Origin of the sequence: Variovorax sp. YR634, assembly GCF_900106655.1 — a bacterium.
Taxonomy (GTDB): domain Bacteria; phylum Pseudomonadota; class Gammaproteobacteria; order Burkholderiales; family Burkholderiaceae_C; genus Variovorax.
The window spans coordinates 54,819-104,799 of sequence record NZ_FNOL01000024.1 but is presented as its reverse complement, the minus strand read 5'-3'; the positions used below and the strand labels follow the sequence as shown (position 1 = coordinate 104,799).

The 49,981-nt window shown below is 66.4% G+C and carries 50 protein-coding genes (1 of these 50 running past the window's edge); 22 read left to right on the top strand and 28 right to left on the bottom strand.

What is annotated here, in order from left to right; all coding sequences use genetic code 11:
* The 9 genes from BLV60_RS28845 to BLV60_RS28805 form a co-directional block, all read right to left on the bottom strand.
* Positions 1-90, bottom strand: a 90-nt coding sequence (locus BLV60_RS28845; RefSeq protein ID WP_038111923.1) for a GTP-binding protein, incomplete at its 3' end; no start/stop codon positions are given.
* 119 nt (positions 91-209) lie between these two features.
* Entirely contained in the window at positions 210-2,309 is a 2,100-nt protein-coding gene (gene fusA, locus BLV60_RS28840) for an elongation factor G (RefSeq protein WP_093058727.1), read from the bottom strand.
* Positions 2,310-2,405: 96 nt separating this feature from the next.
* Complete coding sequence (gene rpsG, locus BLV60_RS28835; RefSeq protein WP_013543947.1) at positions 2,406-2,879, bottom strand: 30S ribosomal protein S7; 474 nt, start codon at positions 2,877-2,879, stop codon at positions 2,406-2,408.
* Between the two features lie 151 nt (positions 2,880-3,030).
* Entirely contained in the window at positions 3,031-3,408 is a 378-nt protein-coding gene (gene rpsL, locus BLV60_RS28830) for a 30S ribosomal protein S12 (RefSeq protein WP_013543948.1), read from the bottom strand.
* A gap of 205 nt (positions 3,409-3,613) precedes the next feature.
* Entirely contained in the window at positions 3,614-4,783 is a 1,170-nt protein-coding gene (locus BLV60_RS28825; protein WP_093058726.1) for a D-alanyl-D-alanine carboxypeptidase family protein, read from the bottom strand.
* Between the two features lie 40 nt (positions 4,784-4,823).
* On the bottom strand, positions 4,824-5,456 hold the full coding sequence (locus BLV60_RS28820) for an alpha/beta hydrolase (protein ID WP_093058725.1): 633 nt from the start codon (positions 5,454-5,456) through the stop codon (positions 4,824-4,826).
* Positions 5,457-5,492: 36 nt separating this feature from the next.
* A complete protein-coding gene (locus tag BLV60_RS28815; protein WP_093058724.1) occupies positions 5,493-5,846 on the bottom strand; it encodes a (2Fe-2S) ferredoxin domain-containing protein in 354 nt (117 codons plus the stop codon).
* A gap of 51 nt (positions 5,847-5,897) precedes the next feature.
* Positions 5,898-7,025: a VanZ family protein gene (locus BLV60_RS28810; protein WP_093058738.1), complete on the bottom strand. Its 1,128-nt coding sequence runs from the start codon at positions 7,023-7,025 to the stop codon at positions 5,898-5,900.
* A 14-nt stretch (positions 7,026-7,039) separates the two neighbouring features.
* Positions 7,040-7,468 carry a CopD family protein gene (locus tag BLV60_RS28805; protein ID WP_093058723.1) on the bottom strand — a complete coding sequence of 143 codons (429 nt, stop codon included), beginning with the start codon at positions 7,466-7,468 and terminating at the stop codon, positions 7,040-7,042.
* A gap of 367 nt (positions 7,469-7,835) precedes the next feature.
* On the opposite strand from BLV60_RS28805, the gene hemB reads away from it, so the two are divergent.
* Entirely contained in the window at positions 7,836-8,822 is a 987-nt protein-coding gene (hemB, locus tag BLV60_RS28800) for a porphobilinogen synthase (protein ID WP_093058722.1), read from the top strand.
* Positions 8,823-8,832: 10 nt separating this feature from the next.
* Positions 8,833-9,984 (top strand): magnesium transporter CorA family protein, encoded by a 1,152-nt coding sequence (locus BLV60_RS28795; RefSeq protein WP_093058721.1) that lies wholly within the window; start codon positions 8,833-8,835, stop codon positions 9,982-9,984.
* Between the two features lie 83 nt (positions 9,985-10,067).
* On the opposite strand, the gene BLV60_RS28790 is transcribed toward BLV60_RS28795, so the two are convergent.
* Both BLV60_RS28790 and BLV60_RS28785 read right to left on the bottom strand, forming a co-directional pair.
* The gene (locus BLV60_RS28790) at positions 10,068-10,436 is read right to left on the bottom strand and encodes a DUF4148 domain-containing protein (RefSeq protein WP_093058720.1); all 369 of its coding nucleotides are present in this window, start codon (positions 10,434-10,436) and stop codon (positions 10,068-10,070) included.
* Positions 10,437-10,655: 219 nt separating this feature from the next.
* Positions 10,656-10,994: an alpha/beta hydrolase gene (locus tag BLV60_RS28785; RefSeq protein WP_093058719.1), complete on the bottom strand. Its 339-nt coding sequence runs from the start codon at positions 10,992-10,994 to the stop codon at positions 10,656-10,658.
* A 133-nt stretch (positions 10,995-11,127) separates the two neighbouring features.
* Between BLV60_RS28785 and BLV60_RS28780 the strand changes: the two genes are divergently transcribed.
* Positions 11,128-12,042 carry a LysR family transcriptional regulator gene (locus BLV60_RS28780; RefSeq protein WP_093058718.1) on the top strand — a complete coding sequence of 305 codons (915 nt, stop codon included), beginning with the start codon at positions 11,128-11,130 and terminating at the stop codon, positions 12,040-12,042.
* Positions 12,043-12,094: 52 nt separating this feature from the next.
* On the opposite strand, the gene BLV60_RS28775 is transcribed toward BLV60_RS28780, so the two are convergent.
* Both BLV60_RS28775 and BLV60_RS28770 read right to left on the bottom strand, forming a co-directional pair.
* Positions 12,095-12,778 (bottom strand): dienelactone hydrolase family protein, encoded by a 684-nt coding sequence (locus tag BLV60_RS28775; RefSeq protein WP_093058717.1) that lies wholly within the window; start codon positions 12,776-12,778, stop codon positions 12,095-12,097.
* A 39-nt stretch (positions 12,779-12,817) separates the two neighbouring features.
* Entirely contained in the window at positions 12,818-13,423 is a 606-nt protein-coding gene (locus BLV60_RS28770; protein ID WP_093058716.1) for a 2-hydroxychromene-2-carboxylate isomerase, read from the bottom strand.
* A gap of 72 nt (positions 13,424-13,495) precedes the next feature.
* On the opposite strand from BLV60_RS28770, the gene BLV60_RS28765 reads away from it, so the two are divergent.
* Both BLV60_RS28765 and BLV60_RS28760 read left to right on the top strand, forming a co-directional pair.
* Positions 13,496-14,242 carry an SDR family oxidoreductase gene (locus BLV60_RS28765; protein ID WP_093058715.1) on the top strand — a complete coding sequence of 249 codons (747 nt, stop codon included), beginning with the start codon at positions 13,496-13,498 and terminating at the stop codon, positions 14,240-14,242.
* 2 nt (positions 14,243-14,244) lie between these two features.
* Positions 14,245-14,898 (top strand): MarC family protein, encoded by a 654-nt coding sequence (locus tag BLV60_RS28760; RefSeq protein ID WP_093058714.1) that lies wholly within the window; start codon positions 14,245-14,247, stop codon positions 14,896-14,898.
* A gap of 17 nt (positions 14,899-14,915) precedes the next feature.
* Here the strand turns inward: BLV60_RS28760 and BLV60_RS28755 are convergent, their stop codons facing one another.
* The 10 genes from BLV60_RS28755 to purT all read right to left on the bottom strand — a co-directional run bounded on the left by BLV60_RS28755 (position 14,916) and on the right by purT (position 25,404).
* Entirely contained in the window at positions 14,916-15,377 is a 462-nt protein-coding gene (locus tag BLV60_RS28755; RefSeq protein ID WP_093058713.1) for an EVE domain-containing protein, read from the bottom strand.
* Between the two features lie 7 nt (positions 15,378-15,384).
* Positions 15,385-16,548 (bottom strand): ABC transporter substrate-binding protein, encoded by a 1,164-nt coding sequence (locus tag BLV60_RS28750; RefSeq protein WP_093058712.1) that lies wholly within the window; start codon positions 16,546-16,548, stop codon positions 15,385-15,387.
* Positions 16,549-16,582: 34 nt separating this feature from the next.
* Positions 16,583-18,439, bottom strand: a complete 1,857-nt coding sequence (locus BLV60_RS28745) for an AMP-dependent synthetase/ligase (protein WP_093058711.1) — start codon at positions 18,437-18,439, stop codon at positions 16,583-16,585.
* Positions 18,440-18,444: 5 nt separating this feature from the next.
* On the bottom strand, positions 18,445-19,218 hold the full coding sequence (locus BLV60_RS28740; protein WP_093058710.1) for an ABC transporter ATP-binding protein: 774 nt from the start codon (positions 19,216-19,218) through the stop codon (positions 18,445-18,447).
* 232 nt (positions 19,219-19,450) lie between these two features.
* On the bottom strand, positions 19,451-20,269 hold the full coding sequence (locus BLV60_RS28735) for an ABC transporter ATP-binding protein (RefSeq protein ID WP_093058709.1): 819 nt from the start codon (positions 20,267-20,269) through the stop codon (positions 19,451-19,453).
* Positions 20,266-21,342, bottom strand: coding sequence for a branched-chain amino acid ABC transporter permease (locus BLV60_RS28730; protein ID WP_093058708.1), 1,077 nt, complete (start codon positions 21,340-21,342; stop codon positions 20,266-20,268). The genes BLV60_RS28735 and BLV60_RS28730 overlap by 4 nt, the downstream gene beginning before the upstream one ends.
* A 7-nt stretch (positions 21,343-21,349) precedes the next feature.
* Positions 21,350-22,225 carry a branched-chain amino acid ABC transporter permease gene (locus BLV60_RS28725; protein ID WP_093058707.1) on the bottom strand — a complete coding sequence of 292 codons (876 nt, stop codon included), beginning with the start codon at positions 22,223-22,225 and terminating at the stop codon, positions 21,350-21,352.
* A gap of 18 nt (positions 22,226-22,243) precedes the next feature.
* Positions 22,244-23,074 (bottom strand): helix-turn-helix domain-containing protein, encoded by an 831-nt coding sequence (locus tag BLV60_RS28720; RefSeq protein WP_093058737.1) that lies wholly within the window; start codon positions 23,072-23,074, stop codon positions 22,244-22,246.
* 110 nt (positions 23,075-23,184) lie between these two features.
* Complete coding sequence (locus BLV60_RS28715) at positions 23,185-24,126, bottom strand: alpha/beta hydrolase (protein WP_093058706.1); 942 nt, start codon at positions 24,124-24,126, stop codon at positions 23,185-23,187.
* 63 nt (positions 24,127-24,189) lie between these two features.
* Positions 24,190-25,404 carry a formate-dependent phosphoribosylglycinamide formyltransferase gene (gene purT, locus BLV60_RS28710; RefSeq protein ID WP_093058705.1) on the bottom strand — a complete coding sequence of 405 codons (1,215 nt, stop codon included), beginning with the start codon at positions 25,402-25,404 and terminating at the stop codon, positions 24,190-24,192.
* A 184-nt stretch (positions 25,405-25,588) separates the two neighbouring features.
* Here purT and BLV60_RS28705 point away from each other — a divergent pair, with 184 nt between their 5' ends.
* The 3 genes from BLV60_RS28705 to BLV60_RS28695 are packed head-to-tail and all read left to right on the top strand — an operon-like array spanning position 25,589 to position 28,645.
* Complete coding sequence (locus BLV60_RS28705) at positions 25,589-26,437, top strand: 3-hydroxybutyryl-CoA dehydrogenase (RefSeq protein WP_093058704.1); 849 nt, start codon at positions 25,589-25,591, stop codon at positions 26,435-26,437.
* Positions 26,438-26,474: 37 nt separating this feature from the next.
* Complete coding sequence (locus BLV60_RS28700; protein ID WP_093058703.1) at positions 26,475-27,290, top strand: crotonase/enoyl-CoA hydratase family protein; 816 nt, start codon at positions 26,475-26,477, stop codon at positions 27,288-27,290.
* A gap of 26 nt (positions 27,291-27,316) precedes the next feature.
* Positions 27,317-28,645 carry a serine hydrolase domain-containing protein gene (locus tag BLV60_RS28695; protein WP_093058736.1) on the top strand — a complete coding sequence of 443 codons (1,329 nt, stop codon included), beginning with the start codon at positions 27,317-27,319 and terminating at the stop codon, positions 28,643-28,645.
* 3 nt (positions 28,646-28,648) lie between these two features.
* Here the strand turns inward: BLV60_RS28695 and BLV60_RS28690 are convergent, their stop codons facing one another.
* Positions 28,649-29,434 carry a type III pantothenate kinase gene (locus BLV60_RS28690; protein WP_093058702.1) on the bottom strand — a complete coding sequence of 262 codons (786 nt, stop codon included), beginning with the start codon at positions 29,432-29,434 and terminating at the stop codon, positions 28,649-28,651.
* A 134-nt stretch (positions 29,435-29,568) separates the two neighbouring features.
* Between BLV60_RS28690 and lysM the strand changes: the two genes are divergently transcribed.
* Positions 29,569-30,033 (top strand): peptidoglycan-binding protein LysM, encoded by a 465-nt coding sequence (lysM, locus tag BLV60_RS28685; protein WP_093058701.1) that lies wholly within the window; start codon positions 29,569-29,571, stop codon positions 30,031-30,033.
* A gap of 322 nt (positions 30,034-30,355) precedes the next feature.
* Here lysM and BLV60_RS28680 read toward each other — a convergent pair whose 3' ends face one another.
* A complete protein-coding gene (locus tag BLV60_RS28680; RefSeq protein WP_093058700.1) occupies positions 30,356-30,766 on the bottom strand; it encodes a rhodanese-like domain-containing protein in 411 nt (136 codons plus the stop codon).
* Between the two features lie 220 nt (positions 30,767-30,986).
* Here BLV60_RS28680 and BLV60_RS28675 point away from each other — a divergent pair, with 220 nt between their 5' ends.
* The 3 genes from BLV60_RS28675 to BLV60_RS28665 all read left to right on the top strand — a co-directional run bounded on the left by BLV60_RS28675 (position 30,987) and on the right by BLV60_RS28665 (position 34,784).
* Positions 30,987-32,096, top strand: coding sequence for a TRAP transporter substrate-binding protein (locus BLV60_RS28675; protein ID WP_093058699.1), 1,110 nt, complete (start codon positions 30,987-30,989; stop codon positions 32,094-32,096).
* A gap of 91 nt (positions 32,097-32,187) precedes the next feature.
* Complete coding sequence (locus BLV60_RS28670) at positions 32,188-32,856, top strand: TRAP transporter small permease subunit (protein ID WP_093058735.1); 669 nt, start codon at positions 32,188-32,190, stop codon at positions 32,854-32,856.
* Positions 32,853-34,784 carry a TRAP transporter large permease gene (locus tag BLV60_RS28665; protein WP_093058698.1) on the top strand — a complete coding sequence of 644 codons (1,932 nt, stop codon included), beginning with the start codon at positions 32,853-32,855 and terminating at the stop codon, positions 34,782-34,784. The genes BLV60_RS28670 and BLV60_RS28665 overlap by 4 nt, the downstream gene beginning before the upstream one ends.
* Positions 34,785-34,832: 48 nt before the next feature.
* Here BLV60_RS28665 and BLV60_RS28660 read toward each other — a convergent pair whose 3' ends face one another.
* Positions 34,833-36,887 carry a PEP/pyruvate-binding domain-containing protein gene (locus tag BLV60_RS28660; RefSeq protein ID WP_093058697.1) on the bottom strand — a complete coding sequence of 685 codons (2,055 nt, stop codon included), beginning with the start codon at positions 36,885-36,887 and terminating at the stop codon, positions 34,833-34,835.
* 139 nt (positions 36,888-37,026) lie between these two features.
* On the opposite strand from BLV60_RS28660, the gene BLV60_RS28655 reads away from it, so the two are divergent.
* Positions 37,027-38,979, top strand: coding sequence for a DUF6600 domain-containing protein (locus tag BLV60_RS28655; protein ID WP_093058696.1), 1,953 nt, complete (start codon positions 37,027-37,029; stop codon positions 38,977-38,979).
* A 79-nt stretch (positions 38,980-39,058) separates the two neighbouring features.
* On the top strand, positions 39,059-40,417 hold the full coding sequence (gene gorA / locus BLV60_RS28650; protein ID WP_093058695.1) for a glutathione-disulfide reductase: 1,359 nt from the start codon (positions 39,059-39,061) through the stop codon (positions 40,415-40,417).
* On the opposite strand, the gene BLV60_RS28645 is transcribed toward gorA, so the two are convergent.
* Positions 40,414-41,322 (bottom strand): ketopantoate reductase family protein, encoded by a 909-nt coding sequence (locus BLV60_RS28645; RefSeq protein WP_093058694.1) that lies wholly within the window; start codon positions 41,320-41,322, stop codon positions 40,414-40,416. The genes gorA and BLV60_RS28645 overlap by 4 nt on opposite strands.
* Positions 41,323-41,350: 28 nt before the next feature.
* A complete protein-coding gene (locus tag BLV60_RS28640; RefSeq protein WP_093058693.1) occupies positions 41,351-42,265 on the bottom strand; it encodes a LysR substrate-binding domain-containing protein in 915 nt (304 codons plus the stop codon).
* Between the two features lie 166 nt (positions 42,266-42,431).
* Between BLV60_RS28640 and BLV60_RS28635 the strand changes: the two genes are divergently transcribed.
* The 8 genes from BLV60_RS28635 to BLV60_RS28600 form a co-directional block, all read left to right on the top strand.
* On the top strand, positions 42,432-43,217 hold the full coding sequence (locus BLV60_RS28635) for an ABC transporter permease (RefSeq protein WP_093058692.1): 786 nt from the start codon (positions 42,432-42,434) through the stop codon (positions 43,215-43,217).
* Positions 43,214-44,242 carry an ABC transporter ATP-binding protein gene (locus BLV60_RS28630; protein ID WP_093058691.1) on the top strand — a complete coding sequence of 343 codons (1,029 nt, stop codon included), beginning with the start codon at positions 43,214-43,216 and terminating at the stop codon, positions 44,240-44,242. The genes BLV60_RS28635 and BLV60_RS28630 overlap by 4 nt, the downstream gene beginning before the upstream one ends.
* A 22-nt stretch (positions 44,243-44,264) precedes the next feature.
* Complete coding sequence (locus BLV60_RS28625) at positions 44,265-45,353, top strand: extracellular solute-binding protein (RefSeq protein ID WP_093058690.1); 1,089 nt, start codon at positions 44,265-44,267, stop codon at positions 45,351-45,353.
* Positions 45,354-45,363: 10 nt separating this feature from the next.
* Positions 45,364-46,185 (top strand): ABC transporter permease, encoded by an 822-nt coding sequence (locus BLV60_RS28620; RefSeq protein ID WP_093058689.1) that lies wholly within the window; start codon positions 45,364-45,366, stop codon positions 46,183-46,185.
* Positions 46,136-46,684, top strand: coding sequence for a TIGR00725 family protein (locus BLV60_RS28615; RefSeq protein ID WP_093058688.1), 549 nt, complete (start codon positions 46,136-46,138; stop codon positions 46,682-46,684). The genes BLV60_RS28620 and BLV60_RS28615 overlap by 50 nt, the downstream gene beginning before the upstream one ends.
* Before the next feature lie 42 nt (positions 46,685-46,726).
* Entirely contained in the window at positions 46,727-48,244 is a 1,518-nt protein-coding gene (locus BLV60_RS28610; RefSeq protein ID WP_093058687.1) for an AMP nucleosidase, read from the top strand.
* A gap of 125 nt (positions 48,245-48,369) precedes the next feature.
* A complete protein-coding gene (locus BLV60_RS28605; RefSeq protein WP_176928987.1) occupies positions 48,370-49,380 on the top strand; it encodes a Bug family tripartite tricarboxylate transporter substrate binding protein in 1,011 nt (336 codons plus the stop codon).
* Positions 49,381-49,480: 100 nt separating this feature from the next.
* Positions 49,481-49,981, top strand: the 5' portion of a protein-coding gene (locus BLV60_RS28600) for a Bug family tripartite tricarboxylate transporter substrate binding protein (RefSeq protein WP_093058686.1). The gene runs 507 nt beyond the window's last position; 501 of the gene's 1,008 nt are visible here — the first part of the coding sequence; it begins with the start codon at positions 49,481-49,483; its stop codon lies off the right edge, out of view.

Sequence of the window (49,981 nt, the reverse complement as noted above, 5' to 3'; positions counted from 1 at the left end):
AGCCGTCAGCGTCGTCTTGCCGTGGTCAACGTGACCGATCGTGCCCACGTTCACGTGCGGCTTGGTGCGGGTGAATTTACCTTTTGCCATTTTTCAATCCTTGAAAGAGCAGTGCCCGTGATTGGGTTTTATGTCTGCACCGCATTGCTGGTTCCCTCGCCACGGGCAGCGAGGGGCACACGGTCGCAGACAGATTCGAAATTGAATACTTACTTGGCGCGGGCGGCCACGATGGCTTCGGCGACGTTACGGGGAGCTTCGGCGTAGTGCTTGAACTCCATCGTGTACGTTGCACGGCCTTGCGACATCGAGCGAAGCGTGGTCGAGTAGCCGAACATTTCCGACAGCGGCACTTCGGCCTTGATGGCCTTGCCGCCACCGACCATGTCGTCCATGCCCTGCACCATGCCGCGGCGGGACGACAGGTCGCCCATCACGTTGCCGGCGTAGTCTTCAGGCGTTTCGACTTCCACGGCCATCATCGGCTCGAGGATCACGGGGTTGGCCTTGCGGGCGCCTTCCTTGAAGCCGAAGATCGCGGCCATCTTGAACGCCATTTCGTTCGAGTCCACGTCGTGGTACGAACCGAAGTGCAGCGTGACCTTGACGTCCACGACGGGATAGCCCGCCAGCACGCCTTGCGTCAGCGCTTCCACGACGCCCTTTTCCACCGCGGGGATGTATTCGCGAGGAACCACACCGCCCTTGATGGCGTCGACGAACTCGAAGCCCTTGCCGGCTTCCTGCGGCTCGAGCTTCAGGATGACGTGACCGTACTGGCCCTTGCCGCCCGACTGGCGAACGAACTTGCCTTCGGCTTCTTCGACGGTCTTGCGGATCGTTTCGCGGTAAGCCACTTGCGGCTTGCCCACGTTGGCTTCCACGCCGAATTCGCGCTTCATGCGGTCCACGATGATTTCAAGGTGGAGCTCGCCCATGCCGGCGATGATGGTCTGGCCCGATTCTTCGTCGGTCTTGACGCGGAACGAGGGGTCTTCCTGAGCCAGGCGTTGCAGGGCGATGCCCATCTTTTCCTGGTCGGCCTTGGTCTTCGGCTCGACGGCCTGCGAGATCACCGATTCCGGGAACACCATACGCTCAAGCGTCACGATCGCCGTCGGGTCGCACAGGGTTTCGCCCGTGGTGACTTCCTTCAGGCCCACGCAGGCAGCGATGTCGCCAGCGCGGATTTCGTTGACTTCTTCGCGGTTGTTGGCGTGCATCTGCACGATACGGCCGATACGTTCCTTCTTGCCGCGAACCGGGTTGTAGACGCTGTCGCCCTTGGTCAGCACGCCGGAGTAGACGCGCACGAAGGTCAACTGGCCCACGAACGGGTCGGTCATCAGCTTGAATGCCAGGGCCGAGAACTTCTCGTTGTCGTCAGCCTTGCGGATGACAGGCGCTTCGTCTTCGTCCAGGCCGTTGACCGGGGGAATGTCGGTCGGTGCGGGCATGTATTCGACGACGGCGTCGAGCATGGCTTGCACGCCCTTGTTCTTGAAGGCCGAGCCGCACAGCATCGGCTGGATTTCGCCGGCGATGGTGCGCTGGCGAATGGCCTTCTTGATTTCTTCCTCGCTCAGCTCGCCGCCTTCGAGGTACTTGTTCATCAGCTCTTCGCTGGCTTCAGCAGCCGCTTCGACGAGCTTTTCGCGGTATTCGTTGCAGACATCGACCAGGTTGGCGGGGATCTCGCCGTACTGGAACGTCACGCCCTTGTCTTCGTCCCAGATGATCGCCTTCATCTTCACGAGGTCGACGATGCCCTGGAAGTGCTCTTCGGCACCGATCGGGATCTGGATCACGACGGGGTTGGCCTTCAGGCGGTCCACCATCATCTGGCGCACGCGCAGGAAGTCGGCGCCGGTGCGGTCCATCTTGTTGACGAACGCGAGACGCGGAACCTTGTACTTGTTGGCCTGGCGCCAGACGGTTTCCGACTGGGGCTGCACGCCGCCGACGGCGTCGTACACCATGACAGCGCCGTCCAGCACGCGCATCGAGCGCTCGACTTCAATGGTGAAGTCCACGTGGCCGGGGGTGTCGATGATGTTGATGCGGTGTTCGTCGAACTTGCCAGCCATGCCCTTCCAGAAGCAGGTGGTGGCAGCGGACGTGATCGTGATACCGCGCTCTTGCTCTTGCTCCATCCAGTCCATCGTGGCGGCGCCGTCGTGCACTTCACCGATCTTGTGGTTCACACCGGTGTAGAACAGGATACGTTCGGTCGTCGTGGTCTTGCCAGCGTCGATGTGCGCGGAGATGCCGATGTTGCGGTAGCGCTCGATGGGGGTCTTGCGGGACATGATTTACTTTCGGGTTGAAATGCGTTGAGCGCTGGGCCCCGAGCACGGGCACAACGCCCGACACTCAGCACCCAACGCCCAAGCGAAGTTTGATTTTTAGAAGCGGAAGTGGCTGAACGCCCGGTTGGCTTCTGCCATGCGGTGCACTTCGTCGCGCTTCTTCATGGCGCCGCCACGGCCTTCCGTAGCTTCCATGAGTTCGTTGGCCAGACGCAGGGCCATCGACTTTTCACCGCGCTTGCGGGCAGCTTCCTTAATCCAGCGCATCGACAGGGCGAGGCGACGGACAGGGCGGACTTCGACCGGCACCTGATAGTTCGCACCGCCAACGCGGCGCGACTTCACTTCGACCATCGGCTTCACGTTGTTGATGGCAACGGTGAAAGCTTCGAGGGGGTCCTTGTCCGGATTCTTCTTTTCGATGAAGTCGAGAGCACCGTAAATGATGCGCTCGGCGATCGCCTTCTTGCCGCCTTCCATGATCACGTTCATGAATTTGGACAGCTCGACATTGCCGTACTTGGGATCCGGCAGGATTTCACGTTTGGGGACTTCGCGACGACGTGGCATTTTTCTAACCTCTTTGCTTCAGTTGGCACCGTTTCCGGCACCGCGAGAGCCAGTCAGGACTCTCACTTACTCGACCCGACAGTGGGTCACTTCGTTCGATGTGCCCGCCAAGGCCAACCGAACACCGTTTGTTTTTTGACGACAGGAAGGCTTAAGCCTTCTTGGGACGCTTCGCGCCGTACTTGGAACGCGACTGCTTGCGGTCTTTCACGCCTTGCAAGTCGAGCGAACCGCGCACGATGTGGTAACGCACACCGGGCAAGTCCTTGACACGGCCGCCGCGAACCAGCACGACGCTGTGTTCCTGCAGGTTGTGGCCTTCGCCGCCGATGTAGGAGATGACTTCGAAGCCATTGGTCAGACGGACCTTGGCAACTTTACGAAGCGCCGAGTTGGGCTTCTTGGGCGTCGTGGTGTAGACGCGGGTGCAGACACCGCGACGTTGCGGCGAGTTCTGCATGGCAGGGCTCTTCGAATTGATCTTTTCGACCGTTCGACCCTGACGCACCAGTTGATTGATGGTTGGCATGAATGAATTAGTCCCAAAACAACCCGGCCCTGGTTGCAAAACCGCCCTTGGTCCTTGACGTGACGCAAGGCAAGGAAGCCGGGAATAACGAAAACGTGAAACCCTTCGGAAATTTCCGAAAAGCCCACGAGTATAGCAAACGAGTCTGAAACGGCAAGGTCAGCCGCAGCGGAGAGCTGCCAATCGCCTTGCCACCCCTTCGGATTTACTTGATCCAGAGCCGCACGGCATCCCATGCGCGGCCGAATATCCCTGCCTGCTCGACGGCCTCCAGGGCGACCAGGGGCACGTCGGCGACCGGCTGGTCGTCCAGGGTGACCTTGAGCGAACCGACGGCCTGGTACTTGGTGAACGGCGCCACCAGCGGATCGGGGCGCGACACCTGCGTCTTGATCTTGCTGGCGGTGCCGGCGGGCACCGCGACCACGATGGCTTCCGGGCGGCCCAGCTTCAGCGTGTTCGCCTTGCCCTTCCAGACGGCCGGGGTGGCGGCCGGCTGGCCGGCGTCGAACAGGCGAACGGCGTCGTAGGCCGTGTAACCCCAGTTCAGCAGCTTCTGCGACTCGTTGGCGCGCACGGTCTCGCCCGTGGTTCCCAGCACGATCGACAGCAGGCGGCGGCCGCCGGTCAGGTTGGGGAAATCGCGCTTGGCGGTGGCGATCATGCAGTAGCCGGCCGCCTCGGTGTGCCCGGTCTTCAGGCCGTCGACGGTCGGGTCGCGGAACAGCAGCAGATTGCGATTGGTGTCGTTGGTCGACGGAGTGCCCGGGTAGCGGTACTTCTTGATCGCGTAGTACTTGGCTTCCTCGGGGAAGTCGCGCACCAGGCGGGTCGCCAGAATGCTCAGGTCACGAGCCGTGGTGGTGTGGCCGGGCGCCGTCAGGCCTTCGGGGTTCTTGTAGCTCGTGTTCTTCATGCCCAGCGCCTTGGCCTGGGCATTCATCATCTCGACGAAGTGCTCGACCGTGCCGCCCACGCCTTCGGCCAGCGCCACCGTGGCGTCGTTGCCCGACTGCACGATCAGGCCCTTGATCAGGTCTTCCACCGGCACCTGCATCTTGGGGTCGATGAACATGCGCGAACCGGGCATCTTCCAGGCGCGCGGGCTGACCGGCAGCGTCTGGGTCAGCGTGATCTTCTTGGTGCGCAGCGCATCGAACACCAGGTAGGCAGACATCAGCTTCGTGAGCGAAGCCGGCTCGACCGGGCTGTCGATGTCCTTCTGGGCCAGGATCTGGTTCGCGGTCACGTCAAGCAGCAGGTAGCTGCGCGCGGCGATTTCAGGCGGAGCCGGCACCTGGGCGGCGGCGATCAGGCTGACGGATGCGGCGGCGGTAAAGACCAGCGCGCGGAGCGCGCCAAGAAAACGATTCATGGGGAGTTTGGAAAGAGACGAAAACAAGCCTGCGAGGCTTTCAAGCGATGTCCGCGCGCAGATGACGGACCACGAGACTTTTGAGCAGCGGCAATTGTCCGTGAAAGAAGTGGCCGCCCCCGGGGACGACTGTGACAGGAAGTGACTGCGGCCGCGCCCAGTCCATCACGGCGGACAGCGGCACGGTGTCGTCGGCTTCGCCATGAACCACCAGCATGCGCTCGTGCGCCTCGGCCGGCAGCGTGGCCACGGTGTTGCGCGCGGCGGCCGTGCCTACCAGCACGATCTGGCGGATGTCGCGTTCGGTCCAGAGCTTTGCGGCGGCACCGGTCGCAACGAACGCGCCAAAGGAAAATCCGGCGATCGCCAGCGGCCCCTCGGGCGCGAGCTGGCCGACGACATTCAGCATGTCTTCCAGCTCGCCACGCCCTTCGTCGTGCACGCCTTCGCTGGCGCCCACGCCGCGGAAGTTGAAGCGCACCGTGGTCCACCCGCTGGCGACGAATGCGCGTGCCAGCGTCTGCACCACCTTGTTGTCCATCGTGCCGCCGAACAGCGGATGCGGATGGGCGATTACTGCGATACCGCGCGGGGTGCCGGCAGGCTGGTCGCGTTGAACCTCGATTGCGCCGGCGGCGCCCTGGAGGCTGATCTTTTCGGTCTGGGAATTCATTGGCGCAAGGTACGAGCGGAGGGTCGGCGGAAAAGTTCAGCGTCCGACATCGGGAGGCAGCAGCAGCCGCTCGACGACCTGGCCGTTCTTCAAGTGCGACTCGACGATCTCGTCGATGTCATCGCCATCGACGAAGGTGTACCAGACAGCCTCGGGGTACACCACAGCCACCGGCCCGCCCGCGCAACGGTCGAGGCAGCCGGCCTTGTTGACGCGCACCTTGCCGGGCCCGGATAGCCCCGCCTCCTTGACCTTCGCCTTGCAGCGGTCGAAGCCTTCCTGCGCGTTGTGCATGGAGCAGGAGTCTTCGCCGTTCTTGCGCTCGTTGAGGCAGAAGAAGATGTGGCGGCCGTAATAGCCGGACGGCGCGGCGGGGGAGGAGCTGGGCATCGGCAGATTTTAGTGACCGCCCCTTGGCCCCGTGTCGATACCTTCAAACGTTCAGACCGTCGCAGCAGCATTGGGCCGGCCCCGGCGCGACAGAGCGACCACCACATACGCCAGTACCGCGAAGGGCCAGGTCCAGCCCAGCCACTGCGCCAGCCCGTGGAAGCGGATGAAGCGCCCCTGCTCCCAGGTGGCCAGCGTCTGCGCGAAGTACGCGCTCTCGGGCGCCTGGTTCAGCAGGCTCAGCTGCAGCACGAGCCCCACCAGCAGCAGCGCCGCACACAAGCGGCGCGGCGCGAACAGCAACAGCACGCCAGCAAAGAACGCCGCGGCCATGCCGACCTGCACAGGCAGGCCCAGCCACGCCCATGCGTGCTCGGGCCCATAGCTCAATGCCGCCGACAGCGCCGAGGCCGCGATGCCGGCCAGCAGCGTCAGCGGCAGCAGCACCGCGCGCTGGACCACGGAGCGCGCCACCAGATAGCCCAGCAGGCACGGCACCAGCGCGCCGAGCATCACGCACAGCAGTTCCACCGCCGGCACCAGCGGCTCGAGCTCGAACTGCCGCAGCGGCAGCCAGTCGATGAAGGGTGTGTCAAGCAGCCATTCGGAGATCGCCACTTCGAGCCGCTCGAACACCTGCCCCAGCCCGAAGGTGACGGCCGCCGGGAACAGCAGCGCAAAAGGCCACAGCGCGAGCAGCACCAGCGCGCCGCGCGAGTCCTCGGTGAACCACTGCGAACGCGCGCGGCTCCAGTGGGCAACCGCGCCCAGCCGTTCCAGCCCCGCCGCCAGCACGGCACCAAGGACCGCACCCGTCGTGTTGAACCCCAGGTCCACGTTGGAGGGAATGCGCGCGGGCAGGTAGCTCTGCAGCGTCTCCATGGCGAACGAGATTGCCGCCCCCGCCACGGTGGCGCGCAGCACCGCATGCCAGACGCTGGTGGCCGGGCGCGTACGCAGCACCGCCAGGGCGCACAGGAAGCCGAAGGGCACGTAGCCCACCACGTTGATAGCGAAATCGAAGCCCGTCCAGTACTTGGGCCAGGGCGCCGACAAGTAGGCCCACGGCGCGATCCCCTGGTCGCGCCAGTCGGCGAACGGATAGAGACTGGCGTAGACGATCAGCGCCGCGTACGCGAGCGCCAGGGGGAGCGCGGCGGACTTGTGCGGCCTCTCCACCGTGTGCACCGGGCTCAGAACGGCTTGACGACCACCAGGATCACGATGCCCAGCAGCAGCAGCACCGGCAGCTCGTTGAACCAGCGGAACCAGCGGTCGTTGCGCCGGTTCTCGCCCGCCACGAAACGGCGCAGCAGCACGCCGCAGCCGTGGTGATAGCCGATGGCCACCAGCACCAGCGCCAGCTTGGCGTGCATCCACCCGTTGCCCGGGCCGCGCCCGATGCCATAACCCAGCCAGAGCCACAGGCCGAAGCCGAGCGCGGGAACCGCCAGGAAAGTCGTGAATCGCATGAGCTTGCGTGCCATCAATAGCAGCCGCTCCCGCTCGGCCACCGACTCGGGCGGCACCATCGCCAGATTGACGAAGATCCGGGGCAGGTAGAACAACCCCGCGAACCAGCTTGCAACGAAGACGATGTGAAGAGATTTGACCCAGAGCATGGCGGCAGTTTAGTGGCGCCCCTCTCGCCGACCCCTCTTTTGCGGCGATGCCCCTGTACGACGGGCAAAAAAAAGCCCGACGTCTTCACGTCGGGCTGGGAAGCCCTTTTGCTGTCACACATCAAGGCACCCGCTCAGGGAGGAAAAGCGGGGAGCGGCAAGCCGCCCGCTTCAGAATTTAACAAAGACGAAACAAGGTTTCAAGCGACTGAGGCACTTTCTTTGACATTTGAAGCAAAAATTTGAGTACCTTGGTTCTACGAATTTCCGTAGTTGTCAGACAACTGGACACTCGGAGAGAAGGTCTGTGAAAGATCGCTTCAGGCACAATTTTGTATATATGACGTCATCATCTTCCCCTCTGGCCATGTTCCCCGCCGGGCGGCCGCGGCGCCTGCGCCGCGACGCTTTCACCCGCAATCTGGTACGAGAACACGCACTGACGGTCAACGACCTGATCTACCCGGTGTTCGTTCAGGAAGGCGAGAAACGTCGCGATGCCGTCCCCTCGATGCCCGGCGTGGACCGCCTGAGCCTCGACCTGTTGCTGCCCGTGGCCGAGCAGTGCGTGGCGGCCGGCATCCCGGTGATGGCGCTGTTCCCGGTGATCGACGCCAGCCTCAAGACACCCGATGGCCGCGAAGCCTTCAACCCCGACGGGCTGATTCCCCGCGTGGTGGCCGCCCTCAAGGCGCGCTTCCCCGAACTGGGCGTGATGACCGACGTTGCCCTCGACCCCTACACCAGCCACGGCCAGGACGGCCTGCTCGACGACACCGGCTACATCCTCAACGACGCGACCGTCGGAGTGCTTGTGAAGCAGGCGCTCACACAATCACGGGCCGGCGTGGACATTGTGGCGCCGAGTGACATGATGGACGGCCGCATCGGCGCCATCCGCACCGCGCTCGAAGCCCGCGGCGACATTCACACGCGCATCATGGCCTACAGCGCCAAGTACGCCAGCGCCTTCTACGGCCCCTTCCGCGACGCCGTGGGCTCGGCCGCCACGCTCGGCAAGAGCAACAAGAAGGTCTACCAGATGGACCCTGGCAACAGCGACGAGGCCCTGCGCGAAGTCGCCATCGACATCGCCGAAGGCGCCGACATGGTGATGGTGAAGCCCGGCATGCCCTACCTCGACATCGTGCGCCGCGTGAAGGACCAGTTCCATGTTCCGACCTTCGCCTACCAGGTGAGCGGCGAGTACGCGATGCTCAAGGCCGCCGCCCAGAACGGCTGGCTCGACCACGACGCCGTGGTGCTCGAAAGCCTGCTGGCCTTCAAGCGCGCCGGCGCCGATGGCGTGCTGACCTATTTCGCGCTCGACGCCGCGCGGCTGCTGCAGAAGTAACAGCGCCGGCATGCGCATCTTCGAAATCAACCGCTCGCAGGTCAGCGAGCACGCCGCGCTGGCGCCGCTGACCGTACCGGGCGCGTGCGGCACCGGCGGCTACCTCTGGATCTCGCTCACACGCGAGGAATTCCGGGCTTCGCTGGCCGAGGTGCAGCAGATCCTGCAGACGCTGTGCCTCACGCAACTGGTCGACCTGCACGTGGCCGACCTGCTCAACGACCAGTTACCCTCCCACTACGACTACACCTCGCAGTACGACGTGCTGGTGTTCCGGCGGCTGGCCAACGGACAGGGCCAGGCGGCGCTGGGCAACGGCAAGGGCAATGGCAGCGAGGCCCCGCCCCTGCCCCGCAGCGGCCCGCCCGTGCTGCGCCGCGTCGACACCCGCCCGGTGGGCTTCGCGGTGTTCGATCGCGTGCTGCTGTCGGTGCACCCGGAAGACGGCGCGGTGCGTGACGCCTTCGCCACTCGCCTGCTGGCGGCTGCCTCGCCCGACGACCGCGGCGCCCCTGCGCTCGACGTGCGCGCCACCTCGGCCCGCCTGCCAACCAGCCCTTCGGACCTGATGCTGCGCGTCATCAACCAGATCGTCGACGGCTACCTCGACCTGCGACGCGAACTCACCAAGCAGCTCGATCACTGGCAGACCGAGCTGATCGACCCACGCAGCCGCTTCACCAATTGGGGTGCGCTGATGGAGGCACGCCAATCGCTGCATCACCTGGACGAGATCTGCGAAGACCAGCGCGCCGCCATGCAGGACTGGATCGACTCGCTCGAAACGCTCCCCGTGCCCAAGGGCGAGACGGAGCAGCGCGAGCGCGAACTCATCATGATCCGCAGCCGCGACGTGCTCGAGCACATCGAGCGCGTGGTGCACCACGTGCACCGACTGGAGCAGAACGCCGAGACTGCAGTGCAGATGCACTTCAGCGTCCAGGGCCACCGCGCCAACGACATCATGCGGGTGCTGACGGTGCTCACCGCCGTGTTCCTGCCGCTGAACCTCATCGCGGGCATCTTCGGCATGAACTTCGAATTCATCCCGCTGGTGCACAAGGCAGACGGCTTCTGGATCGCGATGACGTCGATGCTGGTCATCGCGGTGGTGCTGGTGCTGATCTTCTGGCGCAAGCGCTATCTCGCGCGTACGCGCTGATCCCGGAATCGCCAACCAAAGAAAAAGGGCCACGCTTTCGCGTGGCCCTTTTGCATTTCGACGGCCCCGAGGGACCGCTTCAATTACTTGGCGACAGCGCCCGAACCTTGCTCGGCCTGAACGCGAGCGTCCATCGGGTTTTGCATGGTCGAGATGACGCGGCTGTTGACGCGCGAGCCGCCAGTCACGTTCTGGTCGGGAGCGTAGGAGGTGCGAACGGCTTCGGCTTGGACGATTGCGCGGTCCTTCGACACGGCGACCGTTTCCGGGCCGCGCGAACCGCGGGTCACGTTCTGGTTCGGAGCCGATGCGGCGCGCACGGCTTCGGCGTTGACTTCGTCACGGCTCTTGGTCGAGACGGCGGTGTTCACGCCTTGGTACGTTTCGGCTTGGGCGCCAACGGCAGCCAGCAGGGTCAGGGCGGCAGCGGCGAGGATTTGCGAGGTCTTCATATTCAGTTCTCCTAGGATGTTCGTTGGATGGTTCGTCCACCAGGCTTGCTGGTTCGCTTGCCTGTGCGGCGAGTTTCCGGGCGAACTGCCATGCCAAAACACTCTGTTCAGAGACACGGTGTTTCCTCTATTGAAACAATGCCGACATCAAGGCATGCCAGCAGAAAAAAGCCGGGCCCGGTTTGCACCGGCCCGGCCTTGCAGGAGAAGACTTCCGGCTTATCGCTGCGAGGCTTGGAACTGCGGCGGCACTTCGCTGTTGACGAAGGCGCGGCGGTCCAGGTTCTGGTTCGGCGCGTGGGCGGCAGCCACGGCCTGGGCGCGGACCGACGCCCGGTCGAGCGAACTCGGCCGCAAGACCAGCGGCGCCGCCACGACGTCGCCGTAGACATTGCCACCGCGCGCCGCGGCATCGGCGCCGGCCACCACATCGCTGCGACTGGTGACGGCCCTGAGCGGCTGCACCGGCTCGAAGCCCTGTTGGGCACCCTGCGCTTGCGCGCCGGAGGCGGCGAGCAGCAACAGGACGGCAGCGGCAACGATGTTCGGGGTCTTCATTTCAGTTCCTTCCAACGGTCCAACCGGGCTGGCAACGTCGGCGAGTAACCGAAGTGTCGCCCAAGCTGGTTAGGAAAAACCCGGGAGAATCGAACCATCGCGTTCCCAAAACGGAAACAATGGACTCATTCACATGGACAGTCTCGATCTGATCAGAACCTTCCGGGAAGTCGCCTCGCACGGCAGTTTTTCCCAGGCAGCCAAGAGGCTCGACATGTCGAAGGCCACTGTCAGCAAGTATGTGGCCGAGCTGGAAACCCGCTTCGGCGTGCGTCTTCTCAACCGCTCCACCCGTTCCGTGAGCCTCACCGATGCCGGCCAGCTGCTGCTGGACCGCAGCACCCCGATGCTAGAGATGGTCGAACTGACCCAGTCCGAGCTGCAGGACCGCGCCAGCCAGCCCGGCGGGCGGCTGCGCATCTCGGCCCCGCACGGCATGGGCAGCGGCGAGTTTCCGAACCTGCTGGCCGACTTCATGCGCTACTACCCCGACGTGACGATCAGCCTGCAGCTGACCAACCGGGCCGTCGACCTCGCCGAGGAAGGCATCGACGTCGAACTGCGCAGCGGCCCCATCGAGGACGCGAACCTGATCGTGCGCAAGCTGCGGCTCATGAACATGGTGGTCTGCGCCTCGCCGGTCTACTGGAAGAAGCACGGCAAGCCCGAGCATCCGCGCGACCTGTCGGGCCACGACGCGCTCACGTTCTCGGCGCAGGGCCAGCAGCCGGCGTGGCGCTTCGACGACAACGGCACGCCGATCGACGTACCGGTGAAAAGCCGCATGGACTGCACCGAAGGCGCGCCGCTGATCCGCGTGGCCATGCATGGATTCGGCGTGATCTACCTGCCGTCGATCCTCGTGCAATCACACCTCGACCACGGCGAGCTGGTGCCCGTGCTGCAGGATTACGCGCGCAAGGACGTGTGGTTTTCGGCCGCCTACCTGCAACGGCGCCACAACAGCGCTGCATTGCGCGCGCTGCTCGACTTCCTTCAGACCCGGGTCGGCCCGGGCGCCACGGCACGCAAGCCGAGCCATTCATGAAATGAAAAAACCCGGCAGTGCCGGGTTTTTTCATTGGAGGACGAACGCAGGCTCAGGCGAGATGCTTCGCGAAGAACGCCAGCGTGCGCTCGCGCGCCAGCTTGGCCGCGTCGGCGTTGTACGAGCCGCGCTGGTCGCAGTTGAAACCGTGGCCGACCGGATACACATGCACTTCCACCTCCGGATGCGCCTTCTTGAACGACTCGATGGTGTCCAGCGGAATCCAGTGATCCTGGTTGCCGAAGTGCGCGAGCACCGGCACCTTGGGCTGACGCGCCGTTTCTTCCGGCGAGGTCATGCCGCCGCCGTAGTAAGGCGCGGCAGCAGCCAGGCCCGGCAGCAGCGCCGCCGAGCGCCACACCAGCAGGCCGCCCCAGCAGTAGCCCACGATGCCGACCTTGCCAGCCTTCGACGCGTAGGCGATCGACGCCTCGATGTCCTGCAGCACGCCCGGCGCCGGCAGCGCCTCGACAGCGGTCTTCAGGCCGAAGCCGTTCTTCATGTCGTCGTCCGAGTAGCCCAGTTCCACGTCCGGCTTGACGCGCTGGAAGGTCGACGGCGCCACGGCCAGGTAGCCCTCGGCCGCATAGCCGTCGGCCACCGAGCGGATGTGCGAGTTCACGCCAAAGATTTCCTGCACCACGACCACCGCGCCGCGCGGCTTGCCCGCCGGTTCGGCCACGTAGGCGGGGAAGGTGAAGCCGTCCTTGGCCTTGAGATCGATGAATTGACCCATGTTGTCTTGCTCCTTGATGGCAAATAAGTAAGTGCCGGGTTATGGGCGCAGCGCCCGTTCGACGAAGTCGAGACGGTCCTGCCCCCAGAAAATTTCGCCGTCGATCACGTAGCTGGGCGCACCGAACACCTGGATGTCGATGGCCTCCTGCGTGTAGGCCTCGTAGCGCTCCTGGACCGCCTGGCTCAGCGACTGCTCGCCACGCTTGGGCGACAGCCCGCACTCGACGATCAGCGAATCGAGCACCTTCGGGTCGCCGATGTTGCGCTCCTGCACCCACACGGCCGCGAACACCGCCTCGCACATGCGCATGGCAGCCTCGGTGCCGTCGTGCATGTCGACCGCGATGATGACCCGCGCCGCGTCGTCGCTGGCCACCGGGAAGAACTTCGGCTTGACGTTCAGCGGCAGGCCGAGATAGCTCGAATAGCGCGCGAGGTCGACCAGCCGGTAGGCCTGCCGCTGCGGCGCGCGCTTGCCCAGCGGCAGCCCGCCGGACACAGGAAACACGCTGCCCATGTCGATGGGCCGCACGCGCACCGTGGCGCCTGCGGCCGCAGCAATCGCCGCAAAGCGGGAATGCCCCAGATAGGTCCACGGGCTCTGTGGCGCAAAGTAGTAGTCAATCGTCTTGCTGGTGCTCATGCGCGTGCCCCAATGATGTAATCCAAGCCGACGGTTTTAACTGACACGCAGTTTCTCTGCAGGAGGTAGGTTTTGGACCAGGTGCTCTTGATCACGGGCGGCGGCCGCGGCATCGGCGCCGCCACCGCCCTGCTCGCCGCGCAGCGCGGCTATGCGGTGGCCGTCAACTACGCCAGCAATTCGCTGGCCGCCGACGAGGTGGTGCGCACCATCCGCGCAAACGGCGGCGCCGCCATGGCGGTGCAGGCCGATGTGGGCGACGAGGCGCAGGTGCTAGCCATGTTCCAGAAGGTCGACGCGAGGTTCGGCCGTCTCACGGCGCTGGTCAACAACGCCGGCGTGGTCGACGTGCAGGCGCGCGTCGCCGACATGAGCGTGGCGCGGCTGGAGCGCATGTTCCGCATCAACGTGATCGGCAGCTTCATCTGCGCGCGCGAGGCCGTGCGGCGCATGAGCACCAAGTACGGCGGCACGGGTGGCGCCATCGTCAATATTTCCAGCGGCGCTGCGCGGCTGGGTTCGCCCGACCAGTACGTCGACTACGCCGCCAGCAAGGGCGCCATCGACACCTTCACCATCGGCCTGGCCAAGGAAGTGGCCGCCGAAGGCATCCGCGTCAACGCGGTGCGCCCCGGCCTGATCGACACCGAGATCCACGCCTCCGGCGGCATGCCCGACCGCGCCTCCGACCTCGCGCCCACCGTACCCATGCAGCGCACCGGCAGCGCCGACGAGATTGCCGGCGCCATCCTGTGGCTGCTGTCGCCGGAGGCCAGCTACACCACCATGGCCCTGCTCGACGTCACCGGAGGCCGCTGACCATGAGCACCTCCATGGACCTGATCAAGCCGCTGGTGACGCTGGTGGCCATCGTCAACCCGCTGGCCATCGTGCCCTTCTTCATCCACTACACGCAGGGCTACAGCGACGCGCAGCGCCGCCACACGGTGCGCATGTCGGCCTTCAGCGCGTTCGTGGTCATCGCGGTGAGCGCGCTGCTGGGCCTGCAGCTGCTGTCCTTCTTCGGCATTTCCATCGCGAGCTTCCAGGTTGGCGGCGGCCTGCTGCTGCTCATGAGCTCGCTGTCGATGCTCAACGCCCAGCCGGCCGAGAGCAAGACCAACGTCGAGGAGCTGCGCGCCACCGAGGTGAAGGCGTCGATGGGCGCGTCGATCGCGGTGGTGCCGCTCACCATTCCGCTGCTCACCGGCCCGGCCACCATCTCCACCGTGGTCATCTACGCCGACAAGGCGCAGCACCTGTGGGAGCTTGCAATTCTGGTGGGCTATGGCGTGGTGGTGGCGCTGGCCACCGCCCTGGCCTTCTCGCTCGCGCAGCCGATCGCGCGTGTGCTCGGCAAGACCGGCATCAACATCATGACGCGGCTGATGGGGTTGATCCTCGCCGCGCTCGCGGTCGAGGTGATGGCCGACGGCCTGGGCAAGCTGTTCCCGATCCTGAACAAGATCGGCTGAGCATCAAGCCAGCCGGCTCAGGCCAGCATCTTCTCGATGATCTTCCAGTGCGCCGACTCTACCGGCGTAATCGACAGCCGGTTGCCCTTGCGCAGCACGATCAGCTCGGCCAGTTCGGGCCTGGCGCGCAACTCGGGCAGCGCCAGCAGCCGCGTCTTGCGCACCGCCTGCACGTCGACCAGCAGCCAGCGCGGGTCGTCCTTCTTCGAGCCTGCGTCGTAGTAGGGCGACTTCGCGTCGAACTGCGTCGGATCGGGCTTGATGCCCGAGGCCACTCGCGCAATGCCGGCAATGCCCGGCTCCGGGCAGCTCGAGTGATAGAACAGCACGCCGTCGCCGACCTTCATGCCGTCGCGCATGAAGTTGCGTGCCTGATAGTTGCGCACGCCGGTCCACGCCACAGTGGCGCCGGGCGCGGCGAGCGCATCGTCGATCGAGACCTCGTCGGGCTCGGATTTCATCAACCAGTAATTGGGCATGGTCCCGTCATGGTGTCACATAGTCGGAGACCACGACCCACTTGCCGTCTTTGATCTGCGACAGGCGTGACTGGTCGTTGCCCAGGCGCTTGGTGGCCGTGTAGCTGCTCTTGGGGCTGCCGAACATGTCGGGCTCGAAGGTCATGCTGTCCATGGCCTTGATGAAGCTGTCGGTCGTGAGGTTCGGGCCGGCCTTGGTCGCCGCCTTGATGAACGAATCGATGATCACGTAGCCGTACACCGAGAACACCGTCGGGTCTTCGTTGAACTTGGTCTTGTATTTGTTGGCCCAGAAACGCAGCGGCTGCGACTGCTCGTCGGTGTAGGGGTTCTGCACCGTCATGGTGGCGTAGACGCCGTCCATCGCCTTGCCGCCCAGCTTGTGGATCAGGTCGGTGTAGGACGCGCTCGAGCCCAGGAAGGTCGGGTTGAAGCCGGTCTTGCGCGACTCGCCCACGGTGCCGATGGTCTCGCGGATGATGGTGCCGAGCACCACGAGGTCGCAGTTGGCGGCCTTCATCTTCGCGACCTGCGAGCTGAAGTCGGTGGCGCCGCGCTTGAACGAGGTTTTCTCGGCCAGCTCCATGCCCGCGGCCTTCAGGCCCGCCTCTGCGCCGCGCTGCACCTCGAGCCCGAACTCGTCGTCCTGGTAGATGGTGCAGACCTTCTTGGCGCCCTTGTCCTTGATCATCTTCGGCAGGGCCAGGCGGATCTGGTCGTAGTAGGTGGCAGCGAACGAATACTTCAGCCGGTTCAGCGGCTCGTACATTTCGCGCGCCGCGGTAATGGGCATGAAGTTGACGACGTTCTTGTCGAACTGCACCGGCATCGCCGCCATGTTCTGCGCCGTGCCGATGTGGCCGGCCATGATGAAGATCTTTTCCTGGTTCACCAGCTTCTGCGCAGCCAGCACCGCCTTCTTCGGGTCGTAGCCCGAGTCTTCGACGAACAGCTTGAGCTTGCGGCCGTTGAGGCTGCCCTGCTCGTTGAGTTCGTCCACCCGCAGCTGCATGCCGTTGCGCGCCTGCTTGCCGAAGCCCGCGAGCGGACCCGACAGGTCCTGGATGGTGCCGATGCGGATCTCGTCCTTGCTCACGCCCTGCTGCTGAGCGGACGCAAGCGTCGCGATCAGGCCCAGCACGGCCAGCGTCGTCAGTGTCTTGAGCTTCATGCGGTTGTCTCCTCGGGTTGACGGAAAAAACGAATCACCGGTACATGGCTTCTATGCGCTCGGCGTACTTGGTCTGCACCAGCTTGCGCTTGAGCTTCATCGTGGGCGTGAGCTCCTCGTCCTCGGCGCTGAGCTGCGTTTCGAGCAGAAAGAACTTCTTGATCTGCTCGACGCGCGCGAACCTGGCGTTGACGCGATCGATCTCGCCCTGGATCAAATCCTGCACTTCCTTCGTGCGCGTCAGGCTCTCGTAGTTGCTGAACGGCACGTCGTGGTCCTGCGCAAACTTCTCGACGTTCTCCTGGTCGATCATGACGATCACCGTGAGGTAGGGCTTCTTGTCGCCGATGACCACGGCATCGGTGATGTAGAGGCTGAACTTGAGCTCGTTCTCCAGCTCGCTCGGCGTCACGTTCTTCCCACCCGCCGTGATGATGATGTCTTTCATCCGGTCGGTGATGCGGAAATACCCGTCCTCGTCCATCACGCCCACGTCGCCGGTGTGCAGCCAGCCTTCGGCGTCGATGGTCTCGGCGGTCTTCTCGGGCAGGTTGAGGTAACCCATGAAGACATTGGGGCCGCGCACCAGGATTTCGCTGGTGGCAGCGTCGATGCGCACCTCGTTGTAGCCCGTGGCCGGCCCGATCGAGCCCGGCTTGATGCGCGTGGCCGGCACGGCGGTAGAAGCGCCGCACGACTCCGTCATGCCCCACACCTCCAGCATCGGCACGCCGAGCGCGAGGTACCACTTGACCAGCTCGGGCGAAATGGGCGCCGCGCCCGTCACCAGGAAGCGCGACCGGTGAATGCCGATGAGCTTGCGCGCGTTGTCCAGAGCAAGCACACGCGCCAGCCTGAACTTGAACTTCAGCACCGGGCCGACGTCTTCGCCCGCCAGCACGCGATTGGCGATCTCCTCGCCCACGCCAATGCTCCACTTGTAGGCGGCCTGCTGCAGTGGGCTGGCCTCCTTCAGCGCGATCATCACGCCCGAATAGAACTTCTCCCACACACGCGGCACTGCCGTGAACACGGTGGGCGCGATCTCGCGCACGTTCTCGGGCACCGTCTCGGGGTTCTCGACAAAGTTGAGGATCGAGCCGGTGTACATCGCGAAGTACTCGCCGCCCATGCGCTCGGCGATGTGGCACAGCGGCAGGAAGCACATGCGCTCGTCCCTCTCGTCCTGCGCGATGAGCGTGTTGTAGCCGCGCGCGGTGTACACGAGCCCCGCATGGCTGTGCATCGCGCCCTTGGGCTTGCCGGTGGTGCCCGAGGTGTAGACGAGGATGGCGAGGTCTTCGGGCCGGCAGGCGGCCACCGTGCGCTCGACGGCCTGCGGGTCTGCGGCCAGGTGCGCGCGGCCGAGGGTGCGCAGCGCGTCGAGGCTCATCACCGCCGCATCGTCGAGGTCGCGCAGGCCTTCCATGTCGAACACGATCACGCATCGCAGGCCCGGCAGGCCGGCGCGCACCTCGAGCGCCTTGTCGAGTTGCTCGTCGTCTTCAACGAAGAGCACGGTGGTGCGCGAGTCTTCGCAAAGATAGTGCACCTGCGAAGCCGCGTCGGTCGGATAGATGCCGTTGGACACACCACCGCAGCTGAGCACGGCCAGGTCGGCGAGCACCCATTCGATGACGGTGTTCGACAAAATCGACGCGCACTCGCCCGGCGCAAAGCCGATGGCCTGGAGCCCGGCCGCAATCTCGCGCACCGCGTCGGCCGTCTGGTGCCAGCTCCAGCTGCGCCAGATGCCCAGCTCCTTCTGCCGCATCCAGATGTTGTCGCCGCGCTGCTTCACGGCATTCCAGAACATCGCGGGAATGGTGTCGCCGGGCACGACGATGTCGAGCCGGGGTTCGAAGGTGTTGAGTTCCCAGAGTCCTTGCATGGTGGCTACCTCCAGGTCTTTTTCTTCTTCCAGCGCCGCTCGCCGCGCACGCCGTCGTCCTTCACGCCGAGATAGAACTCCTTGATGTCTTCCTTCTCCCTCAGGCGTTCGCAGGAGTCTTCCATCACGATGCGGCCGTTCTCGAGCACGTAGCCATGGTCGGCCGCGTTGAGCGCCATGTTGGCGTTCTGCTCGACCAGCAAGATCGTGGTGCCACGCTCGCGGTTGATGCGCACGACGATCTCGAAGATCTCCTTCGTCAGCTTCGGGCTCAGGCCAAGGCTGGGCTCGTCCAGAAGAATGAGATGCGGCGCGGCCATGATCGCGCGCGAGATGGCCAGCATCTGTTGCTGGCCACCCGACAGCAGGCCCGCGTCCTGCGTGGCCCGTTCGCGCAGGATGGGGAAGTAGGTGTAGACCGTCTCCATGTCGCGCGCCACGCCGTCGCGATCTTTCCGCGTGTACGCGCCCATCAACAGGTTGTCCTTCACCGACAGCAGCGGAAACACCTCGCGCCCCTCGGGCACATGGCTCAGTCCCTGCTGGACGATGTAGGCCGGATCCTTGGCGGTGATGTCCTTGCCCTGGAATTCGATGCTGCCCTTGCGGGGGTCGATGATTCCGGAGATGGTCTTGAGGATCGTTGTCTTGCCCGCGCCGTTGGAGCCGAGCACCGTCGCTATTTCGCCCTGACGGACTTTCAGGCTCACGCCTCTTATCGCCTTGATGGGGCCGTAGGCGCTTTCCACGTTCAGGAGTTGGAGTACTGCGTCGCTCATGCATGGGCTCCTTGCCGAAGCCCGGTGTGCGGTGCGGTGTGGGCGCCCCCTCTGTGCCGCTGAGGAGCGCAGCTTTCCGCGGACAAGGGCCCGCCCTTGTTTGAGCGAAGCGAGTTTGGGCGGGACCCCGCGGAAGGCGAGCACCGCAAGGGAGCCCGAAGGGCCGGCATAGTGGGGGCGACCGCGCCGCACCGCATACCGGGCGCCCCCAAGGAGGTAGCGAACGAAGCACTCATGCCGCCGCCCTCCTCAAACTGCTCACGTCATCCACAGTCCCAAGATAAGCCTCGACAACACGCGAATCCGCCTGCACCTCGCGAGGCGACCCAGTAGTCAGCACTTCGCCCATGTTCATAGCCAGCACGCGATCAGAAACTTTGGAAACAAGCGACATGTCATGCTCGACCATCAAGACAGACACCCCCAGCTCATGCTGAATGTCCTGAATCCAGAACGCCATGTCCGCCGTCTCTTCGACATTCAGACCGGAGGACGGCTCATCGAGCAACAGCAACTTCGGCTCCGTGCACAACGCACGCGCCAGTTCCACCACCTTGCGAACGCCATAAGGCAGCCCCGCAACCATCGAATCGCGATGGTGCTGAAGATCCAGCAGCTCGATCACCTGCTCCGCCTTCTCGCGCGCAGCAATCTCCGCGCGCCGGGTAGCGGGCGTGAAGAACACCTCGCTCCAGAACCCCGTCTGCCGGTGCGTGTGGCGACCGATCAGCAGGTTGTGCAACACCGTCGCATGCTCGAACAACTCGATGTTCTGGAAAGTACGCGCGATGCCCAGCGCAGCAATCGCATGCGGCGCCTGCTGCGTCAGCGCAATCGGACCGCCCTCCTCTCCATGCCACGTGATCTCGCCCGTGGTCGGCGTGTAGATGCGGCTGATCAGGTTGAACACCGTCGTCTTGCCCGCACCGTTCGGGCCGATCAGCGTGAACACCTCACCACGCCGCACGTCGAAGCTCACCTTGTTGACCGCCAGCACACCGCCGAAGCGCACGCTCAGCTCTTTCGCGGAGAGAAGAATGTCGCCGTTCATCGCAACCGGTCCGACTTGGTGAACGACTTCTGCCGCTTGAACAGCCCCCTGCGGTAGAACGGAAACAGCTGCAGCCAGGTGCGGATCTTCAGCCAGCGTCCGTACAGCCCCAGCGGCTCGAACAGCACGAAGGCGATCAGCACCACGCCATACACCAGACCCTGCAACCCCGGCGCCTGGCCGATGACCGCCGGCAGCCAGTCCTTGCCAATGGAGATCAGCTGCGGCATCGCGATCAGGAAGATCGCCCCCAGGAACGCGCCGTGCACCGAACCGAGCCCGCCGATCACCACCATCAGCAGCAGGTCGATGGACTGCAGGATGCTGAACTGGTCCGGCGAGATAAAGCTGAGCTTGTGCGCATACAACGCCCCGCCCAGCCCCGCGAGCGCGGCCGAGATCGCGAACGACATCGTCTTGTAGCGCGCGAGGTGAATGCCCATGCTCTGCGCCGAAATTTCCGAATCACGAATCGCGACGAAGGCCCGCCCCGTCGGCGAGCGCAGCAGGTTCAGGATGCCCAGCGTGCTCAGCACCGCCACCACCAGGCACAGAAAGTAGAACCCGTCGCCCGAGCCCAGCGACCAGCCGAAGAGCTGCGGCGACTTCACGTGCAAGCCCGCATTGCCGCCCGTCACGCTCTCCCACCGTGCGAACACCTCCTCGACGATGAAGCCGAACGACAGCGTCGCAATGCCGAGGTAGATGCCCTTCACGCGCAACGCCGGCAGCGCGACCACCACGCCCACCGCCGCCGACAACGCAGCAGCAGCCACCAGCGCCAGCGGAAACGGCACGCCGAGATTCGTCAGCACGCCCTGCGTGTACGCACCCGTGCCGAGGAACGCCGCATGCCCGATGGAAAACTGCCCCGTGAAGCCGGCCAGCAGCATCAGCCCCAACCCGACAATGCCGTAGATCAGCACGAAGGTCAGCTGCGCCAGCCAGTACTCGTCGATGACCCACGGCGCGACGATGAGGAACGCAATGAGCAAGCCATACCAGAACACATGCCCACCGTGGCGTGCGAGCCGGATGTCCTGGTCATAGCTGGTCTTGAAGATGAAGCGCATATGAGACTTACACCTTCTTGCGCAGCTTCTCGCCGAACAGACCGTTCGGCTTGATCATGAGCATCAGCAGCACCACGATGTACGGCGCCGTGTCCTTGAAACCGTCGGGCAAGTAGAAGCCCGCGAACGACTCGACGATGCCGATCACCAGTCCGCCGACGATGGCACCCGGCAGGCTGCCGAAGCCCCCCACCACCGCCGCCGGAAAAGCCTTCAGCCCGATGAAGCCCATGTTCGCGTGCACGAAGGTGATGGGCGCCAGCAGCATGCCCGCAATGGCCGCGACCGCTGCCGCGAGCCCCCACACCAGCCCGTTGAGCCGCTTCACCGGAATGCCCATGTAGTAGGCCGCCAGCTGGTTCTGCGACGAGGCCTGCATCGCGATGCCAAGCTTGCTGTAGCGGAACATCGCGAACAGCAGCCCGCACAGGATGGCCGTGGCGATGATGATCGCCAGCTGCTCCAGGTTGACCACCAGCTCACCGAGCTTCCAGATCTGGTCCTTGTAAGGCACGGCCAGCGTGTGGGTTTCGGTGCCGATGCCCGGCACCATGGTGATGAGCCCGCGCGCCACGTAGGCGATGCCGATGGTCAGCATCACGATGGAGAACTGCGGCTGCCCGAGGATGGGCCGTATCACCACCAGTTCGAGCAGCACACCGAAGGCCGCCATCGCCACCACCGCGAAGATCGCCGCGAGCCAGAACGGCATGCCGAACAGCGACATGCCGGCGAACGCGCCGAAGGCACCGAGCATCATCAGATCGCCCTGCGCGAAGCTCACCGTCTCGGTGGCCTTGTAGATCAGCACGAAGCCCAGCGCGATCAGGCCGTAGATGCAACCTTGCGCAATGCCCGACAGCAGGAGTTGAAGGATCTGCATGGGGCCCCTGCGCCGCGCCTACTGCCTGAAGCCGCCGGCCGCGTCATGCAGCGCGAGGCGGCGTGAGCCGGCCACGATGTCGCTGGGCTTGAGGCCGTAGACCTGGCGGATCGAGTGGCTGAAGTGCGTCGAGTCGGGGTAGCCGGTGTCGAGCGCGATGTCGGTCAGCGTGCTGCCCTGTTGCACGTAGCGCAGCAGGCTGCGCGCACGCTTCCATGCGCGGAAGGCGCGAAAGGCCATGCCCGTTTCCTGCTTGAACAAGTGCAGGAAGCGCGAGAAAGACAGGTGCACCGAGGCGGCGCACTCCTCGGCCGACATCGGCGTGGCGGGGTCGGCGTTGATGGCGTCGGCCACCTTGCGGATGCGCGCATCGAGCGCGCGCGGCGCCAGCGCTTCGCCGAAGAACATCGCATCGAAGTCGAAGCCCTCGAAGCTCATGCCGCGCGCCGAGGCCGCCAGCAGGTGCGCATGGGCCTCTCGCAAGCGCTGCACGAAGGCCGGTGCCTCGACCGGGCCGCAGTGCTGCAAGAAGGCCGGCATGCGCGCGGGATCGACCGACTCCGACTCGATCAGCAGGTTGAAGATCAGCGGATGCGCGCTCTCCACCTGGTGCAGCACATGCGGCGGCACCACGATGAATTCACCGGTCATCCACGCCCCGCCGCCGATGCGGATGCGGTTGGGCGGCGCACCGGCGGGCGACACGTACACGCCGTGCCCGCCCATCGTGCGCTCGGCGGCGGCGCCGAGCAGGCCGGCATAGAACACGCGATGCGGCGTGAGCCACATCAGGCGTTCCCCCTGCCGTGCGGCGCCGCGCTCGGGCGGCGTCGTCCTCGTTCGCTGCATGGTGTTTGTCTCCTGCATCGGTGGACTGCCACTGCGGGGTGGCGTCTTTGTTGGCTGGATCGTAGCGGCGCGAGCCGCCTGCGCGATATCGATTTGCGCGGGGACTTTCCCTAGGCCGGTGCCAGTGCGCGGCGCAGTTCGGCGGCGCAGAGCGCCACTGCGGTGTTGGCCTCGTCGAGCACCTTGCCCATGGGCACGAAGCCATGGATCTGACGCTCGAAGCACACGTACATGGCGCGGTTGCCCGCGGCCGTGAGCGCCTCCGCATAGGCCAGCCCTTCGTCGCGCAGCGGGTCGTAGCCGGCGGTGAGTACCAGCGCGGGCGGCAGCTTCGACAGGTCGGTGTGCAACAGCGGCGAGGCGCGCCAGTCGAGGTCGTGCGCCGGGTCGGTGATGTAGTGGTCGTGGAAGTAGCGGATGGTGTCTGCCGTCAGCAGATAGCCCTGGCCGTTCGTCTGGTGCGAGGCATGGCCGCGCCGCATGTCGGTGGCCGGGTAGATCAGCAGCTGGAAGGCAATGGGCAGGTCGCCGGCATCGCGCGCGGCGATCGACACCACCGCCGCGAGGTTGCCACCGGCGCTGTCGCCGCCGACTGCGAGCCGGCTCGCATCGAGCCCCAGCGCCGCGGCCTCGCGGCGCACCCACCGGGTAGCGGCCAGCACGTCGTCGACGGCGGCGGGAAAGCGGTGCTCCGGGCCCATGCGGTAGTCGACCGCGACCACCGCACAGCCTGCGCCGTTGGCCAGCTCGCGGCACAGCACGTCGTGCGTGTCGAGGTCGCCGATGACCCAGCCACCGCCGTGGTAGTACACCAGCACCGGCAGCGGGCCTGCGCCAGAGCCGAGTGGCCGGTAGAGCCGCACCGGGATGGTGCCGTGCGGGCCGTCGGCGGCCAGGTCGCGCACCTCGGCCACTTCGGCCGGCAGCGGCTGCGTGGCGACGCGGCGTTCACGGTAGAAGGTCCGCGCGTCGGCGGGCGACAGGGTGTGCGTCGGCGGAATGCCGCGCGCCTCGATGAAGTCGAGCAAGGCGCGAGCCTGGGGGTGCAGCATGGTGTCTCCGGTGGAACCACTCGACCATGCCCGCGCCGTTGCGGCGCGGCTTGCGAAAACTGGCTATGCCTTGCGCGGCTTCACGCGCGAGGCGGCTTCCTTGGCGAGCTTGCGGGCCGTGTCGGTGTCGGCCGCGTGCACCAGCGCCACGCCCATGCGGCGCTTCAGGAAGCTCTCGGGCTTGCCGAACAGGCGGATGTCACTGCCAGGCACCTGCAGCGCCTCGGCCACGCCGTCGAAGGCGATGCCGGTGGCATCCACGCCGCCGTAGATCACCGCGCTGGCACCCGGGCTCTTGAGCGTGGTGTCGACCGGCAGGCCGAGGATGGCGCGCGCATGCAGCTCGAACTCGTTCTGCCACTGCGTGGCCATGGTGACCATCCCGGTGTCGTGCGGGCGCGGGCTGACTTCGCTGAACCAGACCTCGTCGCCCTTCACGAACAGCTCGACGCCGAAGAGGCCTTGGCCACCGAGGTCGGCCGTCACGGCCTGTGCGATCTGCTGGGCCTTCTGCAGCGCGGCGGGCGCCATGGGATGCGGCTGCCAGCTTTCCACATAGTCGCCGCTCACCTGCACGTGGCCGATGGGGTCGCAGAACTGCGTCTGCACAGCACCGCCGGCATCCTTGGCGCGCACGGTGAGCAGCGTGATCTCGTAGTCGAAGTCGATGAAGCCCTCGACGATCACGCGGCCATGGCTCACGCGGCCGCCGGCCATGGCGTAGTCCCAGGCCTTCTGCACGTCGGCGGGGCCGTCGATCTTGCTCTGGCCCTTGCCGGAGCTGCTCATCACGGGCTTGACGATGCAGGGGTAGCCAATACCTTTCCCGTCCGCGCCGTCGATGGCCGCTTGCAGCTCGGCCAGCGAGTCGCAGAACTTGTAGGGGCTGGTCGGCACGCCCAGCGTCTCGGCGGCCAGGCGGCGGATGCCTTCGCGGTCCATCGTCAGGCGGGCGGCGCGGGCCGTGGGAATCACGCGCACCACGCCGGCGTCTTCGAGCTGCTGCAGCATGGGCGTGGCGATGGCCTCGATCTCTGGCACCACCAGCGTGGGCTTCTCGGCCTCGATCAGCGCTTTGAGCTGCTCGGGGTCGCTCATGGTGATGGTGCGCGCGTGGTGCGCCACCTGCTGGCCGGGGGCGTTCTCATAGCGGTCGACGGCAATGGTCTCGACGCCGAGGCGCTGCAGGGCGATCAGCACCTCCTTGCCTAGTTCGCCGGAGCCCAGGAGCATCACGCGGGTTGCAGAGGGGGAAAGGGGGGTGCCGAGGGTGGTCATGGTCGGAGGGTCGAAAAGAGCGGGAAAACGAGCAGGGAAAAGCAACGCCGCACTGTAAGCCACCGGCGGGCCGCCGGTGTCGCACACGGCAACGGCGCGGCTGCGGGGCTGCTTCACAATCGATGTTTTGCCGTGGCGCCAGCTGCGTGCACCCCCCTTTTTGTTTTCTTCAAGGAGTTCTCTCATGGCTATCCAGACTGTCGGCATCATCGGCGCCGGAACGATGGGCAACGGCATCGCGCAGGCCTGCGCGGTGGCCGGCGTGAAGGTGGTGATGGTCGACATCGCCCAGGCGGCGGTCGACAAGGGCCTGGCCACCGTGTCGGGCAGCCTCGACCGCCTGATCAAGAAGGAAAAGCTCACCACCGAGCAGAAGACCGCCGCGCTGGCGCTGATCCAGGGCTCGACCAACTACGAAGACCTGAAGAGCGCGCAGCTGGTGATCGAGGCCGCCACCGAGAACCACGCGCTCAAGCTCAAGATCCTCAAGCAGGTCGACGACATGCTGGCGCCCGAGGTGATCATCGCGTCGAACACCTCGTCGATCTCGATCACGCAACTGGCGGCCGCCACCTCGCGCCCCGACCGCTTCATCGGCATGCACTTCTTCAACCCGGTGCCGATGATGGCGCTGGTGGAGCTGATTCGCGGCTACCTCACGAGCGACGCCACGCACGACGCGGTGAAGGCGCTGGCCGAGACGCTCGGCAAGTCGCCGATCACGGTGAAGAACGCGCCGGGCTTCGTGGTCAACCGCATCCTGGTGCCGATGATCAACGAGGCCTTCTTCGTGCTGGCCGAGGGCATCGCCACGGCGGAAGACATCGATGCCGGCATGAAGCTGGGCTGCAACCAGCCCATCGGCCCGCTGGCACTGGCCGACATGATCGGCCTGGACGTGTGCCTGGCCGTGATGGAGGTGTACCTGGAGCAGTTCGGCGATTCCAAGTACCGCCCCTGCCCGCTGCTGAAGGAAATGGTGGCAGCCGGCCAGCTCGGCCGCAAGACCGGCCGCGGCGTGTACACGTACTGAGCCGCGCAGCCATAACAACAACATGGAGACAAGACCGATGACTGCGACCCCCACCACCCCACCGGCAGAAGGCTGCATCGACACCCAGGTGCTCGACCACGTGCTGCTGATCGGCATCAACCGCCCCGCCAAGCGCAACGGCTGGACGCCGCCGATGTTCAAGCAGCTGGCCGAGGCCTACACCCGGCTCGACGACGACCCGAACCTGCGCGTGGGCGTGCTGCACGCCTTCGGCGACCACTTCACGGCGGGCCTCGACCTGCCGGCGGTCACCGAGTACATGAAGCGCGGCGAGAAGGCCATTCCGGCCGGCCTGGTGGAGCCGCACGACTTCGGCCTGCCCGACTACCGCCGCCGCACCAAGCCGATGGTGGTGGCGGTGAAAGGCATCTGCTTCACGGTGGGCATCGAGCTGATGCTGGGCGCCGACATCGTGGTGGCGGCCGACAACTGCCGCTTCTCGCAGATGGAAGTGCAGCGCGGCATCATGGCCACGGGCGGCGCCACGCTGCGCATGGCCGAGCGCGCGGGCGTGGGCAACGCGATGCTGCACATGCTCACGGCAGATGAGTTCGACAGCGCCGAGGCCTATCGCCTCAACTTCGTGCAGAAGGTGGTGCCGGCCGGGCAGGAGCTCGATGCGGCGCTGGCCATTGCGCAGCGCATCGCGGCACAGGCACCGCTGGCGGTGGTGGCCACGCGGCTCAATGTGATCAAGGCGGTCGAGCAGGGGCCGCTGGCAGCGGTGTCGGAGTTCATCGAGACGCAGAAGCGCCTGTCGAACAGCGAGGATGCCGCCGAGGGCGTGCGCTCCTTCATCGAGCGCCGCCCGGCGCGGTTCAGCGGCCGTTGATCCCCTTCTTCATCCAGAACAACAACATGTCCCTCTTCATTCGCACGGCGCTTGCCGCCGCCTTCATCCTGCTCGCCGTGAACACAACCTCCGCCCAGACGCCCACGCCCCCCGCGCTGCCAGACCCCGCGGCCACCTCGGTCGACGCGCTGGGCTGGATGAAGGGCTTCCCGCCCGCGCCCGACAAGCTCATCACCTTCGACAACCCGGCCGGCGGCGTGTTTCCGCGCACGCGCTGGAGCTTCTCGCACGTGCGCGAGACGGTGCCCACCGCCAACGTGTGGCGCGGCAACGGCGCGGCCAGCCCGCTGCCGTCGGGCACCTCGCCGGTCCAGATCGAGGCCGTCACGTTCAAACCCCTGGGCAGCGACCAGACGCTCAACTTCGCCCAGATGATCTCCGGCACCTACACCGACGGCATCCTGGTGCTGCACCGCGGCAAGGTGGTCTACGAGAAGTACTTCGGCGCGCTCACGGCCGAGCGTCCGCACATCGCGATGTCGGTCACCAAGTCCTTCGTGGGCACGCTGGCGGCCATCCTCGCTGACGAGGGCAAGCTGGACCCGGCCGCGCCCGTCACCAAGTACATCCCCGAGCTCAAGGACACGGCCTACGGCGACGCCACCGTGCGCCAGGTGATGGACATGACCGTGGGCGTGCACTACTCCGAGAACTACGCCGACCCCAAGGCCGAGATCTGGGACTACGCCCGTGCCGGCGGCATGCTCACCCAGGGCCAGAACTACACCGGCCCCAAGTCGTTCTACGAATTCCTGGTCACGCTGAAGAAGGAAGGCGAGCACGGTGACGCGTTCGCCTACAAGACCGTCAACGCCGAGGTGCTGGCCTGGATCGTGCGCCGCGCCAGCAACCAGTCGCTGGCCGATCTGCTGAGCGAGAAGATCTGGCGCCGCATCGGCGCCGAGCAGGACGCCTACTTCATGGTCGACCGCATCGGCACCGAGTCGGGCGGCGGTGGCTTCAACACCGTGCTGCGCGACCTCGCGCGCTTCGGCGAGACCATGCGCAACGGCGGCCGTGCACCCAACGGGCAGCAGGCCATTCCGAAGGCGGTGGTGGAAGACATCCAGCGCGGCGGCGACCCGGCGAAGTTCGTGAAGGCCGGCTATCCGCTGCTCAAGGGCTGGTCGTACCGCGACATGTGGTGGGTGTCGCACAACCCGCACGGTGCATACATGGCGCGCGGCATCCACGGCCAGAGCATCTATGTGGACCCGAAGGCCGAGATGGTGATCGTTCGCTATGCGGCGCACCCGGTAGCGGCCAACGGCGCGAACGATCCGCTGACGCTGCCCGCGTTCCAGGCGATGGCCGAGGCGCTGATGCGCCCCTGAAGCTCAGGCCGATGCCCGCTCGCGGGCAATGACCAGGAGGCCGTCCATGATCAGGCTCTCGACCAGCTCGAAGTGCCCGTTCATGACGGGCGCCATCTTCCAGCCCGCACCGCCGGTCATGTAGCAGGCCGGCTCCATGCCGCAGTGCGAGCGCACGTGCTGCACCATGCGTTCGACCGCGCCGGCAATGGCGTAGGTGCCGCCGCTGGTGAGCGCATCGCTGGTGTTGGTGGGAAATTCGCGCACTTCGCCGGTGGGCACGTGCAGCCCCGCCGTGCCCGACTCCAGCGCGCGCAGCATGATGCCGTGGCCCGGCAGGATCAGGCCGCCAAGGAACTTGCCTTCGGTGTCGATCGCCTCGACGGTCACGGCCGTGCCGATCAGCACCACCACCATCGGCCGCGGCGGCTGCCCGGGTCTCTCGGCCAGCATGCGGTGGCGCGCGCCGATCATCGCCACGAAGCGGTCGGCGCCCAGGCGCGTGGGATGGTCGTAGCCGTTGACGATGCCGGCCTCGCCAGCGCTGGGCATCACCCAGCGGGGAGTGCAGTCGAAGCGCTCGACGATCTGTTCTTCGGCGCGCCGCCGCACCGCGTCGCCGGCCACCACGCAGCCCAGCATGGAGCCGGGCGAAGGCAGGTCGGCCCAGGGGCCGTCGGCCAGCCGTTCGATGTGGTCGAGGAATTCGGCGCCCTGCGCCTGCAACGCGGCGCCGGGGCGGGCCGAGTCGTAGAGCGCCCATTTGAGGCGGGTGTTGCCGATGTCGATGGCGAGGAAGGGGGATGACATGCGCGGGATTATTGCGACTTTGTGTCTATTCCTGCTGGCGCGTCGCTGACACACGCGGCATGGGCCTACGCCGGCCCTCGGTGTTCCGCCGCTACATTCGCCAATTCCATCCACCACCGCACAAGGAGAAAGCCATGGGATTGCTGAGTTTCATCAAGGAGGCGGGCGAGAAACTGTTCGGCGGATCGTCGGCGCAGGCCGCCACGCCCGACGCCAATGCTGCGGCGGCAGCAGCCATCAAGACCTACATCGAGACGCAGAACCTCGGCCTCACGGGCCTCGAGGTTACCTACACGGCCAGCAGCGGCGTGGTCACCCTCGCCGGCCAGGCGCCCTCGCAGGAAGCCAGCGAGAAAGCCTCGCTGGCCGCTGGCAACGTTGCCAATGTGACAAGTGTCGAGAACAACCTCGTCGCTCCGGCCGCGCCGCCCGCGCAGTACCACGACGTGGTAAGGGGCGACACGCTGTCGGCCATCTCGAAGAAGTACTACGGCGATGCCAACAAATACAACGCGATCTTCGAGGCCAACAAGCCGATGCTGACGCACCCGGACAAGATCTATCCGGGGCAGAAGTTGCGCATTCCTGCGCTGAGCTGATCTTTCGTTCTTCGATCGGCAAAAGGCCTACCGATTTCGGTGGGCCTTTTTTGTTTCTTTCCGGGGTGCGTGCGAATGACACCGGGTACTCCCCTCCGCGAATGTCCCCCGGCCTTCGGCCTCCTCCTTTATTTCGCTACGGGGAGCACCCGGTGCCATTCGCACATGGGCGCGGCTGCGGTGCTGGCCGATCAACCAGTGCTCTGAACGCTCACGCCGATGGGGTGCCTTGCGCAGCGAAATAAAGGAGGAGGCCGAAGGCCGGGGGACATTCGCGGAGCAAGGTACCCCGTCGGCGTGAGCGCGCCCCGAACAGGAATCCCTAGTTCTGCTTCCAGGGCAGCCCACGCTTGCGCCAGCCGCCAATCTGCCCACGATGCCCCTGCTCGTCCGGGTTCCCCTCGAAGCCTTCGAGGATGTTGTAGGCCTCAACACCCAGTTCCGTCGCGCGCTTGGCGGCGGAGATGGAGCGCACGCCGCTGCGGCACAGCAGCACCAGCTTCTTCTTGCCTTCGGCGGCGGCGCGGATGCCGTCGTCGAACGCGGCGTTCATCGCCATGCCCGGCCATTGCTTCCAGGCCAGAGGCACGGCGCCGGGCACGTAGCCGACCCATTCGCGTTCGGCGTCGGTGCGCACGTCGACCAACACGGCCTCGCCGCTGGCCACCCACTGCGCGGCCTGCTCGGGCGTCACGTCGCCGGCATAGCCTTTTTCCCCAACTGGTTCAGTCATTTCTCTGCGTCCTTCAAATGAATAGGGTTACTTCCCAGGCAGCGGCCGTCTTTACGTTGCCCGATGCCCTCGCCGGATGGTGGAATTTTTCACCAGTTCGTGAAAACCCTGTTTGTCACGTTTTCCTGCGCGCCAAAGATGCGGCTTGGACCTGCCAAACATAACTCCAAGGGGCGGGCAGGGTTTCTTCGTCATCAGAACTTGTTTGGAGAGAGACAACATGACAGACAGCAAATCACCCCGCCGCCGCAACCTCCTCAAGGGTGCAGCCGTGGCCGCAGGCGCCATGTCGGTGCCGATGGTCAGCGTGGCTCAGACCACATCCTTGCGCTTCCAGAGCACCTGGCCCGCCAAGGACATCTTCCACGAGTACGCCAATGACTTCGCCAAGAAGGTCAATGACATGGCTGGCGGGCGCCTCAAGATCGAAGTGCTGCCCTCGGGCGCCGTGGTGCCCGCCTTCCAGCTGCTGGAGGCGGTGAACAAGGGCACGCTCGACGGCGGCCATGGCGTGGTGGCCTACCACTACGGCAAGAACTCGGCGCTCGCGCTGTGGGGCTCGGGCCCGGGCTTCGGCATGGATGCCAACACCGTGCTGGCCTGGCACAACTACGGCGGCGGCAAGGCGCTGCTCGACGAGATCTACAAGAGCCTGAACATGGAAGTGGTGTCGTACCTCTACGGCCCGATGCCCACGCAGCCGCTGGGCTGGTTCAAGAAGCCGGTGGCCAAGGTCGAGGACATGAAGGGCCTGAAGTTCCGCACCGTCGGGTTGGCGGTCGACATGTTCACCGAGATGGGCACGGCGGTGAACCCGCTGCCCGGCGGCGAGATCGTGCCCGCGCTGGACCGCGGGCTGATCGACGCGGCCGAGTTCAACAACGCGTCGAGCGACCGCACGCTGGGCTTCCCCGACGTGGTGAAGAACTGCATGCTGCAGAGCTTCCACCAGTCGGGCGAGCAGTTCGAGGTGCTGTTCAACAAGGGCAAGTACAGCGCGCTGTCGCAGGAGCTGCGCTCGATCATCGACTACGCGGTGCAGGCCGCGAGCGCCGACATGAGCTGGAAGGCGGTGCAGCGCAACTCGCAGGACTACGCCGACATGAAGAAGGCCGGCATCAAGTTCTACAAGACGCCTGACGCAGTGCTGCGCGCGCAGCTCGCGGCCTGGGACAAGACCGTGGCGAAGAAGGCCGAGGAGAACCCGCTGTTCAAGAAGGTGCTGGAGTCGCAGCGCGTGTTCGCAGAGCGTGCGCTGCAGTGGCAGAACGACTACGGCGTCGATTTCAAGATGGCCTACAACCACTACTTCAGTAAAAAGAAGGCCTGAAGAATCTCTCGGTGACAGTTCGCGCCGGCCACACGGAACGCTCCGGATGGCTGGCTTTCCGATGCGTGCTTTGCTGTTTTCCCGTGCCTTCATGACCATCCAACGCTTCCTCCACACCGTCGACCGGTTCAGCATGGTCGTGGGCAAGACCTTCTCGTGGCTCATCGTGGCGCTGATGCTGCTGGTGTGCGGCGAGGTGTTCAAGCGCTATGCGCTCAACGCGCCCACCGCCTGGATCTTCGACGCCAACAACATGCTCTACGGCACGCTCTTCATGATGGGCGGCGCCTACACGCTCTCACAGGCCGGCCATGTGCGCGGCGACTTCTTCTACGGCAGCATGAAGCCGCGCACGCAGGCCGCGCTCGATCTCGTGCTGTTCGCGCTCTTCTTCCTGCCCGGCGTGGTGGCGCTCACCTGGTCGGGCTGGACCTACTTCGGCGAATCGCTGGCGATGCACGAGCAGACCTTCAACGCCGACCCGATCCCGGTGTACCCGTTCAAGTTCGTGATTCCCGTGGCCGGCGCGGTGCTGCTGCTGCAGGGCATCGCCGAGATGGTGCGCTGCGCGCTGTGCCTGAAGACCGGCGTGTGGACACCCCGCCTGAAGGACGCGGAAGAAATGGACGTGGTCGGCGAGCAGCTCGCCGGCAGCAGCTACGTCGATGAAGCCGACAAGCGCGAGGTGATCGACAAGGCCAAGGCCATCGAGCAGGCCGCGCAGCAGCGCAAGAGCGACACGACTGGAGGTGCGGCATGAGCGAACCCGCACTCGGCCTCCTGATGCTTGGGCTGATCGTGGTCGTGATCATGCTCGGCTTTCCCACGGCGTTCACGCTGATGGGGCTGGGCATGTTCTTCGGCTTCATCGCCTTCTACGACCCTGCCTCGCCCTGGCTCGACAACAAGGTCTTCGACCTGATGGTGCAGCGCGCCTTCGGCGCCATGACCAACGAGACGCTGCTCTCGATACCTCTGTTCGTGCTGATGGGCTACGTGATGGAGCGCGGCGCGCTGGTCGACAAGATGTTCCACAGCGTGCAGCTCGCATTCCGTCGCGTACCCGGCTCTCTCGCGGTGACCACGCTGATCGTCTGCACCTTCTGGGGCATCGCCAGCGGCCTGGTCGGCGCGGTGGTGGTGCTGATGGGCGTGATCGCGATGCGGCCGATGCTCAACGCGGGCTACGACACGCGGCTGGCGGCTGGCGTGATCACCGCGGGCGGCACGCTCGGCATTCTCATTCCGCCCTCGGTGATGATCATCGTGTATGCGGCAGTGGCCGGGCAGTCGGTGGTCAAGCTCTATGCGGCTGCCATGTTCCCCGGCTTCTTCCTCGCATTTCTCTACCTGCTCTACGTGATCGGCTGGGCCGTGCTGCAGCCGAAAGTGGCGCCCAAGCTGCCGCCCGACCAGCAGCGCGCGCCGGTCACGCCGTGGGTTGCGCACATTGCGGCGAGCTATTCGCCGCGCATGCTGCCGGCGCTGTTCGCGGCCGTGGTGTCGCCCGCGCGCGCCATGCGCGGTGCGGCGGAAGGCGTGCGCATCACCTGGTGGCTGCTGCTGCGCAGCCTGCTGAATGCGCTGGTGCCGCTGGCGCTCGCAGTTGCGACGCTGGGCTCGGTGTGGTGGTACGTGACGATCTACTCGCAGAAGGACAACAACGCACCGACGGTCGCGGAGCAACAGGCGACGCAGAAGGCCGAAGCCCCGGCCGCTGCTGCATCGCCCGAGGCCTCCGGCACCGGGCTCGCTGAACCACCCACGTCCGACGAGCCGAAAGAGTCCGCATCGGAAGGCGGCCTGCAGGAGCCTCCCGGCGGCGTCGAGGAACCACCCGGCAGCGAGGCCCCTTCAGCGCCGCCTGCCGCGGAAGGTGGCCTGCAACAACTAGGCGAAGCCGTCGATGCACCGAAGACCGCCGCAGTGCCCGAAGCCTTCTACACAGGCTTCCTGCTGGCCAGTCTCTTCACGCTCGCACTGCTCTCCTGGTACTACTGGCGCATGGACGCGGAGCAATTCGAGATCCTGCGCATGCTGGTGTCGTCGGTAATGCCGCTGGCCACGCTGACGCTGGTGGTGCTGGGCGTGATCTTGTTCGGCATCACCACCGCCACGGAGTCAGCCGCGGTCGGTGCGGCCGGCGCCTTTCTCATGGCATGGCAGGCCGGCACGCTCGACTTCAAGAAGACCAAGGAGGCCGTGTTCCTCACGCTCAAGACCACGTCGATGGTCTGCTGGCTGTTCGTGGGCTCGGCGCTTTTCTCGGCGGTGTTCGCGCTGCTGGGCGGCCAGCGCATCATCGAAGAGTGGGTGATGGGCATGAACCTCACGCCGCTGCAGTTTCTGCTGCTGTCGCAGGCGATCATCTTCGTGCTGGGCTGGCCGCTGGAGTGGACCGAGATCATCGTGATCTTCGTGCCCATCTTCCTGCCGCTGCTCGCGCACTTCCAGATCGACCCGCTGCTGTTCGGCGTGCTGGTGTTCGTGAACCTGCAGGCGGCATTCCTCTCGCCGCCGGTGGCGATGTCGGCCTTCTACCTGAAGGGAGTGTCGCCACCGCACGTGACGATCAACCAGATCTTCGCGGGGATGATGCCGTACATGCTGATCGTGATCCTGTGCATGGTGTTCATGTACATCTGGCCGGGGCTGACGCTTTGGCTGCCGCAGTATCTGTACGGTTGAAGGCCGACGCCGGTGGGCGGCGGCGACCAGAGCCTGCGCGACGCTGGCTCAGCGCCGCCGCTCCACATACGGCCGAGCCTGCAGCAACACGATGCGATCGCCCACGGTGGCCCACTCGATGTCCTGATCGACCGCGTTGAACGTGCGCTTCACCGCAGCGCCCACGTTCGCCAGGCGCACCACCAGCTCATCCGTCAGCACGTTGCGTCCAGCTTCCACCGGCACTTCCTTCACGCCGCCTTCCTTGTCGAGCTGCAACGAGGTTTCTTCGGCCGAGCGGCTCAGCACCTGGATGGCCTTCGACCAGCTCGAATACATCACCTGCTCCGCCACGCGCTGCCCCTCGACCACGCGGATGCCGATGCCGCGCTTGGCCGAGATGTAGGTGACGTGCGGATGCCCCGCGTCGAAGGGGTCGCGCGTGATCATCACGCCGGCGTTGGTCGAGTCGATGGCGGTCTGCACGAACACGCCCATCAGTACCGACTCTGCGCCGAAGCCCGCGGCGCTGCGGGCTTCCCAGGCTTCGGGGTTGAAGACCGAGGCCCAGACCTTCTTCACCGCAACTTCGAGCGCGTCGCCGGTCTTGACGTTGGGCACCGTGGTGTAGAGCCCCGCGCCGCTGAAGCCGGGCAGGTCTTCGGAGTTGGACGAGCTGCGCACGAACACGCCGCCACCGCCCAGCTGCGACTGCCACGCGGCACGCCATGCCGCCGCGGTGGCGGCATCGACGGGCCATTGCACGATCTCGTCGCGCAACTGCGCCAGCGCCTTCTGGCGAATCTTCGGATCGCTCGCGAAGCCGGGCTGTCGCTGCATGCGCGCGATGCGCTCGGCCAGGCCGTTGGCGCGCATGAAGCGGTCGTAGTGCGCGAACGGAACGCAGAAGCCGTCGGGCACCGAGGTGCCCGGAATGTGCGCGGCCAGCATGGCGCCGAGGTTCGCGGCCTTGGTGCCGCACTGCGCGTTGTTGCGCGCACGCAGTGACGCCAGCGGCAGCAGGCGGGTTTCGCGCAGGTCGGGCTTGACGGCGCGCGCGCTGCCGGGCGTGGCGCCGGTGGACGCTGTGCGCACGGCGCGCGGTGGCAGCGCCGCGATCTCTTCAGGCGTGAGGCGGCGCACCTGGTAGCCCGAGGCAGCCACCTTCAACGCGACCCATTGGCCCGCGTGCGCCTTCAGCACCGTGGCGGCGTCGCGCACATAGGCGTTCGGAATGCCCCAGCCCTTGGCCAGCAGGTTGACGTGCGAGAGCGCAGTCGAGGGCCGCTCGGTCAGCACGCCCGCCACCGGCGGCAGGCTGATCGGCACCTGGCGCAGCACGGCGATGTCGTCGGGCAGCAGCGCGTTGATGCCCGATTCATCATCCACGATGCGCACGCGGCCGGTGGCGGTGCCCAGGTTCATCGGCAGAAAAGGCTGCTCGCGGATCAGCGCCTCCTGGCTCACGGAGTCGATGCCGGCTTCCTTCGCCACGCGCTCGTGCAGCGTGGAGTTGGTCTTGAACTTCACGGGCGCGAAGAAGCTGGCCTTGACCTGCTCGTCGGCCTGCCGCAGCAGCGCCGCGGTGAGCCGGTCGCCCTCCCAGAACTCGTAGGTGAAGGTGCCGATGTTCTGCTGCCAGCTCAGCGTGCCGAACAGGAAGCGGCGGTCGGGCACGAGGTAGTTGCGGTCGATCTCGCGCTTGGCGGTGCTCGGCACCAGCCGGGTATCGCGAAGGAAGCGCACGTGCAGCTGGTAGCGCGGCGTGTCGATGTAGTACATGCGCGCCGGCCTGGCCTGCCGGTCGATGGCGAACAGAACGTGTGCGAGCTGCATGGGCGTGCCGGCGTCATAGACGCGCGCCATCTGGTCGAAGTCGCCCTGGCTGCGCAGCGCGGGCAGCGACGACGGCACCGAAGGGCGCGGCACGAGCTGCGCGGCCGGGCCTTCAGGCTGCGGCTGGTTCTGCTGCTGGTAGTAAGACGGCTTGCGCGCCAGTTGGGCAATGGCGGTCGCGGGAATGGCCGCAAGAGTTACCGCCGCGGCCACGAGGCACAGCGCAGTCACGCTATTGTTTCGGGAGCGCGCGACGCTCGTGGGGCATGCGTTTTTCTGGTTTTTCATGGGTATCCCTCCTTACAGCCGGTTGCCGAATGCACGCGCGCTTCACCAAGCAGTGGGCAGGCGGTGACAGCGGCAGCGGATTCTCGCGCGTTACAAACACAGCGCTTTCGCATCGTCCCGAGGATCAGAGAACAACGCCATGAGCCAACCCGCCCTTTCCATGCTTTCCGCCCCGCGCCGATGGCTGCTCGGCCTGGCGCTGCTGTGCGTCGGCCTCGCGGCCAGCGCGCAGCAAGACCCGCCGGGCCGCGTCGCCCGCCTCAACTTCCAGCAGGGCACGGTGAGCTTCGCGCCTGCCGGCGAAGACAGCTGGTACGACGCGCAGCCCAACCGCCCCATCACCACCGGTGACCGCCTCTGGACCGACCGCAACGCGCGGGCCGAGCTGTACATCGGCTCGGCGGCACTGCGGCTCGACGGGCAGACGCATGCGGAGTTTTCCGAACTCGACGACGACACGGCGCGCATCACCTCGAACCAGGGCAACCTCCAGCTGCGCGTGCGCGACGAGCTGGCGGGCCAGCGCGTCGAGGTCGACACCGGCAATCTCGCGGTGGTGATCGACGAGCCGGGCGAATACCGCATCGCATCCGATCCGGCCGCCGGCACCACCTGGGTGGCGGTGGCCTCGGGCCGCGTCACGCTCTACGGCGACAACGGCCAATCTCAATCGCTGGGCGCGCGGCAGCAGCTCACCGTGTCGGGCCGCGACCTTTCGGCCGTGGGCGGGGCGCCGCAGCAGACCGGCGGTTTTGAAGCCTGGGTGGCCGAGCGCAACCGCCTCGAAGACCAGTCGGTCTCCGCGCGCTATGTGTCGCGCGAGGTGGTCGGCTACCAGCAGCTCGACAACTACGGCGACTGGCAAAGCGACGCCACCTATGGCGACGTCTGGTTCCCGCGCAACGTCGATGCCGACTGGGCGCCGTACCGCGACGGCCAGTGGGTCAATGTCGCGCCTTGGGGGCTGACCTGGGTCGACGCCGCGCCGTGGGGCTTCGCGCCCTTCCACTACGGCCGTTGGGCTCGCGTGGGTCCGCGCTGGGGCTGGGTGCCGGGGCGTCCGAACGGGCGGCCGGTGTATTCGCCCGCGCTGGTGGGCTTCGTGGGTGGCGGTGCCAATGCTGGCGTGCAGATCGGCAACGGCCGCAACGGCGTGGGCTGGTTCCCGCTGGCCCCGGGCGAGCAATGGCGCCCTGGCTACCACGCGAGCCAGCGCTATGTGGACCAGGTGAACCGCATGGCCATCTACAACCGGCAGGCCCGCAACGACTTCTATGCCAACCAGCAGATGCCGGGCGCCGTGACCGTGCTGCCCGCCGACCGCTTCGGCCGCGGCAGCTTCGGGCGGCGTGACCTGGTGCGGCTGCCGGACGACCGCTTCTCGCGCGGGCCGGTGGCGCCCACGCCGGGCATCGCCATCAACGGCTTCGGCGGCGGCTTCGGCCGGCCCGCTGCCGTGATGCCGCCGGCGGCGGCGCTGATGGCGCGGCAGCAACAGCAGGTCCAGTTCCAGCAGGCGCAACAGCAGCAGTTGATGCAGCAGCGCGCGGCGCAGGCCGCACAGATTCAACAACAGCAGCAACTGCAGCAACAACAGCAGATGGAATGGCAGCGCCAGCAGGGCGGGCGTCAGCAACAGGAATGGCGCCAACAGCAGGATTGGCGGGCGCAACAAGACTGGCGCCAGCGCGGCGAGCAGGAGCGCTGGCAACAGCAACAGCAGCAACAGGCGCTGCGTCAACAGCAGGAAATGCAGCAGCGTGCCGCACAAGCCCAAGCCCAGCAGCAGCAACAGTTGCTTCAACAACAGCAAATGCAGCAGATGCAGCTCCAGCAACAGCGCGCGGCCCAGCAGCAGGCCTTGGCCCAGCAACAGATGCTCCGCCAGCAACAGGAAATGCAGTTGCGCGCCGCGCAGGCGCAGCAGCAGGTGCAGGCCCAACAGCAGGCCCAGCAGAACGCAATGCGCCAGGCGCAGGAGGCCCAGCTGCGCGCGCTTCAGCAGCAGCGCGGCATCGCACCCCAACCGCAGCCGCAAGGCCAGCGCAGCGACGATCCGCGCAAGCTCTGGACCTCGCCGGACTCGCGCTGAGAACGCCCCTGCGCAAGCCCCGCTGAAAGCGCTGCCTTCGCCCCGCCGCTACAGTCGGCGGCCAAGGAGCAAGCCTTTCATGCCCACATTCGACTTCGATCTCTTCGTCATCGGCGGCGGCAGCGGGGGCGTTCGCGCCGCTCGCATGGCGGCGCACACCGGTGCCCGCGTCGCCATCGCCGAGGCCGCCGAGCTCGGCGGCACCTGCGTCAACGTGGGCTGCATTCCCAAGAAGCTCTACAGCTACGCGGCCGGTTATGCCGAGTCCTTCGAGGAAGCCGCGGGCTACGGCTGGAAGCTGCACGGGGCGCCGCAGTTCGACTGGGCGCACCTGAAGGCGCAGCGCGCAAAAGAGATCACGCGGCTCAACGGCATCTATGCCTCGCTGCTGAAGAACTCGGGCGTCACGCTCGTCACCGGATGGGCGCAGCTGGTCGATGCCCACACGGTGGAAATCGACGGCCGGCGCCACACCGCGCGCCACCTGCTGGTGGCCACCGGCGGCACGCCCTTCGTGCCCGACATTCCGGGCCGCGAGCACATCGTGACCTCCGACGCAATGTTCGACCTCGACCCGTTTCCCAAGCGCCTGCTGGTGGTGGGCGGCGGCTACATCGCCTGCGAATTCGCATCGATCTTCAACGGGCTGGACGCCAAGGTCACGCAGCTGCACCGCCGCGCGCACCTGCTCACTGGCTTCGACGACGACGTGCGGCAGTTCCTGGCGAACGAGATGGGCAAGGCCGGCGTCGACATCCGGCTGAACTGCGAAGCCGCCTCGGTCACGCGCGGGCCGCACGGACTCACGGTCACGCTGGCGCGCGGCCAGCAGATCGAGGCCGACACGGTGCTCTTTGCCACCGGCCGCGTGCCCAACACGCAGGGGCTCGGCCTCGAAGCAGCGGGCGTGAAGCTCGACGAGCGCGGCGCGATCGCGGTCGATGCGCACTACCGCAGCTCGGTGCCGTCGATCTACGCGGTGGGCGACGTGTCCACGCGCGTGCAGCTCACGCCGGTGGCACTGGCCGAGGCGATGGTGGTGGTCGACGAGCTCTTCGGCAAAGGCAAGCGCCGGCTCGACTACGAATTCATTCCCACTGCCGTGTTCACGCACCCGAACATCGGCACCTGCGGCTACAGCGAACTCGACGCGCGTGCGAAGTTCGGCGAGGTGACGGTGTTCTCGAGCGAATTCAAGTCGCTGCGCCACACGCTGTCGGGCCGCAGCGAGCGCACGTTCATGAAGCTGATCGTGGACAAGGCGAGCGACCGCGTGGTGGGCCTGCACATGGTGGGCGCGGACGCGGGCGAAGTGGTGCAGGGCTTCGCGGTGGCGATGCGTGCGGGTGCGACGAAGGCGATCTTCGACAGCACCGTGGGCATTCACCCGACGGCCGCTGAAGAGTTCGTGACGATGCGCGAGCCGATGCCCGGCTAGGCGCGCACCGCCTGCTGCTTGCCCTCGAGCAGCTTCACCATCACGAACAGCACGCGGTTGGCCGGCGTGGGCACGCCCAGCGCCTCGCCGCGCCGTACGACCAGCCCGTTGAGGTGGTCGATCTCGCTGAGCTTGCCGCGCGCGAGGTCTTGCGCGGTCGACGAATACTGCGAGGGCATGCTCTGCGCGATGCCGCGCACGGCGGCGTCGGTGTCGCCTGGCACCACGACGCCTTCGGCCTTCGCAACCGCGAGGCACTCGGCCACCACGTCGCGGATCATGTCGGTCACGCCTGTGCCCTTCACGAGCACACCGTAGGGCAGCTGCGTGATGGCCGAGAGCGCGTTGTAGGCGCAGTTGAGGATCAGCTTGGCCCACAGCGAGCCGCGCACGTTGCCCGAGATCTGCGTAGGCACGCCGGCGGCAACGAGGTGCTGCGCGACCTGCTCGCTCATGCGCGAGGGCGCGATCACCAGTTCGCCGCGCCCGTGGTGCCTCACATGACCCGGCCCCGCCATCTCGGTCGCCACGTAGACGACCGCCGCGGCAACCTCGTTCGCCGGCAGCACCGAGCGCACGCGCTCGTCGTTGTCGACGCCGTTCTGCAAGGTGAGCACCAGTGCGCCGGGCGCGAGATGCGGCTTGATCTGCGCGGCGGCCGCTTCGCTGTCGGTCGACTTCACGCAGAACAGCACGAGGTCTGCGCCCTGCACCGCATCGGCTTCGGTGCTCGCAGCCACCTTCACGAATTCGTCGAAGGCCTTGGTCTCCAGCCGGAGCCCCTTGGCGTTGACGGCCTCTACGTGCGAAGGCCGACCGACCAGCACCACCTCATGCCCGGCACGCGCCAGCATGGCTCCGTAGTAGCAGCCGACTGCGCCGGCGCCCATGACTGCGACTTTCATCGGTTCGATTCCTTGGTTGTCGCGGCGATCATGCCTCGGTCTCCACGCCGCGCGATTTCAGACCTTCGTCCAGCAGCCATTCGCGAAACGCCGCGAAGGCCGGCAGGTCGAGCCGGTCGGGCCGATAGCAGAGGTAGTGCCCCTGATTCACGCTCACCGGCGTGCCGCAGGGGCTCAGCAGCGAGCCTTCGGCGAGTTCTTCCTGCACCAGCAGCTTCGGCACGAGGCCGATGCCCAGCCCGTTGAGCGCCGCCTGTATCAGCGCCGAATACTGCGCGAAGCGCGGACCGGCCACGATCTGCACTTCGGGCACGCCGTGCTGCGCGGCCCATTGGCGCCAGGCGCTGGGCGCGCCTTCGTGATGCAGCAGCGTGTGGCCGACGATGTCGGCGGGCTGCGCGATGCGGTGCCGCCCCTCGACCAGCGAGCGCGCCACGATCAGCACGAACTCGCGCCCCGCGATGTATTCGGACACCACGCCGGGCCAGCCGTCGGGGCCGTATCGGATCGCGGCGTCCACGCCCGCCGGAATGCCGTCGCTCGGCTCCAGGTGGCGGCTGAAGCTCAGCATCACGTGGCGGCTCTTCTGGCTGAAGGCGGGCAGGCGCGGAATCAGCCACTTGGTAAGGAAGGTGGGCACGCTCGCCAGCGTGAGCAGCCCGGCGCCCGCATCGCCCGAGCGCGCCTCGAAAGTCGCGGTTTCTATGGCGCGCAGGCCGCCCGAGATCTTCTGCCAGTACACGCGCCCCTGCGGCGTGAGCTGCACGCCGCGCCCATTCTTCTGCAGCAGCTCGCGGCCGAGGAAGGTCTCCAGCCCCGCGATCTGCTTGCTGACAGCGCTCACGGTGATGCACAGGGCGCCGGCCGCCAGCGTGATGCTCTGGTGGCGCGCCACGGCGTCGAAGGCCAGCAGCTCCTGGATGGTGGGGCAGTCGCGCTTCATGCATGGCTCCGCTTCGTGAAAGCTGCATGAAAAACGCTTTCCGATTGCTCAAGTGTCGTCATCCAACTTTCACCCATAAGTACGCATGCGGTTTCTAGAATTCGAGGCAACGCGGCGGCATGCTCGGCGCGGACAGTAGCGCATCCGGAAAGTATGCCGGGTGTCCATGACATTGGAGACAACCTTGATCCGCGGCATCTCGCTCATCTACGGCCTGTACCTGCTGCTGCCCATCGCCCTGCTGCTGGTCGGCAGCGTGGGCGGCAACTGGACCAACACGCTGCTGCCCACGGGCATCACGGGGCAGTGGTATGTCGACCTCTGGCTCGACACCTCCTTTCGCAAGGCCTTCGTGAGCAGCCTCGTGGTGGCAATGGCTGCCTGCGCCATCAACACCGTGCTGGCGCTGCCGCTGGCCTATGCGCTGTATCACGGCGCGCGGCGCGGCGGCAGCCTGGCGGCGCGCATCGTGAGCGCCACGCCGGTGGCGGTGCCCGCGATCACTCTGGCCTTCGGCTACATGATCGTGTTCAACACCGACCTCGCGCCCTGGCTGGGCTCGATGCCGCTGCTGATCGCGGCGCACGCGATCCTGACCCTGCCCTACCTCACCAACACGCTGCTCACCGACCTGCGCCACCTCGACCTCGGCCGGCTCGAACAGGCGGCCGCCACGCTCGGCGCCTCGGGCTGGCAGCAGTTCACCGGCATCGTGCTGCCGAGCCTGCGGCAGAGCCTGATCAGCGGGCTGGTGATGGTCGCTGCCATTTCGGTGGGCGAGTTCGGCGTGTCGAACCTGCTCACGAGCTTCCAGAACCGCACCTACCCGGTGGTGCTGCTGCAGGCCTTCTACGGCGCCACGGGCTTTGCCTGCGCGGCCACGGTGATTCTTCTTGTGTTGGCCAGCGCGTCGGCGCTTCTTTCTTCTTCCCTTGTAAAGCAGCGCACATGAGTCTTCTGTTCGACAACGTCAGCTACAACTACCCCGGCAGCACGCACGGCCTGCACGACGTGTCGCTCGACGTACGCACGGGCGAGCTCGTGGCGGTGATCGGGCCCAGCGGCTCGGGCAAGTCGACGCTGCTCAAGCTGGTGGCGGGCCTGGAGACGGGCCACACCGGCCGCATCATGCTCGGCGGCGAAGACATGTCGCGCACGCCGGTGCACCAGCGCCACATCGGCATGGTGTTCCAGAGCTATGCGCTCTTTCCGCACCTGAGCGTGCTCGACAACGTGGCCTACGGGCTCAAGCTGCGCAAGCTGGCAACGGCCGAGCGGCGCAAGCGCGCGCAGGAGCTGCTCGACATCGTGGGGCTGGGCGACTTCTCGCAGCGCGCCGTGGCACAGCTCTCGGGCGGGCAGCAGCAGCGTGTGGCCCTTGCCCGCGCACTGGCCATCGACCCGCGCGCCCTGCTGCTCGACGAGCCCCTGTCGGCCCTCGACGCCAGCGTGCGCGGCCATCTGCGCGACCAGATCCGCTCGATACAGCAACGCTTCAACGCCACCACGCTGCTGGTCACGCACGACCAGGAAGAAGCGCTGGTGATGGCCGACCGCGTGGCCATGCTGAAAGACGGCCGGCTGCTGCAGATCGCCACGCCGCGCGAGATCTACGAAAACCCCGCGAGCCGCGCGGTGGCCGAGTTCGTCGGACTCTCGACGATCCTGCCCGCGAAGGTGGCCTCGCCCGGCCGGCTGGACCTGGGCTTTGCCGAAGTCTTCGCCGACACCGGCCACCGCCCCTTCGGCACCGCGCTGCACGTGCTGGTGCGCCCCGAACACATCCGAGCCGACCCGGCGCCCGACGCCGTGAACCGCCTCGCGGGCCGCACCGGCGCGCAGCGCTACCTGGGCGCGCTCACGCGCTACGACTTCGAGGTGCCGGGTGCGGGCAAGCCATTCCTTGCCGAATCGTCCCTGCCCGCTGCCGAGGCCATCGCCATCGCGCCCGAACACCTTCGTTTACTTGACCACTGACCTTTTCCTTCAAGGAGCCACCATGCAACGCAGACATCTGATCCAGGCCGCCGGCGCACTGCCCGCACTGTCATTGGCAACCCTCGCGGCACGCACCGCCTTCGCCTTCGACGGCCCCGAGCTCTACGCAGGCGAGAAGGCGCTGTACGCCGAGGCTCAGAAGGAAGGCCTGTGCGTCTCCTTCGACACCGGCCCCGAATGGGCCAACTGGAAGTCGCTGTTCCGCGACTTCAAGAAGCGCTACCCCGAGATCGAGCTGACCTACAACGACATCGGCTCCGCCGCCACCGTGGTCGCACTCGAAAAGACCAAGCGCCGCCCGCAGGCCGACACCGCCTACTACTTCGCCGCCTCGGCCGTCGACGCCGCGAAGAAGGACGTGGTCGCGTCCTTCAAGCCCGTCAACTTCGACAAGCTGCCGCCCGTGTTCCGCGAGGCCGAGGGCCGCTGGTTCACCATCCACACGCTCAACATCGCTTTCCTGGTCAACAAGAAGCTGGTGAAGACCGTGCCCACCGGCTGGGCCGACCTGCTCAAGCCCGAGTTCAAGAGCACGGTGGTTTACCTCGACCCGCGCTCCACCGGCATCGGCCAGGTACTGACCTTTGCAGCGGCCTACGCCAACGGCGGAAGCGTCGACAACGTGCAGCCCGGCACCGACTACCTCGGCAAGCTGCATTCGGCCGGCAATGTGCTGCGCGTGGAAGGCACGACGCCGTACGCCAAGTTCCTGAAAGGCGAGATCCCGGTGTGGATCAGCTACGAGAACGACGGCCTCAAGGCCAAGCACGTCGATGGCATGGGCGATGCGGTGGAAGTCGTGATTCCCAAGGAAGCCAGCGTGGCCGCACCGTACGCCATCAGCCTCGTGAAGAACGGCCCGAACCCGAACGCCGGCAAGTTGTGGCTCAACTTCATCATGAGCGAGGCGGGCCAGTCGCTGTTCGCGCAGGGCTTCGTGCGGCCCGCCGTGCCGGGTACGCCGCTGAGTGCCGACGTGGCGGCCAAGATGCCGGCCGCGCCGCAGATCAAGCCGCTCGACGTGGTGAAAGCCTCGGAGCGCAAGGCCGAAGTCGACAAGCTCTGGGCGCAGGCCGCGCTGGGCAAGTAAGCAGGCCGTGATGCGACGCTTTGGCGCCTGGCCCGCATGGGCCTTCATGGCGCTTTTCTTCGCGGTGCCGCTGGCGGCGCTGCTGCCCGAAGCCTTCGCCGAGGGCGGCAGCGCCTTCGGGCGGCTGTTCGGCAACCCGCTGTTCCTGGGCGCGCTGCGCAATACGTTGGGCCTCGGCCTCGCGGCGGGCGCGATCTCGGCGCTGGTGGGCACCTGCATCGCCATCGAACTGGCACGCCAGCCCGAAGGCCGACGCCAATGGATGATGACCCTGCTGGGCTTGCCGCTGGCCTTCTCGGGGCTGGTGATTGCCTACGGCTTCATCCTGGCCTTCGGCCGCGCGGGCTTCGTGACGCAGCTGCTCGCGGGCCTCGGCGGTGACCCGGCCGCCATCGGCAGCTGGATCTACAGCGTGTCGGGCCTGGGCTTCGCCTATGCCTACTACCTGATTCCGCGCGTGGCGCTGTCGCTGTACCCGGTGTTCGCCAACCTCGACCTGCGCCCGGCGCAGGCGGCGCGCACCTTGGGCGCTTCGAAAGCGCGTGCCTTCTGGGACACGGTGGTGCCCGAGGTGATGCCCTCGGTGCTGTCGAACGCCTGCATGGTGGCCGCGATCGCGATGGGCACCTACGGCACGGCGCTGGCATTGGTGGGCACGCAGCTGAACATCCTGCCGCTGATGCTGCTCGCGCAGGTGGGCGACGGCGGTTCCGATTTCGCGGTGGCGGCGGCCTTGTCGCTGGTGCTGATGGTTGTGTGTGTGATCGTGATGGGAGTGGGCGATGTCTTTACGCGAAGGCGCGAGCGTGGTGCTGTCGGCGCCAGTCACTGAGGCGCTGACGCGCCTCGCGCAAAAGCAGCGGGGGCCCGAGCGCTACCGCCAGCCCGTGGCCATCATCGGCCCGGGCGACGGCGGCCCGGCCGAATGCGAGGCCGCCCACGCGGTGGCGCATGCGCTGGCCGGCGCGGGCATGTCCGTGGTCTGCGGCGGGCGCGGCGGCGTGATGGCCGCGGCTTCGCGCGGGGCCGTGGAGGCCGGCGGCATCGTCGTGGGCATCCTGCCCGAGGACGACGACCGCAACGCCAACGAATGGCTCAGCGTGGCCATTCCGACCGGCATGGGCGAGATGCGCAACGGCATCGTCGCGCGCAGCGGCGTGTGCCTGGTCGCCATCGGCGGCAACATGGGCACGCTGTCGGAAATGGCGCTGGGGCTCAAGTGGGGCAAGCCGGTGTTCGTGATGCATGGCGATGTGGCATTGCCCGGCGCGGTGCAGGCCACCGATGTGGAAGACATGCTCACGAAAGTGCTCGCCTGCCTGCTGGCATGACTCCCCCCGGCTGAAGCGGCGGCCGCATTGCACAATGCCGTCATGCCCTACATGCCCACCTTTGTCGCTCCCGCCCGCTTCACCGATGCCGCCGCTGCACTCGAACAGGTCAAGGCCATCTACCAGGGCGGCCTCGCCCATCTGCGCGAATCGATGCTGCGCTTCGTTGCCGGCGAGGCGCTGCCGGGCCGGGTGCGGGCCTGCTACCCCTTCGTGCGGGTGCACACGCACACCGTCTCGCGCCACACGCCGCCGGCCAACGCCGGCCTGAGCTACGGCTTCGTTGCCGGCCCGGGCCGCTACGAGACCACGCTGACGCGGCCCGATTTGTTCTCGCGCTATTACCTCGACCAGTTCCGCCTGCTGCTCGAAAACCATCAGGTCGAGCTCGAGGTAGGCACCAGCACACAGCCCATTCCCATCCACTTCTCCTTTGCCGAGAACGACCACATCGAAGGCACCATGAGCGCCGAGCGCCGCGCCCTCATGCGCGACGTGTTCGACCTGCCCGACCTGGGCGTGATGGACGACGGCATCGCCAACGGCACCTACGAGGCGCGCGACGGCGAGGCGCAGCCGCTGTCGCTCTTCACGGCCGCGCGGGTGGACTACTCGCTGCACCGCCTGCGCCACTACTCAGGCACCGCGCCCGAGTGGTTCCAGAACTTCGTGCTGTTCACCAACTACCAGTTCTACATCGACGAGTTCGTGCGCCTGGGCCACGAGGCCATGGCCGACGAGAACAGCGAGTACGTCGCCTTCATCGAGCCCGGCAACGTGGTCACGCGCCGGCGCGGGCTTGCTGCAGGTTCGAGCGCCACCTACGGCCACCTGCTCGACGGCAGCCAGGGCACCGCCCCGCCGCGCCTGCCGCAGATGCCGGCCTACCACCTGGTGCGCGAGGATTGCAGCGGCACCACCATGGTCAACATCGGCGTCGGCCCGGCCAATGCCAAGACCATCACCGACCACGTCGCGGTGCTGCGCCCGCATGCGTGGATGATGCTGGGCCACTGCGCCGGCCTGCGCAACACGCAGCAGCTTGGCGACTACGTGCTGGCCCACGCCTACGTGCGCGAAGACCACGTGCTCGACGAAGAGCTGCCGCTGTGGGTGCCGATTCCGGCGCTGTCGGAAATCCAGCTCGCACTGGAGAAGGCCGTGGCCGACGTCACGCGCTACGAGGGCCCCGACCTGAAGAAGATCATGCGCACCGGCACCGTGGCCAGCACCGACAACCGCAACTGGGAACTGCTGCCCGGCAACCAGCCGCAGCGCCGCTTCAGCCAGAGCCGCGCCGTGGCGCTCGACATGGAAAGCGCGACCATCGCGGCCAACGGCTTCCGGTTTCGCGTGCCCTACGGCACCCTGCTGTGCGTGAGCGACAAGCCGCTGCACGGCGAGATCAAGCTGCCCGGCATGGCCAACCACTTCTACCGCGAGCGCGTGGAGCAGCACCTGCGCATCGGCATGCGGGCCATCGAGATCCTGCGCGAAGAGGGCTCGACGCGGCTGCACAGCCGCAAGCTGCGCAGCTTTGCCGAGGTGGCGTTCCAGTAAGAAGAAGGGCTTCCGGAGGGCCCCGACAGAGGTCGGGCCCTCAGGGTTTGTCCTGCCCGCCACCGCGCGGGATTGCGCCGTTTCGCGGACATCATCCGGTTTACCCCACAGCAACCGGAAAGAAGATGACCCAGTCGCGTTCCGTTCCCCTCTCCCGCCGCAGCTTCTCTGCATGGATCGCGGCCTCGGCCGCAGCTGCCGGCGCAGGACATGCCGCACTGTGGCCGCGCACCGCCTCCGCCGCCGATGCACCCGTGAGCAGCAAGCTGCGCATCGTGATTCCCGCCAATGAAGGCGGCGGCTGGGACCAGACCGGGCGCGCGCTCGGCGCCGCGATGCTGGCGTCAGGCGCGGTCGGCAGCGTGGTGTACGAGAACATCGGCGGCAAGGGCGGCACCATCGGACTGGCGAAGTACGTCGAGAAATACGATGCCGACCCCGACACCCTGCTGATGAGCGGCATGGTCATGGTCGGCGCGGTCGCGCTGCAGAAGCCCGCCGTGACGATGGCCAACATGGCGCCGATCGCCCGCCTCACCAGCGACTACGAGGTGGTGGCGGTGAAGGCCGATTCGCCCATCAAGACCCCCAAGGACCTGATTGCACAGCTGCGCGCCGATGCAGCCAACACCGTCATCGCGGGCGGCTCGGCCGGCGGCGTGGACCACATGTACGCAGGCATGCTGGCGCGCGTGGCCGACGCTTCGCAGTCGCTGGTCTACCAGGCGCACCCCGGCGGCGCGGAAGTGGTCGAGGCGCTGGCAACCGGCAAGGCCGCAGCCGGCATCTCCGGCTACAGCGAGTTCAGCGAGGGCCTGGCCAGCGGCAAGCTGCGCGCCATCGGCGTGTCGTCCAAGCGGCCGTTCCAGGGCATCGCCTCGGTGCGCGAGCAGGGCGTGGAAGCCGACCTTGCCAACTGGCGCGGCGTGCTCACCGGCCGCAAGGTGCCGCCGTACCGCAAGGCGGCGCTGCTGACGGTGGTGCGGCGCGCCACCGCCACCGATGTGTGGCAAAAAGCCATCAAACAGAACAACTGGGACCCCTTCTGGATGGAGGGCAAGGATTTCGAGAATTTCCTCGAAACCGACACCGCAATGGCCGGCCCGCTGATCTATCTGCTCAAGCTGAAAGCCTGAGAGCGTCCGCTCCTGCGGGTTTTCCCTAGGCCACGAAGGCAAGGGATTGACACGTTTTTCGGACATCATCCGGTTACTTTTACAGGGAACTGGAAACAAAATGTCGCATTTCGTGCCGACCGGCCTCTCTCGCCGCAGCCTTGCGGCATGGATCGCATCGACCGCTGCCGCGGGCGCAATGCCCGCAGCGCTCTGGCCCACGATGGCCGGCGCGGCCGAACCGCAGCTCGCCACCAAGCTGCGCATCGTCATTCCCGCCAATGAAGGCGGCGGCTGGGACCAGACCGGCCGCGCCCTCGGCGCCGCGATGATCGCGTCGGGCGCGGTGGGCGACATCAGCTACGAGAACATCGGCGGCAAGGGCGGCACCATCGGCCTGGCGAAGTACGTCGAGAAATACGACGCCGACCCCGACACCCTGCTGATGAGCGGCATGGTCATGGTCGGCGCGGTGGCGCTGCAGAAGCCCGCCGTCACGATGGCGCAGGTCGCGCCGGTGGCACGGCTCACCAGCGACTACGAAGTGGTGGCGGTGAAGGCCGACTCGCCCATCAAGACCCCGAAGGACCTGATTGCGCAGCTGCGCGCCGATGCTGCAAGG

Excerpts from the sequence above, each read along its gene's own strand:
- BLV60_RS28725 (WP_093058707.1), bottom strand. The coding sequence starts at position 22,225 with ATGCAGATCCTTCAACTCCTGCTGTCGGGCATTGCGCAAGGTTGCATC.
- BLV60_RS28790 (WP_093058720.1), bottom strand. The coding sequence starts at position 10,436 with ATGAAGACCTCGCAAATCCTCGCCGCTGCCGCCCTGACCCTGCTGGCT.
- BLV60_RS28740 (WP_093058710.1), bottom strand. The coding sequence starts at position 19,218 with ATGAGCGACGCAGTACTCCAACTCCTGAACGTGGAAAGCGCCTACGGC.
- BLV60_RS28750 (WP_093058712.1), bottom strand. The coding sequence starts at position 16,548 with ATGAAGCTCAAGACACTGACGACGCTGGCCGTGCTGGGCCTGATCGCG.
- fusA (WP_093058727.1), bottom strand. The coding sequence starts at position 2,309 with ATGTCCCGCAAGACCCCCATCGAGCGCTACCGCAACATCGGCATCTCC.
- BLV60_RS28730 (WP_093058708.1), bottom strand. The coding sequence starts at position 21,342 with ATGCGCTTCATCTTCAAGACCAGCTATGACCAGGACATCCGGCTCGCA.
- BLV60_RS28660 (WP_093058697.1), bottom strand. The coding sequence starts at position 36,887 with ATGAAAAACCAGAAAAACGCATGCCCCACGAGCGTCGCGCGCTCCCGA.
- hemB (WP_093058722.1), top strand. The coding sequence starts at position 7,836 with ATGTTCCCCGCCGGGCGGCCGCGGCGCCTGCGCCGCGACGCTTTCACC.
- BLV60_RS28715 (WP_093058706.1), bottom strand. The coding sequence starts at position 24,126 with ATGCTGCACCCCCAGGCTCGCGCCTTGCTCGACTTCATCGAGGCGCGC.
- BLV60_RS28795 (WP_093058721.1), top strand. The coding sequence starts at position 8,833 with ATGCGCATCTTCGAAATCAACCGCTCGCAGGTCAGCGAGCACGCCGCG.
- purT (WP_093058705.1), bottom strand. The coding sequence starts at position 25,404 with ATGACCACCCTCGGCACCCCCCTTTCCCCCTCTGCAACCCGCGTGATG.
- BLV60_RS28815 (WP_093058724.1), bottom strand. The coding sequence starts at position 5,846 with ATGCCCAGCTCCTCCCCCGCCGCGCCGTCCGGCTATTACGGCCGCCAC.
- BLV60_RS28680 (WP_093058700.1), bottom strand. The coding sequence starts at position 30,766 with ATGACTGAACCAGTTGGGGAAAAAGGCTATGCCGGCGACGTGACGCCC.
- gorA (WP_093058695.1), top strand. The coding sequence starts at position 39,059 with ATGCCCACATTCGACTTCGATCTCTTCGTCATCGGCGGCGGCAGCGGG.
- BLV60_RS28785 (WP_093058719.1), bottom strand. The coding sequence starts at position 10,994 with ATGAAGACCCCGAACATCGTTGCCGCTGCCGTCCTGTTGCTGCTCGCC.
- BLV60_RS28675 (WP_093058699.1), top strand. The coding sequence starts at position 30,987 with ATGACAGACAGCAAATCACCCCGCCGCCGCAACCTCCTCAAGGGTGCA.
- rpsL (WP_013543948.1), bottom strand. The coding sequence starts at position 3,408 with ATGCCAACCATCAATCAACTGGTGCGTCAGGGTCGAACGGTCGAAAAG.
- rpsG (WP_013543947.1), bottom strand. The coding sequence starts at position 2,879 with ATGCCACGTCGTCGCGAAGTCCCCAAACGTGAAATCCTGCCGGATCCC.
- lysM (WP_093058701.1), top strand. The coding sequence starts at position 29,569 with ATGGGATTGCTGAGTTTCATCAAGGAGGCGGGCGAGAAACTGTTCGGC.
- BLV60_RS28615 (WP_093058688.1), top strand. The coding sequence starts at position 46,136 with ATGTCTTTACGCGAAGGCGCGAGCGTGGTGCTGTCGGCGCCAGTCACT.
- BLV60_RS28745 (WP_093058711.1), bottom strand. The coding sequence starts at position 18,439 with ATGCAAGGACTCTGGGAACTCAACACCTTCGAACCCCGGCTCGACATC.
- BLV60_RS28700 (WP_093058703.1), top strand. The coding sequence starts at position 26,475 with ATGACTGCGACCCCCACCACCCCACCGGCAGAAGGCTGCATCGACACC.
- BLV60_RS28655 (WP_093058696.1), top strand. The coding sequence starts at position 37,027 with ATGAGCCAACCCGCCCTTTCCATGCTTTCCGCCCCGCGCCGATGGCTG.
- BLV60_RS28720 (WP_093058737.1), bottom strand. The coding sequence starts at position 23,074 with ATGCAGCGAACGAGGACGACGCCGCCCGAGCGCGGCGCCGCACGGCAG.
- BLV60_RS28645 (WP_093058694.1), bottom strand. The coding sequence starts at position 41,322 with ATGAAAGTCGCAGTCATGGGCGCCGGCGCAGTCGGCTGCTACTACGGA.
- BLV60_RS28770 (WP_093058716.1), bottom strand. The coding sequence starts at position 13,423 with ATGAGCACCAGCAAGACGATTGACTACTACTTTGCGCCACAGAGCCCG.
- BLV60_RS28690 (WP_093058702.1), bottom strand. The coding sequence starts at position 29,434 with ATGTCATCCCCCTTCCTCGCCATCGACATCGGCAACACCCGCCTCAAA.
- BLV60_RS28805 (WP_093058723.1), bottom strand. The coding sequence starts at position 7,468 with ATGCTCTGGGTCAAATCTCTTCACATCGTCTTCGTTGCAAGCTGGTTC.
- BLV60_RS28630 (WP_093058691.1), top strand. The coding sequence starts at position 43,214 with ATGAGTCTTCTGTTCGACAACGTCAGCTACAACTACCCCGGCAGCACG.
- BLV60_RS28605 (WP_176928987.1), top strand. The coding sequence starts at position 48,370 with ATGACCCAGTCGCGTTCCGTTCCCCTCTCCCGCCGCAGCTTCTCTGCA.
- BLV60_RS28610 (WP_093058687.1), top strand. The coding sequence starts at position 46,727 with ATGCCCTACATGCCCACCTTTGTCGCTCCCGCCCGCTTCACCGATGCC.
- BLV60_RS28825 (WP_093058726.1), bottom strand. The coding sequence starts at position 4,783 with ATGAATCGTTTTCTTGGCGCGCTCCGCGCGCTGGTCTTTACCGCCGCC.
- BLV60_RS28780 (WP_093058718.1), top strand. The coding sequence starts at position 11,128 with ATGGACAGTCTCGATCTGATCAGAACCTTCCGGGAAGTCGCCTCGCAC.
- BLV60_RS28735 (WP_093058709.1), bottom strand. The coding sequence starts at position 20,269 with ATGAACGGCGACATTCTTCTCTCCGCGAAAGAGCTGAGCGTGCGCTTC.
- BLV60_RS28760 (WP_093058714.1), top strand. The coding sequence starts at position 14,245 with ATGAGCACCTCCATGGACCTGATCAAGCCGCTGGTGACGCTGGTGGCC.
- BLV60_RS28755 (WP_093058713.1), bottom strand. The coding sequence starts at position 15,377 with ATGCCCAATTACTGGTTGATGAAATCCGAGCCCGACGAGGTCTCGATC.
- BLV60_RS28635 (WP_093058692.1), top strand. The coding sequence starts at position 42,432 with ATGACATTGGAGACAACCTTGATCCGCGGCATCTCGCTCATCTACGGC.
- BLV60_RS28670 (WP_093058735.1), top strand. The coding sequence starts at position 32,188 with ATGACCATCCAACGCTTCCTCCACACCGTCGACCGGTTCAGCATGGTC.
- BLV60_RS28640 (WP_093058693.1), bottom strand. The coding sequence starts at position 42,265 with ATGAAGCGCGACTGCCCCACCATCCAGGAGCTGCTGGCCTTCGACGCC.
- BLV60_RS28775 (WP_093058717.1), bottom strand. The coding sequence starts at position 12,778 with ATGGGTCAATTCATCGATCTCAAGGCCAAGGACGGCTTCACCTTCCCC.
- BLV60_RS28820 (WP_093058725.1), bottom strand. The coding sequence starts at position 5,456 with ATGAATTCCCAGACCGAAAAGATCAGCCTCCAGGGCGCCGCCGGCGCA.
- BLV60_RS28705 (WP_093058704.1), top strand. The coding sequence starts at position 25,589 with ATGGCTATCCAGACTGTCGGCATCATCGGCGCCGGAACGATGGGCAAC.
- BLV60_RS28625 (WP_093058690.1), top strand. The coding sequence starts at position 44,265 with ATGCAACGCAGACATCTGATCCAGGCCGCCGGCGCACTGCCCGCACTG.
- BLV60_RS28695 (WP_093058736.1), top strand. The coding sequence starts at position 27,317 with ATGTCCCTCTTCATTCGCACGGCGCTTGCCGCCGCCTTCATCCTGCTC.
- BLV60_RS28620 (WP_093058689.1), top strand. The coding sequence starts at position 45,364 with ATGCGACGCTTTGGCGCCTGGCCCGCATGGGCCTTCATGGCGCTTTTC.
- BLV60_RS28665 (WP_093058698.1), top strand. The coding sequence starts at position 32,853 with ATGAGCGAACCCGCACTCGGCCTCCTGATGCTTGGGCTGATCGTGGTC.